Genomic DNA, 57,186 nt, shown 5'->3' on the forward strand with positions numbered 1-57,186 from the left:
ATTAGTCCTTCATAAGGTCGATGAAGGACATTTCGCGGTCAAAACCAAGAAGATTAGTCCTTCATAAGGTCGATGAAGGACATTTCGCGGTCAAAACTAAGAAGATTTGTCCTTCATAAGGTCGATGAAGGACATTTCGTGTCAAAAACCAAGAAGATTAGTCCTTCATAAGGCGACATGAGAGTCCTTTAATCCCCAAAAACGCCGAAACTCCCTAAAGAATTTCGACCTTTAAGGAGTTTACTTGGGAGACGAGGAGTTCTTCGTATTTTTGCTGGGCTTGGTAGAGGACATCTTGCTCGCCGGCCTTCGGATTTTCCTTTTTCACTTGCGCAATGATATCCTCTTGAACCTTCCGGGATAAAACAATCATCTGATATTGCTGCTTTTCCGTTGCCCAAAACTTGTCCTCGCCGTAGTCACGAATCAACTTTTTCGCAGATGGGAATCCATTATATTGCTCGCGCGCCTTGCTTACTGCCGCGTCAACCTCAGTATCCGCCGCCTTGTGCCCCTTTTCATCGGCAAGTAGCGCCATTGAGCGCAGACGGACAATCTGCGTTAATAATTGATTTTTATCATCGCTCATTTTCTCCTGTGAGTCTAAATAGGCAAGCTCTTCCTCCAACTGTTTCCCGGTATATTTTTGCTGCGCCCTTTCCCGGTTAATTGCCAGCTGCAGCTGATTAATCAATTGATAAAACGCTAAATCGTCCTGCGTAATCCATTTGCCGTTTATCGTGGCAACCCCTTTAGCCTTGACAACGTTGAGGTTAATGACCTTTTCAGATTTCTTCCCGGCCTTTTCCATCGTAAAAGCGACCTCATACTTCCCGCTCATAGGCAGCGCCACATTGCCGGAATAAGTACCATCTTTGCCCTCCGCTAACTTGACATCCGTTGTGCCATGATCCATATTGGCCATCGAAAATTCAGCAGAGACATCGAGTCCGTTAACCGCCTGTTTCCCTTCGGTTACTTTCACTTCAAACGGCCCGGCCAGATCCTTTTGGTAATAAAGCTCTTTGGTTACTTTGATTGTATAATCAGGTTCCGAACTGCAGCCAGTCAGCATCGCCATCAGCATTAGCAACAAAGTCGCAAACAACGTCTGTCTCTTCATGATTCAATTCCTCCTAAATGGTGTGTCGCCAAAAATTCCTCTACCGTAAATTTCTCCATTTTTCCTTCATTTAGATAGGCCACATGGGTACAAACCTGGCGGATTTCATCGAGATGATGCGACGACAGCAGAATCGTTTTATCATGAAGCGATTTCAGTACCTCGAGGATTTCCTTTCTTCCCATCGGGTCAATGCCGCTTGTCGGCTCATCCAAAATCAAGATGCTGGATTCCTGATAAAGCGTAATCGCCAAGCCGAGGCGCTGGAGCATCCCCTTTGAATAGGACTTCACTTGGACATTGCGGTCGTCCCACAAACTGACCGATCGAAGTGCGCGCTCAATTCGTTCCAGGTCGGCAGCCTTTTCAACAGCTTCGGCAAAAAAGGTCATATTCTCGAGCCCGGTCAGCATCGGATAAAGCATAAATTTTTCCGGCAAGTAGGCGATTGTTCTTTTCCAAGCAGCATTTTTCTTCGTGACTTCCATCCCGTTTATTGAAATAGCCCCTTGTTTAACAGGCAGCAAGCCTAGCAGACTATTAATAAATGTTGATTTCCCGGCACCGTTTCGGCCAACCAGGGCACAGATTTCATTTTTATGAATTTCAATCGTAACGTTGTCTAACACTGTTTTTTTTCCAAACGATTGGTTTAAATGCTCCACCTTAATCATTCATAGCCCTCCTTACGGTTGAAGACAATTGCGGTACCAACAGAAACCACGAGCCAGACAAGTAAATTTCCGAGCAAAAAGAAGACCGGCTTCGTCCACATAAAGGCTTGCATTAGCCTCGACATGTGGCCGAACGAATACACACCCATCCCGGTTTCCAGGTACATTCTTACGGACTGAAGCGGATTTAAAAAGTAAATTACGGAAAAGAATTTTACATTTTCATAGGTAACATCAGGTAAAAACGATAGCAGAATAAAATCGTGCAGGAAGAAAAAGTAAAACCAAACAAATATCGTATAGCCGATGATTTGCATCCGTGAACGGCTGAAGCTGCCGATCGCTGCGCCCATCTGCAAGAAGAGAAGCGTCATCAGGACAATCGCTGCCACAAACACCAAATAGCTTTTGATATCGAGTTGCAAGGTAAACTTCAATAGCAGTAAATAGACGGAAAACCAGACGATAAGCGGGACAAGCACAACCGTATAGAGTCCGAGGCTTTTTTTTACTAAAAAGCTTGGATAATTATCCTTCTTCGTTAACAGCATGATCAGCGTCTTTTGTTCCTTTTCTTGAAAAATCGAAAACGCCCCGATAAACAGGCAGAGAATCGGAATAAAGTAGATGAGCGTATCAAACAGATTGATTAACAAAACATAAAAGCCTTTATCAAAGGAAAGAGCTGTGGGACGGAACAAAATACTGACAGATATGAGCACAATAATGCTTATTGAAAGCCAGAGCCCTTTCCCTCTTATATTTTCCTTCCATTCCTTCCAAATATAATGCATAGTCGATGTCTCCCCTTTCGTAAAATCAACACGGCAACCCCCGCGATGACAAGATATAGAATCCAAGAATGCTGAGCTTTTGCGGCCGTTAATGGGTGTGAATCTTGAAACATAACTTCGTCGTCCTTCAATGTCGCATTGATTTTTTCATAAATTGAAATCGCCGGGCTTTTTAAAAATAGATTGGTCAGTTCTTGGTCCTCAATCAGCTGATGGAGGGAAGAATGATAGATGACCGGAAAGTCGCCGATCCCGTCTTGATTTAAATCGGTGAGTGGAAAGGCGGCGCCCCAGTCGTTGCCTTTGCCATCCTTGCTCCAAGCATTGTTTTCGCTATTGCCGCCAAGGGTAACGGCAGGGATGGTATTTTCGGAAATCCGGTTCAGCGTGAACGTTTGCTCGTTAGAACTGGCCCACAGTTCAATGCCAATCTGGTTTTGAATGATCCGGTTACTCTTAAACGTGTTTCTCGTCGCCTGGTCAATATACAAGCCCCGCTGGTTCATGTAAAAGGTGTTATTTTTTATATCGTTATCATTGGCTTGTAACAGTAATAAGCCAAACGATTGGTTTCCATAGTTAATGATGAATTGGTTGTCTTCTAGTTTCAGGTGATTCGAGTTCATGACAGCAGCGCCGCCAGTATTCATTGTAAACACATTTCGTTTAAAAATATTTTCGTCTGAGTACATGTAATGCAGACCGTATCTTGTATTGGTGATGTTGTTGTCATAGCTTTTGTTTCGATAGGCATAATCAAAGAACATGCCGTCCCGGGTGCCGTCGACGGTGTTGTGTTCTAAGAGATTATCATTTGCGTAAAAAACATGAATGCCATTGCCCTGGGCGGCGATTTCCCCTTTTCCCATCCCTTTAATATCGGCATAGCGGATGGTATTATCGTGGGCCTTACTTAAATAAACACCGTGAAAGGAATGGCGGATGGTGACGTGTTCAACCACATTATGATCTGTGTAGATTTTGATGGCTGCGTATTCCTCGCTGGAGTTGCGGTCCATGCTTCCGCCTGACACCGTTAACTGGCTCAACTTTACATGGGGTGCCTTAACCGAAATCACGTTCCCGGTTCCGTCTCCTTTGATTACGGTTTTAGATCTGCCAATCATCGTCAGGGGTTTATTGATGACGATATTGCCTTCATAGGTTTTATTTTCAAGTTTCAATACCGCCCCCTCTTTCATGGAGTCGATGATTGCTTGCAAGTTTTCGGCTGCCATATTTTTCTCAGGAATCACTAGTAAAAAAAGAGAAAAAACGAAAGATAAGAGCGTCATTTTTTTCATTTTTTTCGATCCTTCCATAGCGGAATCAGTAATAGAATAAAGGCCGCAATGACAAAATAGATGCCTGTTCCTAGTAAACTGTGGGTTACAAAGTTTGCCACTGTATTTTGACCGATAATCGGCGGAACAAAAGGGTCAATTTTTATCGGCGCCTTTGGACTTAAATTGGTTCCGTATTTTTGTAAAGCAAAATGGAGGTCCAAAATGCCTGCCAGACAGCCAATCGCGATGATGCCAATCAGCCCGTAAAGCACTTTCCTATTGCGAAGAATCGCCGTTACTAGAGTAATGACGGCTAATCCGCCAACAAGATAGGCAAGGTAGGATAATTCAGGGAAATTTTCTGCACCGAAATTCGACATCCCGATATAGTGGTTCAGCCCGTTAATAATATCAATTTCTCCTTCGAGCTTGTTCGGATAGACGATAATATTTAAGCCTTCTGGGTATTGCGGTGCATAAAAGACCATCTTCCACCACGGAAAAAATAAGGAAACGACGATTAAAATTGCTGATAGTCCAATTAGCAAGGAAGACGTAATCGATAATTTACTGTTTTTTCTGCTGCTATCATTCAAGTTAACCACTCCTTTTATAGTGCTAACTAAATTACAAAGAGTGGGGTATCAATTTTTTCAATTGATACCCACTCGAGACAAATTAATTCTTCGGTTTTACTAAGAAGTAGCCGTTCATTTCCTGGTGCAGTGCTGAACAGAAGTTTGTACAATAGAGTGGGAAGGTCCCCGCTTTATCGGCTGTAAACTCGATCGTATTTGTTTGGCCAGGTTGAACTTCTATATTCAGGTCATAGCTGTTAATCGCAAAACCGTGGGTAATATCTTCATCAAAGTCAATATTGGTTAAATGGATGAAGACGTGATCTCCTTCGTTAACCTCAATTACGTCCGGGCGTTTTGCTTTCGCGTCAAAAATGAATCTTGAGCGCATCGCGATGCCATATACGTGGACTTCATTGCCTTTACGAACAATTTTTGTATCATTTTGCTTATAAACGGCATCTTTATTCTTTTCGTCCTTCGGATAAACATTGATTGTTTTAATCTTATCGGCCTTAATCATCTGGGCATAGTGCGGCTCTGGGTCAACCGGTGCCGATTGAATCACCTTCATCTTGCCGCTGATGTCAATTAACTGCATCGACTCAGGGTGTGACGGGCCGACTGACAAGTAGCTGTCCTTAGCAATTTTGTTCAAAGCAATGAGCCATTTTCCATCAGGTGAAACCGTATCCCCTTCTGCAGAAACAGAGTGACCCGGCGAATATTGAACCGGTACACGGTCTAATGTTTTCCCCGTTTTCGGATCCCATTTCACGATTTCAGAAGAAATGAACATTGTTGTATAGGCCATGCCTTTGTCATCAAATTGAGTATGAAGCGGTCCAAGGGCATTTTCTGGGTTTACTTCTCTTTCCATGACCGATTTGTAATTAATAATTGGAATTCCGTTACGTTCACCGGCAAAGTCTTTGTTTTCCACCGCTTTAAACGACTTTTCGAACGAGAATACCGTCATCGAAGGTGCTAGTTTTCCAGAAGCGATAAAGTATTTACCGTCAGGTGTGACGTCGACACCGTGTGGTGATTTAGCTACCGGCACTAAATAAATGCCGCCCTTTTGCTTTTCAGGGTAAATCATCTTTTGACCATCGACGTCTTCGTACTTGCCGTCTTTGACCATTTTCTCAAGCTCTTTCCAGTTAAACAGCACGATATAGTCGCGGTCTGCCTGGGACGCATTTACTTCCATTGTCGTTGTTGCTTCTTCTGTATTATAGGTAGTCATGACGGCCCAATCGGCGGAGCCTTTTTTACCGGCATCAGAAAGATCATAGGACCAAGGCGGAAGGGCAACCTGGTAAGCAATGTTTAACTTAACATTCTTTTCGTCAAAGGTTACCGCTGACATAACCCCGCGGTAGTTTTGGCTGTAGTTATCAAGTGATTCATATTTTTGGCCGACCGGTACAGCGAAACGAGTCGGCAGGAACATGTACTCGGTATTTTCCGTTACGAATGCGGCACAGTGCGGACCGGCTGTGTTTGGAACATTGATGATATCTTTTGTCGTGAAGGTTTCCAAATCAACGACGGCGGCACGGCTGTTGCCGACATCGGTCGCAAACATCCACTTCCCATCATAGTCGCCCTTTGTTTCCGAGAAGGCTGGATGGTGAAGGTCCCCCCACGTATAGCCGCCCATTAATTTTTTCGAATGCTCATCAAAACCATAGCCTGTTGCGGAATCCTGCGAGAAGACCGGAATTGTTCTGATTTTACGCATCGATGGCACACCGTAGATAAACATTTGACCTGAGTGGCCGCCGGATGCGAATAAGTAATAATCATCTTTTTGACCGAATGGTACATACACTTTTTCGGCATCGGTCTTGTTGCTTAAAGCAGCTTCCGTGTTTGTCTTTGCGGAAAAGTCAGCAAAGTTAATAGTTGCGGCAATAAAGCCGGCAAGCAAACCGGAGGCAATTGGTATCCATTTTTTCATTTACTTACACACTCCTTTCTATTTGGCTTCAGATGCTTGCTTCAATAGGTCTAAAACCTGCTTGCGCTCGTCATCTGTTAATGGACTTTTACTAATCACACCTGACATTACGGCTGAAGTTGGCTCTTTTAAGAATTCCTCAATCGGTTTGCCATGCTTGCCTTCAACGTTAACAAACGCTTGTGAAAGGTCCGGTCCGACTGCCCCGCCTTTTATGTTGAGAGCGTCAACACTATGGCAGCCAAGGCATCCCTTCTGATTAAGGATATTGTCTTCAGTTGCGGAAGAAGTGGCTGCTGTATTTTCTTCCTTCGTTGTCGCTTCGTCGTTTGTTTCTGTTTGCGCCACCTGCGGCTGTTTCGAAGAGTCCCCCATGATGACACCAAATACGAGGTAACCAAGGCCGAAACCGAGTAATGCAAAGATAACAAAGCTAATAATTGCTTTTTGCAATGAAAGTCCCCCTCTTTTTTATATAAAAATGAACAACTTCATCCTACCCGCTGGTCATCGGTAAAATTGTGATGCTCCGCACATCTTTATGGTGGTTTTTGAACGTTTTGTGAAGGGGACTGTTAGGACTAGGGAAACCGCGGTTTTGAAAAAATGAACGTTTTGTGAAATTGGGTTGAAAAGGTGGTGGCGCTTTCTTTGGTTTGTGTGTGGATAAACTGGCGGCGCTTTCTTGGAAGTGTTTTTTGAAAAAGGTGAACGTTTTGTGAATCTCGTCACTACATGATGGAAAAAAGTTGGTTACAATGAATGGTAATTATAGCTGGGAAAAATTTAAAGGCGGTGGATAAAGTGAATCGTTCTGATTGTATGGAGAATCCGCATCTTTTGGTCTATCAAGAGGTAAAACATGAAAATTTACTTCGGAAAATTAGCATTTTCAAGCATTTATCGCATAAGTCGCTCCAGGTGATTGAAAAGCGAATTCAAACGTTTGAATTAAAAAAAGGCGATCAGATTATTTCTGAGGATGAAGTGGCAAGAGGGGTTTATTTCGTTCATTCGGGGGCCGTTAAGCTGACGAAGGAAGATGAAAACGGCAATGAAATCATCGTCTGCGTCAAGCAAAAGGGGGATGCCTTTGCCGAGGCCTGCTTGTTTACCCAAAAGACGGAGCGTTATCCAGCGACAGCAACGATGCTTCAGGAAGGCAAGATTATTTTTTTAGACAAGTTGGAATTAGAGCAGGATTTATACGCTAACCCCGAACTTGCGATGCAAATGATCAGCTATATGAGTGATGCCTTAAGGGAAATGACCTCGCAGCTGCGGGATGTGGCCCTGCTCGATGTCTATGCGAAAACGGTCAAGACACTGGAGCGGCTGGGGAACAAGTTTAACACCGGTCAGAACCGCTGGAATATCGAAATTCCGTTGACGGTTCAGGAATTTGCGACGGTTGTCGGCACAACGCGGGAAAGTGTCAGCCGTGTGTTTTCAAAATTGAAGAAGGAATCGATTATTGATTTAAAATCGCGGAAAATTGTCATTTTGGATTGGTGTGGGCTGTGTACACTGCTGAATCGGGAATATTAATGGTGGTGGGTTCTTCTTAAAGGCGCTTTTTTGAGTTTTGGCTATTTTTTAGCCTGCTTTGGCTATTTTTCAAAGGGTTATGGCTATTTTTTTCGATGTTATGGCTACTTTTTAAAGGGTTATGGCTATTTAGACATTATTTGGAAAAGTAAACTTAGTTTTAATGAAATTTGACAAAAGGACCCCTAGTGGTCCTTTTTATTTTGATTGGATTTTTTACAGCTCAAAACATTAATAAACATAAAAAAAACGGAATAAAAATGAATATAATAATTGACTATAACAGAATAAACGTGCAATAATATAGGAAATTTTACCATAAATCAAATTTTGAGGTGATGAACTTGTTTTCAGACGAAAGAAGGCAAGAAATAGTAAAGTTGTTGGAGGAAAACGGTCGTGTGTGGGCAAAGGATTTAGCAAGTAAATTTGAAAAGTCAATTGATTCGATTAGACGGGATTTATCTATTATGGAAGAACAAGGTCTTTTAAAGAGAACTCACGGAGGAGCTATTCCTATTAACAACGTTAGAAATATGGCTCAACCTCGTTCAATACGCTATGGCGAAGGAAGTGTTTATCAAAATGCTATTGCGAAGTTAGCCGTCACGTTTATAAAAGAAAATCAAACCATTTTTATTGGGGGAGCTGCTATTCACTTTGCAATATTGAAATATCTACCGAAAGAAATTTCGTATACCGTCGTTACAAATTCTGTTGAAATTGCTTACCAACTAAGGGATTTAGGAAATATTCAATTATATGTAATTGGGGGATTTGTAAAGGGTTCAGGGAATATGACAGATGCTTTAGCGAATGAATTCGCTCAGCAATTTACTTTTGATTTATGTTTTGGAACTGCTGGGGCACTATCATCAAAAGGATTAAGTACTGCTACACCAGAAGTTTCAATTTTTCATAAAACAGTATTTAACAATTCAAGAAAGATTATTGCTTTAATAGAGCATTTCAAATTTGGAGACGATATGTTCTCAAGTTTTTATCCAGTCAATCGATTAAATATAATCATTACTGATCATGAAACAAAGGCAGAAGATATTAATATGGTAAAAACCCAAGGTGTTGAAATTCTTGTAGCAAATAATAACTAAAATAAAGGGGAAGCGAGAGATATGTTTTATAGAAGGAAGTTTTACATTGTAAAAAATGAATTTATTGAAATTTTTAATAAACATTTTAATGAAACAAATTTACCTAATCAAATGAAGTATGGTTCACGATTAATAGGAAGATGGATGATACCTAATGATGAAAATACCACTGAAGTATTCGCCATTTGGGAGTATGACAGTTATGAGAAATATAATGAGATTGAAGCCAATGTTAGAAGTGATAAAGAGCACCGCAATCGGATAGAAAAATGGTATGAAAAAAATGGCGGTAGAGATAACGTATTTAAAAAATATCTTTTGGAGGTAAAGAATGAGGAGTTAATGTCAACCGTGAAATAAGTTGTACAATGCAAAGAAAACTCGCCAATGGCGAGTTTTGCTTTTAATTAAAACGTATACGTCCAAAACCGTTCATTATTAATCCAGACCATGACTTGAGGGTCTTGATTTTTTAACTTTTCTTCCATATCAGTAAACATCTGCTCGGTTTGCGAACGGTGTGCGCGAATGGCGCCCAGCTTTTTGTCAGCGACAGGGGTAATATTATTGATAATATCTGCTTCCCCAAGCTCTTCGACGCAATTATTCGAGAAGGCGACGCAGTGTAAGGTTGGCCTTACCGCAGCGGGCAGCTTTTCAACCGCTCGAACGACGGCCGCACCGGTGGCGTCATGGTCAGGATGGACCGAATAGCCAGGATAAAAGGTAATGATGAGTGAAGGATTGACATCCTCAATTAATGCCAGCATCGTGTTCGCAAGTTCTTCCTCATCTTCAAATTCAATCGTTTTATCACGGAATCCGAGCATCCTTAGGTCCTGGATGCCCAAAACTCGGGCTGCCTCCTGTAACTCTTGTCTTCTGATTTTCGGCAGGTTTTCCCGGTTGGTAAACGGCGGATTTCCCATGTTGCGCCCCATTTCCCCTAAGGTTAAACAGGCATAGGTAACAGGCGTTCCATTCTGTACATGGGTCGCAATCGTCCCAGATACACCAAAAGCCTCATCATCAGGGTGAGGGAAAACGACCAAAACATGGCGCTCTTTCTCCATAATTTATTCTCCTTTCTGGTTAAGCAAATGGCGTGGAACTTATCTCCAACGCTACGGCAAGTTTTCCTTTACTATCGTGGCCGGCTAATAATAGGTGATTCTCTTCATCGATTTCATAGTGGGTTATGCCCTCAGCGTAAATCCAGCCGAGGTTTATTTTTAGGCCGACACGGTAAGGGCCCGTTCCGGTGATTTTCCCTAATTCGTAACGGACAAGCGCATTACGGATATACGCGCCAGCGGAAAAGAAAGACTGATCGTGGTGTGAGGCATAGGCACCGTTGGTCGTTTCCAGGTGAATGTAGACATCTTTATTTGCAAAGCCATTGATGGCGTCTTGTACGAATTTAATATCAATATATTCCAAAACACGGCCTCCTTTCCCTTCAGAATCAATATTATTTAATAATGTAACTATCATACTAAAATCGGTTACAAAATGCGAAATGATTGCTTAGAAAAAAATAACAGTTGGAAACAATTAACTCTAATAAGAAAAATTAACTTGGAAATCCTTAATCCTAGGCACATAGTTTTTAGATAAGCCAGAAGGGATAAGGGTCCGTGAAAATGTGGTTTCGAAAACAACCTCCTGAACAACAAGAAAACAACCTTGTTGCCTTAATCAATATGTACAAACAATCGGGCGATTTTGTTCATTTCCATCACCCACAGTCGCCGCAGCCCTATTGGGTTTCCTATTTTGGCACCTTAATTGATGTCGAAATTTTGCATCGCGATATTCTTCCCTTTTTAAATAAAACAGCCTTCACTTCATTAGATGGGGTAAAGGCAGCTCTTCCGTTTGAGGATGTCTTAATTACCAGCGATTTACAAAAAATTCAAGATGACATCTTGCAAGGGTCTGTCCTGATTCAACTCGATGTAAAGGATGCAACATGCCTCCTTGTCCGCGCGGAAATGAAAAAGGCCCGTGAGGTTACCATTCCGGAAGAGGAGTATAGCGTTGTCGGCCCGAAAGAAGCCTTTGTGGAGTCGATAACGACGAATTTAAATCTCGTTCGCAAGCGATTGCCAATCTCAGAATTAAAAGTAAAAGAGTTTACAATTGGAACACTTTCAAAAACAAAAGTGGCCGTGTTATACATCGATGGAATCACGAATGAAGAAAACGTCAACACCGTTTGTCAGCGTCTTTCCGATTTGCAATTCAATCAAATTCTCGACAGTTCGATTATTGCGCAGCTGATTGCCGATAATGGGCATTCTCTCTTTCCACAATTAATTGATACCGAGCGGCCTGACCGGGTCGCAGGTGTTTTGGCAGAAGGCAGTGTCGTGATTCTCGCCGAGGGCTCCTCCCATGCCTTGATTGGACCGATTTCGGCAATGGAATTATTTAATGCGTTTGAAGATTATTATGTCAATTGGCAGACGGCTACAGCGTTAAGGCTCATTCGGATATTTGCCGTGTCTTTTTCTATTTTGGTTACCCCGATATATGTGGCCGTTTTAACCTATCATTATCAATTAATACCGAAGGATTTAATGGTGACATTAGTATCTTCACGAAGGAATATTCCTTTACCGCCTATCCTTGAAGCCATCATTCTCGAGTTAACGATTGAACTGCTCCGGGAAGCTGGGGCAAGACTGCCGTCAAAAGTTGGGCAAACGATCGGTATCGTAGGTGGTATCGTGATTGGAACAGCGGCCGTTGATGCAGGGTTAACGAGCAATGTGCTCCTGATTATTATCGCACTCGCCGCGTTAGCATCCTTTACTACCCCGGTGTACCGGATGGGTAATACGATTCGCTTACTGCGGTTTCCGTTTCTCTTGCTTGCGGATTTGTGGGGACTGTTAGGGATTGCGGTCGCATTTATCTTTTTAATCATCCATTTACTGAATTTAACGTCCTTGGGCAGACCATACCTAGAACCAATCTATCCGCCAAGACTCAAGGATTTTAAAGATTCATTTATTCGCTTTCCCTTCTCCTTTCAATCAAAAAGACCTGGATATTTGCAAACAAAAGATCAAATACGCTTCTCAAAAAAGAAAGCTAGTGAGGTGCATGATATTGATGAGTAGCAGTCAAATGTAAAGGAGGGTATCTATGAAGTCGGTGATTAAAGACCAGTTTCTTGTCTCACCATTCCTTGTTTTATTCCTCATCCATGGTATGCAATATGGTGTGGGGGTTTTAAGCTTTCAACGGGATATCGCCAAGGTTGCCGGTCATGATGCCTGGATTTCGATATTAATAACCGGAATTCTTGTTCATATTATCATTTGGATGATGTACTCGATGCTCAATAAGACCAAAGGCGATTTAATAACGATTCACCAGCAAACATTCGGAAAATGGATCGGTAATTTGTTAAGCCTGCTTTTCATTCTTTATGTTCTAGCAGAGAGTACAACAGTATTGCGGTCGTATATAGAAATTGTTCAAGTATGGATGTTTCCTTTACTAAAAACATGGCCCTTTGCGTTAGTCTTGTTACTCAGTGTCTACTATGTCGTTTCAAGTGGATTTCGCATCGTGACCGGTGTTTGCTTTTTGGCCGTTGTGTTACCCTCCTATTTGATTTTTACTTATGTTGTACCAATTGAATTTTCAACTTTTCGTAATCTGCTGCCAGTCTTCGATCATTCCATTTTAGAAATGGCTCAATCAATAAAGGGGTCGATACTCTCTTTTTCCGGCTTTGAATACTTATTGTTCTATTATCCGTTTATTAAACAGCCAGAGAGTTCGCAAAAGTGGGCCCATTTTGGAAATCTTGTAACCACCCTCCTATATCTGCTGATTATGATTGTCACATTAGCGTTCTTTGATCAGGCGTATTTACAAAAAGTAATCTGGCCGACGTTAATGATGTGGAAGATTATTGAATTACCTTTTGTGGAGCGCTTCGAAATAATTGGAGTTACATCCTGGGCTGTAGTCATGTTACCCATCATTTGCTTGATGTTTTGGTCGGCAAGCCGCGGCATAAAGGAAATATTTAAGCTAAAACAACGGAGCGTCCTCGTTTTCCTTTTACTTCTTAGTTTTATTGTTTGCTGCTTATTAATCGATAGAGAAACGATTCAACAATATAATACCTTTGTGGCGGAAATTGGCTTTTATCTATTGTTAGGCTATATACCTTTCCTATTTATCTGTTGTCATATTCGTTTTAAAATGAGGGAAAAAGGATGAAGAAAAAGATAAAAATAGCTGTCGTGACCATCATCATTTTTTTCGCTTATATGTTTGGACGTGTACAAAGGCAGATTTTAGATGATATTAACATGGCATCGGCTGTAGGATATGACTATATCGACAAGGATAAGATAAAAGCCACGGCGGTCATGCCTAATTATAAACCTGACAAGAATGTTGGGAATGAAACCTATACTGCTAGTAATGAAATAAGTAAAAAGACACTTACTAAAATCAATCGGCAATCATCCCGTCAAGTGGTAAACGGCAAATTGGAAGTGGCCTTATATAGCAAAGAAGTGGCAAAACATGGGATTGGCGAATTGGTTGACTCTTTGCAAAGGGACCCTTCAATCAGTGAGCGGTTGTTTGTTGCGGTGGCGGAAGGGGAAACGCATGAACTTTTAAATAAGAGGTATGGTGATCGGGATACGGGTGTTTATTTATCGATGCTGATCGAACAAAACATGAAGGAAGGAATAGTGCCAACGACCAACCTCCACCAATTTCTAAACGATTACAATTCCCATTTAAGGGATCCATTTTTACCATTAATCGAGCAAAAAGGGAAGGAAGTTAATCTAAAGGGGATTGCCTTATTTAAGGATGATCATTATGTGAAAAATCTCCGTCAAGACCAGCAATTTATTTTTCAAGCACTGTTGGAAAACCTTCAGTTAGGGACCTATAAACTAAAGTTGAAAGATAAGGAATTTGTGGCCATCGAGAATATTAATTCAAAAAGTAGATACCGTGTTGTTAACTTAAAAAACACTCCAGAGATTCATATCCAAGTAAAGTTGCGAGGGATCATTAGGGAATACACGGGGAAGAGAACAGACAAAAAGGAAATTGAACAAATAAAGAAACAAATGGAGAAACAGTTAGAAAAGGAAGCTGCTGCGATGATTCGCTCGTTTCAGAAGTTAAAGATTGACCCCATTGGTTTTGGAAATCACGTTCGCAGCCGGACAAGAAACTTTCGTTATCAAAGGTGGGTAGACCAATATCCAGATGTAAAAATTGGGGTAAAGGTTAATGCGATAATTCTTGAAAAAGGTGTGGTTGATTGAAGGGAAAAGCATCAGACCAATTGATGGAAAAAAAGAGCCGATCTCCCTCGACCGGCTCTCTTGCTATTTGCTATTCCTCACAATCGTCACAATACTCCGTAATACTTTTGCCGCTGCGGTAAGCACCATGCCAGGTTGGCCCGACAAATTCATTTAAGCGGAAACCTTGCTGGATGGCCGCGGTAATAAATGCCTTCGCTACTTCGACTGCTTCATAAACCGATTTCCCTTTGGCAAGCTCAGCGGTAATCGCCGAGGAATAGGTACAGCCGGCACCATGGGTGTAGGTCGTTTCAAATTTCTCTGACTCATACAGCTTGAATTCCTGGCCATCATATAGAAGGTCGACGGCTTTTTCTTCAGAATGAAGCTTGCTGCCGCCTTTAATTAACACGAACTTTGCTCCTTGTTCGTGGATTTTTACCGCTGCTTCCTTCATTTCGTCCACTGAATGAGGTGTTTTCGTTCCTGCCAGCTGCCCCGCTTCGAAAAGGTTAGGCGTAACGACTAAAGCACGCGGCAACAGAAGCTCGCGCATCGCATCGGTTGTTTCCGGGTGTAAGGCCTCATCTTCCCCCTTGCAAACCATAACCGGGTCAATCACAACACGGTCAAGCTTGTTTTCATCGATCACCTTTGCCGCTAATTCAATAATTTCAACCGTTCCGAGCATCCCTGTTTTCATTGCGTCGATGCCGACGGAAAGAATCGTATCAATTTGGGTTTTCAGTGTCTCGATGGCAATTGGGAACACACTGTGGTGCCAATCTTTTGGATCCATCGTGACGATGGTTGTTAGTGCCGTCATCCCATAGACACCAAGCTCCTGGAACGTCTTCAAATCCGCTTGAATCCCAGCGCCGCCGCTTGTATCCGAGCCGGCAATCGTCATTACTTTTTTGATTGTCATCATGTAGTCCTCCTTCTAAAAACCTATCTATTATTATAAAACATTTTTAACGGAAATTGCGAATGAAGGCCAATAGTTGACAGAAAAATGACAATTCCTCGGTTTTTACTATTTCCAAGCATTTAGCGTGATAAATATTACTTTCAAAAGGAAAGTGGCGGCGTAGGATGGGGGTATGTGGCGGACTATATAGGAACCGCTTACAATTATTCCGTTTTCCATACCTGCAATTGTTGGAAATCTGACACAAATTAGAATGAGAAGGATACGCCTTGCTTTTTGCAGGGAAAGTCCCTTTTTAAAAGGTTACAAATTTCGACAATGTGACAAATGTCGCTGAGTGGAATTGATCCTATTTCTACAATGAAAAGATAAGGAAAATACCTGGAGTGGAGGAAAAACCATGAACCGCAAAGGTTGTCCGGATGAATATCCGATTTCGTTAATCATTAACGGATATGAAATGGCCGTTTTTCAACTGACAAATTCCGACCTTGATGATTGGACATATGGATATTTGTTTTCTGAAGGCTTTATTCAGGAGGCAAGCGATATTGAATCGGTCCACATCAACGAAAGCCTGGGAACCATCAACGTATCACTCCGCGCCGACTTTGATGAGACCCACGTTTTTTCAAAAAAGAAGCATTACACCGCAGGCTGCGGCAGGGGTGTCACCTTCTTCTCGATGACAGATGTGAAGAGCTTTGCCAAAGTGACATCAAACAAGGCCTATCCATTGAGTTATCTGTTAAAAAAGCGCAGTCAATTCGCGCAAAACTCAGAACTTTATCTCGAAACAGGCGGGATGCATGGTGCCTGTATTGTTGATGAGCAGGGCGGAATCACGATTCGTGAAGATATCGGCCGCCACAATGCCGTCGACAAGATTATTGGTCATGCGCTTCGAAATTGTTTACAACCCGAAAGGTTAATTTTACTCACAACCGGCCGGGTTTCATATGAAATGCTCTCCAAGGCAGCTAAATTTGGCTTTCCTGTTATTGGTTCGCGGACAGCGGCCACTAAACAGGCAGTACAGCTGGCAAAATATTTAAATATCGAGGTAATCGGCTATTTAAGAGGGAAAATGGCGACGATTTATACTTCGTTAGGCAGGGTCGAAAACGACTTAAGCGTCGATCTGGCTGTAGAGATGCATTGAAAGGGGTGGATGAAAAGCAAGGAATCAAATAGAGAGAAAAAGAGTGTCTAGCACCGCTTAAGGGGCTTTCACTTTTTTAAGGGATGTTCTAATCAATGTTTGGGAAGGAGAATAGTGATGGTTGAAATGAACTTAAACCGCCGGCAATTTTTAAAGCTATCAGGCGCAACAGCAGCAACACTCGCAGTTGTCGAGCTCGGCTTTAACGATAAAAAGGCTTATGCTGCTTCAAAAGAATTCAAAATTGCCAAAGCAACTGTAACACCAACCATTTGCTGCTACTGTGGTGTCGGATGCGGAATCCTCGTTCACACCAAAAACAATACCGTGGTTTATACGGAAGGGGATCCGGATAACCCAATTAACGAAGGTAAACTATGCAGCAAGGGAACAACATTAAGACAGCTTTATACATCTGAAAAACGCTTAACCAAACCGCTTTATCGTGCACCAGGAAGCAATAAATGGGAAGAGAAAGAGTGGGAATGGATGCTTGATACCATTGCCAAACGCACCAAAGAAACACGCGATCGTTCGTTTGTCGAAGTAGAAAATGGAGTAACCGTCAATAAAACAGAAAGAATTGCCAGCCTTGGCGGGGCGGCACTTGATAATGAAGAAACCTATTTGCTCGCGAAACTAATGAGAGGGCTTGGTGTCACCTACTTAGAGCACCAGGCACGAATATGACATAGTTCAACGGTTGCCGGTCTGGCACCTACATTTGGTCGTGGAGCAATGACTAACCATTGGAATGATCTGCAGCATACCGATTGTGCATTGATTATTGGCGCAAACCCTGCAGAAAATCACCCGATTAGCTTTAGATGGCTAACGAAAGCGAAAGAAAACGGCGGAAAAATCGTTTCTGTCGATCCGCGTTACACACGTACATCCGCACAGGCTGATGTGTACGCTGCGCTTCGCTCCGGTACGGATATTCCGTTTATCGGCGGGATGATTAACTATGCGCTTGAAAACAATCTCATCCACAAAGAGTATGTTGCTACCTATACAAACGCTGCCTTTATTGTCAAAGAAGGCTATGACTTTAACGATGGCCTATTCTCAGGCTATGACGAAACAAAAAGAGCCTACGATAAAACAAAATGGGCGATTGAAACAACGGAAGACGGCAAGCCGGTAAAGGATGAAACATTAGAAAATCCACGTTCCGTTTTTCAATTAATGAAAAAACACTATTCCCGTTATGATGTCGACACGGTCACAGCTGTAACCGGAACAGCCAAAAAAGATTACTTACAGGTTTGTAAAACCTTCTGTGAAACAGGCAAGGTCGGCAAAGCAGGAACAATCATGTATGCAATGGGAACCACTCAGCATACTGTCGGCTCACAAAACGTCCGCATCTATGCGATTCTGCAATTGCTGTTAGGAAACATTGGCCTACCAGGCGGCGGAATCAACGCGATGCGCGGCGAATCCAACGTTCAAGGCTCAACGGACTTCGGCTTATTATTTGATAACTTAACTGGTTATCTAGGTGCACCAAAAGCAACCGTCCCAGAGCATGCCACCCTGAAAGGCTATTTGGAAAAAGAAACACCAAAAACAGGCTACTGGAGCAATAAGCCAAAATTCGTTGTCAGCTTACTGAAGGCATGGTATGGCACAAACGCGACGGCAGAAAACGAGTTTGGCTATCAATTCTTACCAAAGGGAAATAAAAACTACTCACATATCAATCTATTTAATGCGATGTACAAGGGTGAGCTAGATGGAACGTTCCTGTTTGGCACAAACCCAGTTGTAGGGGGCCCGAACGCCGGTAAGGAAAAAGAGGCACTTGGAAATCTGAAGTGGATGGTTGCAGTTGACCTTTGGGAAACGGAAACATCATCGTTCTGGCAAAAAGAGGCCGGCAGCGATCCTGCGAAAATCAATACCGAGGTATTCCTGCTTCCAGCAAGCGCTTCGTTTGAAAAAGAGGGCAGTGTTTCCAACAGCTCGCGCTGGATGCAATACCGCTGGAAGGCGATTGATTCAAGAGGCGAAGCAAGACCAGACCTTGATATCATTCATGAGCTTGCATTAAAACTGAAAAAGCTATATGCGAACAGTCCAAAATCGGCTGACAAACCATTCTTAGCGCTTGATTGGAACTACGGAACAGGGGAAGAACCAGATATTGACCTTGTTGCGAAAGAAATCAACGGCTATGACCTGAAGACCGGTAAATTAATCGCTAGCTTCGGCGCTTTGTTAGATGACGGGACCACTTCAAGCGGAAACTGGATTTATTCCGGCTTCTATCCTGAAGAAGGCAAGAACAAATCGAAGAACCGTGACAACAAGGACACAGGCGGCGATCACTATTTGAACTGGTCCTATGCTTGGCCGATGAACCGCCGGATTCTTTACAACCGTGCCTCAGCAGACCCAAGCGGTAAGCCATGGAGCAAAGAAAAAGCGGTTATCTGGTGGGATGGTGCCGAGAAGAAATGGGTCGGCAATGATGTACCGGACTTTAAGGCAGTTACAGCACCAACTGAACCAGGTGGTACCGGTGCGTTTATGATGAATAAAGATGGTGTAGGCTTATTATTTGCCCCTACACTGAATGATGGACCATTCCCTGAACACTATGAACCATTTGAAAGCCCTGTTCCAAATGCGTTTTCCAATACGCAATTGAACCCGGCTGCCGTGGTGATTGAGGGAGATTTTAATAAAAAAGGCGATAAGAAAAACTTCCCGATTGTTGCAACAACCTACCGGGTGAGTGAACACTGGCAATCTGGATCAATGACACGGAACCAAGAATGGCTTTCAGAGCTTGCCGGTCACATGTTTGTTGAAATGAGTGAAGAACTTGCCAAAGAAAAAGGCATCAAGAATAAGGACAAAATCATTGTCAGCTCAGCACGTGGAGAAATCAAAGCCTATGCAATGGTGACAAAACGCTTTAAGCCTTATAGTGTTAGCGGCAAAAAAGTTCATCAAATTGGAATGCCATGGCACTTCGGCTATAAGGGATTTGCTACAGGCGATACAGCGAACCGGTTAACACCGCATATTGGCGATGCCAATACAACGATTCCTGAATACAAAGCATTCCTCTGTAATGTTAGGAGGGCTGACTAATGGCTAAAGAATATGTGAAATATGTCGATGTCACAAAGTGTGACGGCTGCCGTGCCTGTATGGTTGCCTGTAAAAACTGGAATGACCTGCCTGCTGAAAAGACGGAATTCCTTGGCAGTGTTCAATCACATGCGAAAACAACAGCGGATACATGGAATGTCCTGCAATACATCGAGCACGAAAATGGGAAAGGTGATTTAGACTACCTGTTCCGTCATTCTTCTTGCTTCCATTGTACCGATGCTGCGTGTGAAAAGGTTTGTCCTGAAAATGCGATTAGCTATACGAAGTATGGAACAGTTGTCATTGATCATGACAAGTGTGTCGGCTGCGGTTATTGTGTGCAAAACTGCCCGTTTGAAGTGATTTCCTTGAAGGAATATAAGGATAAGCATGGCAAAGAGTATCGCAAAGCCCATAAGTGTACGATGTGTACCGACCGAATCGATGAGGGCTTACAGCCTGCCTGCGTAACAACCTGTCACACGGGCGCGATGGAGTTTGGCGATAAAGACGCGATGATTCAAAAAGCCGAGCTGCGCGTCAAGGAAATGAAGGATCGTTACCCGAACGCCATGGTCTATAACCCACAAGGTGTTGGCGGTACGCATACGGTTTACGTACTAGCTGAGAAGCCGAGCGTTTACGGCCTTCCTGAAAATCCAAAAGTGCCAACCTCAGCTGTTTTATGGAAGGATTATGCGCAGCCAATCGGGAAAGCAATGATTGGCGCTACAACAATGGCCGTTGTCGGTGCATTTGTTGCCAATAAGTTTTTCAGTAAAAAAGCGGGTAATGACGCAGAAGAAGGAGGTGGCAGCGATGAGTAATTATCAAAAGCACCCAAAAGCGGATGTCAAGATTCGCCGCTTCCCAAAGGCGTTTGTTTGGGCACACGCAATCAATGGACTTGCATTCTTTGCTCTTTACATCACGGCCCTGCCAATGTATACCGACTTCTTTAACTGGCTGTATCCGGTTTTTGGCGGCCCGGCCATGGCCCGGCTCCTGCACCGAATCTTTGCGGTAGCGTTCATAACGCCTACCTTTATCTTGTTAATCTTTAGTCCGAAGTTCTTTTTCCATTGGATGAAAGAATTAATCACATGGAAGAAGCGTGACCTTCAATTCTTCAGTGAATTCGTTAAAGAATTATTCGGCTTCAAGTTTAAGCATATTAAACAAACCTTCTTTAACGCTGGGGAAAAAATTAACTCGATTCTTCAGATTTTATGTGCCATTTTGGTTATTGTTTCAGGTTTCACCATGTGGTTCCCTGAGTACTTCCCAAGAGCGCTTGTGCAATGGGGCTACTTCCTTCATAACGTTGGTTTTGGGTTAGGAATTGCCGTAATCGTTGGACACATCTATCTATCTGTCGTTCATAAACACTCTAGACCAGGATATTCCGGCGTAGTCAATGGAAAAGTTCCTGCCTGGTGGGCAAAAGGCCACTATGGTGACTGGTATGATGAAGAAGTGAAAAAGGGTAACTTCCCTGACTTAGATGATCCAAAGCATAAAAGAGGCGCTTGATTTAGACGAAAGTAAAACATATATAAACCATGGCTGTCTGTAACAGGACAGCCATTCCTTTAAAAAATACAAAAAAGAGGTGCGACAACGATGATTAAATCCGTTGTTTCAAAAGAATACCAGGAACTGCACAAGGAAATCGTCAAGCTTCAGGAACAGTGGAAACACATGCTTAACCCGGAAACAATCAGGCCAAATCTTGATAAGGCGGCCATGGAAGCAGGAGTGCCTGCAGCTGCACTAACGGCTATTGATTTTGAAATTTCACTATTCCTACAGTGGATAGAGGAAATAAATGCCATCCTCGTAAACGGCAATCCAGAACTTGAGCCAAAGCTTTCGGGCATCACGGGCCTGCTAAATGAAGAAATAGCGATTCGCTGGATTGAGGAGGCGTTTGCTTTTAATCATGTTTATTTTGCCAGCTTTGCCGATAGTCACGGCCTCGAGGGATGGATCCCGCAATTCCTCGCAGAAACCGCCCTTCGTCCATACTTACAATTGACCGCTGAAAAGGTCCAGCACGAAATCCATCATTCAACCCCAGGGGCAGGCTGTCCTGTTTGCGGCGAACCAGTAAGATTAGCCACTCTTAAAGAAGAGGGGAAAAAGGTTATCCATTGCCCGCGCTGCCTTGCTCATTGGCATGCCAAGCGTCTCGAATGCTCCCATTGCGGTAATGAAGACCATAAGACCATCCAATTTCTTACGGTTGAAGGCGATGCGGTTTCACAAATACAAGTTTGCGATACTTGCCACGGCTATACTAAAATTATAGATACAAGACAATATATCAGTCAGCCCTCCGCTGCTTTACTCGATTTGAACTCGATTCATCTTGATTTTGTAGCCCAGGAGAATGGCTATCATGCGGTTGGAGAGAAAAAAAGTACGAATTAAGTAGGTGGAATTTCATGAAAGCTGCCGCAATTATTTTAGCAGGCGGAAAGTCGAGCAGGATGGGCACGAATAAAGCACTCTTAAAAATTAACGAGAAAACCACTATCGAACGAACCCGGGATGCGCTTAAACTGCTCTTTGATGATATAATTCTCGTAACGAATGAAACAGAGACCTATGAATTTTTAGAAATGAACATGACCTCGGACCATTATCCAGGAATGGGACCGCTGGCGGGCGTTCACGCAGGCTTAACAGCTTCTGATTACGATGTGAATTTTATCGTCGCCTGTGACATGCCATTTGTTTCCGTCGAGCTTGCCGAGGCCCTTGTCCATGCTTGCGGCCATTATGATGCCGTTATCCCTGTGATCAATGGAAAACAGCACCCGTTATTTGCTGTTTTTCATAAAAAAATAGCAGGAGAAGCGGCCAAGAGTATCGAAGAAGGTAATTTGCGGATGAAACATCTGCTTGACCGCTTAAATGTCCTCTATGTGACAGAAAGCGAGCTCCAAACTTATAGCCAACTTGACCTTGAACGAGTTTTTTTCAATATGAATCACCCAAATGAGTATGAAGATGCCAAAAAGTGGGCCGAAGCAGATAGTTAAGGGGGAAAAGAGGAACCATGCAATTTTTCAAAGTAAAAACAGTGGAAGAGACATTTACCTTAATCGCCGAAAAAATTGCGGCCATTAAGCAAACAGAGGTGAGGGAGCTTGATGCCGCCCTCCATTATATTCTTGGCGAGCCGGTGATGGCGCAGGAAAATGTCCCTGGTTTTGACCGCTCGACTGTCGACGGCTATGCTGTTCGGGCCAAGGATACGTATGGTTCCTCCGAATCGATGCCCGGCTTTTTAACGCTTGCTGGGGAAGTCCATATGGGCGAGGTTCCGACTGCGACAGTCAGCTCCGGGAAGGCCGTATATGTCCCCACAGGAGGCATGCTTCCGGCCGGCAGCGACTCCGTTCTCATGATTGAACACTGTGAAGACGTGGATGGCCTCCTCAATACGTACAAGCAAATCGCACCCGGGGAAAATGTCATCCGTAAAGGCGAAGACATTCGCGAAGGGGAAATTCTCCTGGCAGCGGGAACGAAGCTTCGCCCCCAGGAATTAGGGGCACTCGCCTCGTTAGGAATTACTCACGTGACCGTTTTCCGAAAAATAACGGCCGGCTACCTTTCCTCCGGCGACGAAATTGTTCCCTATCAAACGGGGTCTCTTCAAATAGGGCAGATTCGCGATATTAACTATTTAACGATTGCCGGACTTGCAAGCGAATGGAATGTTGAGGTTGTTTACGGCGGGATTGTTAAGGATGACTTTGCTGAATTCAGGCAAAAGGCGTTTGAACTTTATCAGCAATGCGATTGTTTAATCCTCTCCGGTGGCAGCTCTGTCGGGGCCAAGGACTATACAACCGATGTGATTCAATCCTTAGGTGACCCCGGAGTTTTTGTACATGGAATTTCAATTAAACCGGGGAAGCCGACGATTTTAGCAGTGGCGGACGGAAAACCGGTGATTGGCTTGCCGGGACACCCGGCCTCGGCGATGATTATTTTTAAGCTGTTCGGTGAGCGGATATTGCGGACGCTGACAGGCGAGATCCTCGAGCGGAAACCGGAGCGAATTTTTGCAAAAATAACGAAAAACATCCCATCCTCGCCAGGTCGTTCGGATTATATCCGTGTCCGCTTGTTTGAGCAGGACGGTGACTGGTGGGCCGAGCCGATTATCGGAAAATCCGGCTTGATTACCACATTGGTAAAAAGTGATGGCATTGTCGAGATTAGTTCAGAAAAAGAGGGCGTAACACAGGGGGAATATGTACCTGTGATTCCGTCACGGTAAGGGGGGCATGAGAAAATGGATCATCAACACTACAAACGAAAAATTTACTTAGAAGATAAACCCCGTGCCGAAGCCAGGGAGGAAATTCTTGCAGCTTCTAGCCTTACCCCGGAGAAAGAGGATCTCGCTGTCGCTGAAGCCTTGGGCCGTGTGACCGCTGAGCCGATTTTTGCCCGGGTGTCCATGCCGCACTACCACGCCTCGGCGATGGATGGGATTGCTGTTGTCGCCGAACGTACCTATCAGGCCCATGAGCAAAATCCGCTTTATCTGAAAATAGGTGCGGAGTTTTGCTTTGTCGACACAGGAAATGCGATTCCCTCGCCATTCAATGCCGTGATTATGATTGAACATGTTCATGTCGTCGATGAAGAAACGATTGAAATCATCGAACCGGCCACCCCCTGGCAGCATATCCGCCCGATTGGTGAGGATATTGTCCAAGAGGAAATGCTTTTTCCACAGGGACATCAGTTACGGCCGGCGGATTTAGGCGTACTGCTTGCCGCTCAGCAGCTAGTTATTCCTGTTGTCAAAAAACCAGTAGTGGCGATCATCCCAACAGGTAATGAGCTGGTTGATGCGGATTCAGAACTGTCGTCTGGAAAAATTATTGAATTTAACGGCACGGTATTTTCTGGCTTTATTAAGGATTGGGGCGGCGAGCCGAGGCTCCATTCCATCGTGAAGGACGAGCCGGAAAAGATTAAAGAAGTGTTATTGGAGGCTGCGGAAACCGCGGATGTTATTGTGATTAATGCCGGCTCCTCGGCTGGCAGGAAGGACTTCACGGTCCACATTATCGGCGAACTCGGCGAGGTCTATACCCATGGGGTCGCCGCACGGCCTGGAAAACCAACTGTTTTAGGAAAAATAAATGGAAAAATTGTTGTCGGTGTTCCAGGCTATCCTGTTTCCGCATATCTGGCCTTAGAGTGGTTTGTCCAGCCGCTTGTCTGTCAATATTTAAGTGTACCGGTACCCGAGCGACAGAAAGTAACCGTCAAGCTTGGGCGCCGGATTGTTTCATCAATGGGTGCTGAAGATTTTGTCCGCATGAATATCGGCTATGTCGATGGACAATTCGTCGCCAATCCGTTGACAAGAGCAGCAGGGGTAACGATGTCCTATGTCAGGGCAGACGGCCTCTTAATTGTCCCGCCGAATGTCATTGGCTATGAGCAGGGAGAACTCGCGGAGGTCGAATTGCTGCGCCCGCTTGAGGAAATCAAGCAGGCCATCGTGTTTTCCGGCAGCCACGATTTAACGATTGACTTGTTATCGTCGCAGTTAAAGCGGGTGCGGACCGACATGAAAATTGTTTCCTCGCATGTCGGCAGTATGGCCGGCATCATGGCGATTCGCAAGGGTGAGGCCCATGTAGCGGGCATTCATTTGCTTGACCCAGACACAAAGCAATATAATATTTCGTATGTAAGAAAAATTCTAGCCGGGCAAGACGTCGTGCTCTATCCATTTTTAAAAAGGAAGCAAGGCTGGATTCTGCCTAAAGGCAATCCGCTTGAGATTTCCGGTGTCGCTGATTTAGTCCGGGCCGGGGCAAACTTCGTTAACCGCCAAAAAGGCGCTGGCACTCGAATTCTGTTCGATCTGCTTCTGGAAGAGGCAGGTTTGGATCCTGAAGAGATTACTGGTTATGACCGGGAAATGTTTTCCCATTTAGCGGTTGCAGCGGAAGTGAACGGGGATACCTGCGGCGCAGGGCTTGGGATTTACCCTGCGGCAAAGGCGATGGGCTTAGACTTTATCCCGGTTGCCGACGAGGAATATGATTTACTGATGAAGCGCAGCTTTTTTGAAAGTGAACATGGCCGACTGCTCGTGGAGATCCTTCAATCGGCAGCCTTCCGCGAGCAGGTTGAAAAAATCGGCGGCTATGAAGTGGTCAAAAATCCGGTATTGAAGAGTTTGGCCGAAGAGGTGAAATCATGAGGATGTACGAAATTTCCAAAGAACCGATTGAGATTCAAGCGGTAATCGATAAAGTAGTCCAGCGTGAGGCTGGTGCGATAACCACCTTTATCGGCACCGTCCGCGAATTAACGCACGGCAAAAAGACGTTATTTTTAATCTATGAAGCATATGAAGCGATGGCGGTGAAAAAGCTTGAGCAGATCGGCGCAGAGATTGAAGAGTGCTGGGCCGGTTCTCAGGTTGCGATAACACACCGGGTCGGGCGCTTAGATATTACCGATATCGCGGTTGTGATTGCGGTTTCGACGCCGCACCGGGCCGATGCCTATGAAGCGAACCGCTATGCGATTGAGCGGATTAAGGAAATCGTTCCCATCTGGAAGAAAGAGCATTGGGAAGACGGCGAATCATGGATGGGCAACCAGCTCGAGACGGTCTCGTACCCAAGCGGCAAGCCTGAGGAGGGTGATCTAGATGAATAAGGTATTGTTCTTTGCCCACTTGCGCGATGCGGTTGGCGCGGAGTATTTAACGTTGGATGCCGGTGGAAAAACAGTTGCCGAGTTGAAGGATGAGCTTGTGGAAAAGTATGATTTACCGCGTATGGAAACCGTAATGACGGCAATCAACGAGGAGTTTGCATCGAATGACGAGGTCATCCGCGATGGCGACGAGATTGCGTTTATTCCACCGGTGAGCGGCGGTTGATTTTTTGTGGGCAAGGCGGAATTTTTAGATTCGCAAATAAAACGGGGTTATTCGCAAATAAAAGGTAGTTATTCGCAAATAAAACACTAGAATTCGCAAATAAAACCGGAAAATTCGCAAATAAACTTAAATTCCCCTTAAATTTTGCTACTTTTAGAGGGGAAAACTGGCTGGAAAGAAACCAATAAAAGCTATTTTTAAAAAATTGTATTCCAATATCTCCTGAAAGCTCGCCAATTGGCGGGTTTTCTGTTAGAAAAGGGGAAAAAGTATGAACGAACGCTATTCACGGCAAGTCCTTTTCCCGGGAATCGGCCAAGAAGGACAAGCGAAAATTAGCAGCAAACATGTACTCATCATTGGTGCCGGCGCCTTAGGGTCTGGCAGTTCCGAAATCCTCGCGCGCGCCGGGGTTGGCAAACTTACCATTATTGACCGTGATTATGTCGAAGCCAGCAATCTCCAGCGCCAGCAGCTTTATACCGAAGAGGATGTCGCTGAGAAGCTGCCGAAAGCAGCGGCGGCGGAAAAACGCCTGCGAGCGATTAATTCCGCCGTCGAAATCCGCGCGATTATCGGCGATGCCACACCTGAATTGCTAGAAGAACTTGTCGGTGATGTTGACTTGATGCTTGATGCCACCGATAATTTTGAAACGCGGATGATGATGAACGATATTTCGCAAAAATACAAGATACCGTGGATTTACGGGGCATGTGTCGGCAGCTTTGGAATGAGTTTTTCTATCATACCCGGGAAAACGCCGTGCCTCAATTGTTTATTACGCACCATCCCGCTCCAGGGGATGACATGTGATACCGGCGGGATTATTTCACCGGCCGTACAAATGGTCATTGCCCACCAAACGGCGGAGGCATTGAAAATGTTAGTTGAGGACTGGGATGCGGTCCGAAACTCGTTGGTCAGCTTTGATTTATGGCGGAATCAATACACAAGCATGAAAATGTCAAAAGCGAAGTTTGCCGGCTGTTTGTCTTGTGGCGAGGAGCGGACATATCCTTATTTGGACCATGAGAATATGACGAAGACGACGGTGCTATGCGGCCGCGATACCGTGCAAATTCGCCCGTCTTCTGCCGGGGAAATTTCACTCGATCAGCTCGCTGGGCAGCTGAGCGCGCTAGGTTACACCGTAAAAGGAAATCCATATTTAATATCAGTAGAAATCGGCGCCGAACGGATGGTTATTTTTCAAGACGGTCGTGCCCTGATACACGGGACAAAGGATTTAACACACGCCAAGTCGCTTTATCAACGGATTTTGGGATAATTAACTGAACAAAAATCAAACCCGTACCAGCATTGGTACGGGTTTTCCTGTGCTATTTAGCTTTTCCCCCTCGAAAGTTGCACGCAGACTAACATCAGAAATGAGATGCCAATCATGCAGAAAACCCAAAGCCAAGCCATCTGCATGTTGCCCGAGTCAATGGCGACATAGATAGCAGTAGGGGTGGTTTGCGTTTTCCCGGGGATATTTCCGGCGAACATGAGCGTGGCGCCAAACTCACCTAACGCGCGGGCAAAACTTAAGATTCCGCCGGAGATAATCGATTTCAAGGCGAGCGGGATAGAAACAAACAAGAAAATCTGGAACCGACTTGCTCCATCAACCCGCGCTGCATCCTCCACGTCACCATCGACCTCTTCAAATCCGGTTTTAGCTGATTGATACATGAGCGGAAAAGCGACCACTACAGCCGCAAGAACGGCTGCCCACCAAGTAAAAATAATCGGCTGCTTAAAAATCGATTCGATGAATTGGCCAATGGGACTCTTTTTTCCAAAGATCACAAGTAACAGGAAGCCAACAACCGTTGGCGGTAACACTAATGGTAACAGGAAAACCGTTTCGATAATGGCCTTCCCTTTGAACCTTGCCTTCGCCATCCATTTTCCTAAAAATAACCCCAAAATCAGTACAATGAATCCTGAAACAACAGCAATCTCAAGTGAGAGTTTAACAGGATCCCAAAAGTGGTCTGTCATGTTAGCTTTTTACAGTCCTTTAAATCCGTATTTTTCAAAAACGTCCATTGCTGCTTTCGTTTGTAGATAATCATAGAATAGCATAGCTTCTTTTTGATGGCTACTTGCCTTGATGACTCCTACAGGATAGATGATAGGGGTATGGGTCAATTCACTCGCCGTTGCGGCAATCTCTACTTTTTTCGATGTCAACGCATCTGTTTTATACACCATTCCAGCATCAACATTCCCTGTTTCCACATATGTAAGCACTTGGCGTACATCCTTGGCATAGACGATTTTTCCTTCAACAGTGCTCCAGATCTTTAAGTTTCCTAATACCTCTTTCCCATATTTACCGGCTGGTACCGATTCAGGAGTACCGATTGAAATCTTATCTGCTTTTGGCAGGTCTTCAAACGTTTTAATTCCTCTTGCTGAGTCTTTGGGAACAACTAGCACCAATTCATTTCCGACAAGATCAATGCCATTTTTCTTGTCAATTAGATCCTCTGACACTAATTGCTGGAATTTATCTTCCGCTGCCGAGAAGAACAGGTCAACCGGTGCTCCTTGAGAAATTTGCTGTTGTAATGCTCCGGAAGCGCCATAATTGAAGTTGATTTTCACATTAGCATGCTCTTTATTAAAATTTGACGTAATTTCGGTTAAGGCGTCTTGTAAACTTGCGGCTGCTGAAATGGTTAATTCAACCTTCTCTTTAGGTGCTGCTTGTTTTTCTTCAGCCGGTTTTTTACTTTGATCATTAGTGGAGCATCCAGTAATGACAAGTAAAAACATCATTACCGATAAAAATAATAAATAACTTTTTTTCAAATTCATCCCTCTCCTTATAATTAGATATAACTAATTATAACTAGTTATAATTAGTAATACTATGAAAAACATCACAAATTTTTTGCAAAATGCTTTTTAAAAAGTAATGAGATACAATAGAATGAGGAGGGGATGAACATGTCTAAGGAGATTTCCTATACGATAGAAGAGGTTTCGCAGCTGTTAAAAGTATCGAAACTTACGATCTATGATTTGATAAAAAAAGGGGAGCTTCCCGTATTCCGTGTCGGCAGACAAATGCGGATGGATGCAGCCGATTTAGACCGGTATATAAAAAATCAGAAGTCTGCGCAAATGCCCGCTTCCGCAGTTCCTGCTCCGGAATCACACAGAACGGAAATGAGGGAATCCCACAACGTCGTCATTAGCGGACAGGATATTGTCCTTGATATTCTCGGAAAACAGATCGAGAAATGTTCTCCCTATAAGTCACTCCGGTCGTATTCCGGCAGCTTAAACAGCCTCATCTCTTTATATAATGGGGACTGTGATATTGTGAGTTTACATATGTTTGATGGCGATACGGGAGAATATAATCTGCCATATGTTAAAAGAATTTTAACCGGGAACCGATACATTGTCCTCAATCTTGTTGCCAGAAAAGCAGGATTATATGTTAAAAAAGGAAATCCGCTCAACCTTACTTCTTGGACGGATTTAAGTCAGCCGCATATCACGATGATCAATCGTGAAAAAGGGTCGGGAGCAAGAATCCTGCTTGATGAACAGCTTAGAATTCACAACCTTGCATCAAAGTCGATTATCGGGTATGAACACGAGGAAACGAATCATTTAAGTGTCGCTTCTGTCGTTGCGACTGGCAAGGCCGATGTCGGCGTAGGAATTGAAAAGGCGGCAAAAATGGTCGGCATTGACTTTGTCCCGTTAATTATCGAACGGTATGATCTCGTCCTGTTAAAAACGCCTGAAAATGAAACGCTTATCCGGATTGTCAAAGAGATTTTATCGTCTTCATTGTTTCAAACAGAAATCAGCTCTCTGGGCGATTATGATCAATCGCAAACAGGTTCAGTTATATATGAGACCTTTTAATGTTGACAAATTTTGACTTGTTTCACGTGGAACAGGAGAATATTGTCGAAAGAAGAGAAACAGAAGGGAAATGTTTGAAGTGAATATACCTGTGCAGACATTATTAGCAAAAATAGATGAAGAATTAAAGCTGGCGAAAAGTAGTGCCAAGCAGGAAAGTTTGCGGGAAAAGATTTACTCGATTAAAATATTATGCGAATTGATTCTTGACGAAAAGCCAGCGGCGAATTCGGAAGTGCGATTCAACCAAGCTGCTCCTGTTATCACGCAGGAAGTTTTTCAGCAGCCGCAGCTGAATCAGCAAGTTTTCCAGCAGCCGTCCACGCTGCAACAAGGGAAAAAAATAGAGATGGACGACGAGGCGAACGGCGATTCGTTACTTGATTTTTAAAATGGAGGAATTATAGATGAAAGCATTTATTATTGTGGGCGCCATCAATGCCTTTGTGGCCGTTGCGCTTGGTGCCTTCGGTGCACACGGGTTAAAGGACAGGCTCGATGCGCATTATTTAGAGATTTGGAAAACCGGTGTTACCTATCAAATGTTCCATGCGACAGGGATTTTAATCATTGGGATTCTTCTTGGGAAGGCAGGTGCTAGCTCGTTATTCAGCTGGTCGGGATGGCTAATGCTTGCAGGGATTATTTTTTTCAGCGGCAGCTTGTACCTATTGAGCTTGACGAAGGTAGGCGTCCTGGGCGCAATTACGCCAATTGGCGGCGTTTGTTTCTTAGCCGCATGGATTCTGATGATTGTTGGCGCAGTGAAGAACTTTTAAACTTTTTCAAAAAGAAAACACCAATTGTGCGCCAATTGGTGTTTTTATGGTTTCACTTATCTTGGTGGAAAGGTGCTTAAGGACGGGGCACCACCGAATGCAGACTCATACTCGATTTCTTCCGCAAATGTAATGTAGTCAACGGCGACCATTGGGATAAGGTAACGTGTTCCTTTCTGGGGATCACTTAAGATGACATGATCCCTTCCTGCCGCTTCAATAATCCCGGTAAATTCCTTCGCATTCCATTGGGTGTTCCCTTCAAAAGTTGCAAAGACGTGGACGAGTTTTCCTTTGTTTAAACGTAAAATGTTTTCGATGTATGACTGCTCAATTGGCAGCATGCCTGGCACTTGGGCCCCTCCAGCTGGTGGAGCCGGGAACGTCACGGGCCCACCAGCTGGTGGCGGGAATCCCCCAGATGCAGCTGGTGGAAATTGCGGAAAACCTTGCTGTTGAGGCATAAAACCCTGCCCCCCGCCTGCCATAGGCTGTGCCCCCTGCTGTCCAGCTGCACCGGTATAGGGCTGAAATCCCTGTTGATTGTAATATTGGCTCATCTTTTTCCCTCCTAAAAATGATTAACGAATGGCCCAACATTCTATTCATACTCCCTAAACCCCAAATCGGTTCCAGTAGGGCATGGAATAAATCCCTCTTTTCTCACCTCTCTTTGATGAGGTCCCTGGGTTTTAAAACTTAAGACTCGCTGTTTTATTAGTATGAGGGGAAAGGATGAAATATGACTTGTTTATCAGCTAGAAAAAGCAAAAAAGCTCCCAAGCCGAAGCCTGAGAACTTTTTTTTAGACGTGAAGGAAATTGGATACGCGTTCTTCCTCCAGCAGATTACCGACAAAGAAGGCACCGAATTCACCGTAACGGGCACTTACTTCATCAAAACGCATTTCATAGACGAGCTTTTTAAATTGGAGAACATCCTCGGCAAACAAGGTCACGCCCCATTCATAGTCATCAAAACCAACGGAACCAGTGATGATTTGCTTTACTTTCCCTGCATATGTACGGCCAATCATCCCGTGGCTGCGCATCATGCTGCGGCGCTCTTCCATCGGCAGCATGTACCAGTTGTCATTGCCCTGGCGGCGTTTATCCATTGGATAGAAGCAGACATGCTTTGTTTTTGGTAATGTTGGATACAGGCGTGCAAGGACTTGCGGATTTTGGTATGGATCCTCTCCTCCTGGCAGGTAGTTGCTGAGCTCAACAACCGAAACATAGGAATGAGCCGGAATTGTGAATTCAGCCAGTTTCGTTTTGTTGAATTCGGTTTCAATTTCATTCAACTCTTCCATTGTTGGACGAAGGATCATCATCATAAAATCAGCCTTTTGACCGACAATTGTATATAAAGCATGGCTGCCTTCTTTACGATCTTGTTTTTGATTCCATTTTTCTATTAGGCTTAAAAACTCATGAATGGCTGCCTGGCGCTCGTCACTAGAAATCATTTTCCAAGTCGTCCAATCCACCGTACGGAAATCATGAAGGCAATACCAGCCATCAAGTGTTTGTGCTGCTTCACTCATTATAATCACTCCTAAATGATAATTCTGTTTATAACTATATCATAGTTTGACCAAGAGGCGAATGAATAAACCTCTCGTTCACGGCAAGTGGTTATTTTTATCAAAAAAAGGTAATAGTAAAACGGAGAGTGCCATTTTTTAAAAAAATTTATCAATGAAAACGCTGTCTGTGACTACTTTGCTTGAAATTTTACCACGGTAAAGTATGCTAATAATGGAGTTTGTTTAAGGAGGAGGGTTTAGTGTGAGTGATTTATTTGAAGGTTTAAAGGGTAAAATTTCCGGTCGCGAGTTGAAAATTGTGTTTCCAGAAGGATTGGACGAGCGGGTTGTCCGTGCAGCTGGCCGGTTGGCTGCTGAAAAATTACTGACGCCGATTTTGATTGGCAATATTGAACAGGTACAGGCAAAAGCGGCAGAGGTCGGCGTTTCGCTAGAGTCTGCGGAAATCTATGATCCGGCGAGCTATGCAGGCATGGATGAATTAGTTGCTTCGTTTGTCGAGCGCCGAAAAGGGAAAGCAACCGAGGAAGACGCACGTAAGATTCTCCTCGATGAAAACTATTTCGGGACGATGCTTGTGTACTTAAATAAAGCGCATGGTTTGGTGAGTGGCGCGGCCCATTCAACCGCGGACACGGTGCGCCCGGCGCTGCAAATTATTAAGACAAAGCCAGGCGTCAAGAAAACATCCGGTGTGTTCATCATGGTACGTGAGGATGAAAAATACGTATTTGCCGACTGTGCGATTAATATTGCCCCTGACAGCAATGATTTAGCGGAAATCGCTGTGGAAAGTGCGAAAACGGCGGAGATGTTCGATATCGAGCCGCGGATTGCGATGTTGAGCTTTTCAACGAAGGGTTCAGCTAAATCGGAGGAAACAGAAAAAGTGATTGAAGCCGTGGCGGAGGCGAAACGCCGTGATGCAACGCTAGTGGTCGACGGAGAGTTTCAGTTCGATGCTGCATTTGTTCCATCGGTGGCCAAAAGTAAGGCGCCCGGTTCTGTCTTGCAAGGCGATGCGAACGTGTTTATCTTCCCTAGCCTTGAAGCTGGTAACATTGGTTATAAAATTGCTCAGCGTTTGGGTGGATTTGAAGCAGTTGGCCCGATTTTGCAAGGCTTAAATGCGCCAGTAAATGATTTATCACGCGGTTGTAATGAAGAAGATGTGTACAAGCTCGCTTTAATTACCGCGGGGCAGGGTTTGTAAGAGATTTGGGGCTGGTCCGGGTGTGGGCTGGCTCCTTTTTTCGTAACCTAATGGTGATTTTTTTACAGAAAATGTCTAATTAGCCAAAAGGGGTCGAAAAATAGCCATAACGAGTGAAAAGGTAGCCAAAACCCCTCAGAAAATAGCCAAAACAGGTGAAAAAATATCCAAAACCCATCGAAAAGTAGCCAAAACAAAAAAACGCCTCCTTTCAAACGAAAAAAGTGAGTCAAGTTTTCAAGAAACGTATATTTTTCAAAAGTTCTACCTCTCATTTGATATAATTATTTAAAAAAAGAGGAGATCACAACATGGAAGACTTACTGCACCAGCCCGAGTGGCGGATCATTGACCAGTCCGCGGTCGGGATCCATTTTCAAGCAATTCAATCGTTCGGCACCGACGATACTATCTGTGCCTCGGTCGGGGCGGGCGAGGCGCCGGCGACGGCAAGGACATGGGTTCATCACAATACGATGGTCCTTGGCATCCAGGATACAAAATTACCGTTCTTGCAGGAAGGGATGGAATTTCTACAGCAGCAGGGCTACGAAGTGATTATCCGGAATTCCGGCGGCCTAGCGGTCATTCTGGACGAAGGTGTCCTTAATATCTCGTTAATTTTTCCAGAGGCTGAAAAAGGGATTGATATCAATCGCGGCTATGAAGCGATGTGGCAGCTGATTCAAAAGATGTTTGCTGATTTCCCGTACGAGATAGAGGCCAGGGAAATTGTCGGCTCCTACTGCCCGGGCAGCTATGACCTTAGTATCAATGGAAAAAAGTTTGCCGGCATCTCCCAGCGCCGCCTCAAGAAAGGGGTCGCGGTTCAGATTTATCTCTGTGTCAATGGCAGCGGCAGAAACCGGGCCGAGCTTGTGAAGCAATTTTACCAGCGGGCGAAACAAGCCGAACAAACAAAATTCGTCTTCCCGGAAATTGTCCCTGAGGTTATGGCTTCGCTTTCGGAATTGCTGGAGACCGATTTCACGATTGCCGATGTGATGCTGCGTCTATTAAACCAGTTAAAGGCGAATAGTGATTATTTATATGCAGGGCAATTGAATGAGTTCGAGCTGGGATTATTCCCCGGTTATTTTCAGAGGATTGTCGAGCGGAATGAACAGGTAAAAAGGCCGTAAACCCATTCAACAGGGATTTACGGCCTTTCTATGATAAAGATGCTGCGCTTTATTCTCTTCTCCTAATGCTATCGCTTATTCAGCGACTTTCTCTAGATTCCCGTTGCGGTCCATTTTGAACTTTGTCGCTGGTCTTTCCTCTTCTTCAAATAAGACAAGCTTTCTAGCCCTGTTCATGATTTTCATGAGTGTCTCGTAGTCTTCCTGAATGGTTTCGGAATTCTGTTCGAGTCCGGCAATCTTTGCAGCCATTTCCTCGTTTTGCTTTCTTAGCTCTGCCATTTCCCTTTTCAATCTTTCATTCTCACTTTTTAATGCTTCATTTTGCAGATTGGCATGATGAAAGTTTTGCAAATAATTAATGACTGAATCGAGCGTGAGTCCTGTTGTCGCCGGCTGCCTGTAAGTCTGTGTTACAGCTGGTTTTACATACGTTTCAGCGGCAAATTCAAGGGTCATTTCCGGCACTTCAACAGTAGTTTCCAGCGGCATTTCGGCTGGCAGCGGCAATGTTTCCATTTCCTCTGCCGCGGTGGTAACAGTTTCCGGCGGACTGTACAGCAGCTTTTTCTTGCCGCCCTGGTCCTTGCCCAAAACTCTTTGTCTTTGTTTCCGCTGCTTTTTGGCTAACTGCAATGCTTTTTCATAGCGGTGGCGGACGACGGCGTTCCATCTGAAGCCGCAGGCCGCGGAGGTCCGGTTCAGCTTGTCCCCTACCTCTTCAAAGGCGTTCAGCTGTGTACTGCCTTCGCGGACATGCCGGAGGACAGTTTCGGCCAACAGCAGATCATTCTCATCTGTCCATGCGTCTTGACGAACTTTCATATTTTTTCAACTCCCTAATAAAATTTTCCAATTAACGGTGTCAGACATGATCCTGACGATTTTTAAAAGTTCTAGTCTTATCATGGACAAGTTTTTCACGCTTTATACCAAAAGGAATGAAAGGATAGTAGATTTTTTAACTAAAAGATTTATTATCGCTCGAGCGGATTGCTAAAGATTGCAACTTGCATTGGCAAATGAGAAAATGTAAAATACCAATGGAGTTAACCAGTTTTTAAAATCCTTGAAGGATTAAATAAATATAGAGATTGACCGTAGAAAGGGTTGTAACGAATGTCGAATGAATTTCGTGTTTGTGATGATTGCCAGGCCGTGAATTTGAAGACATTAATCCCTCGCTTGAAAGATATCGATCCGGATGCCGACATCAAGATTGGCTGCCAGTCCTATTGCGGACCCGGCCGGAAAAAAACCTTTGCCTTCGTTAATAACCGCCCAGTTGCCGCATTAACGGAAGAGGAATTAATGGAAAAAGTCAGCAAAAAGATAAAATAATCACCTCAGTCTGAGAGCTTGGGTGATTTTTACTTTTTATGGGATTTGGTGTCAGGCACCATTTTCCTTTTTGTGGTATATGGTGCCTGACACCCAAAGCAGGTTGTCGAAAAATCCTGCGGAATTTTGCTGAAAAATAGGTGGATTTTAGGATATAATAGGAACAAGAAAAGCGGAAGCGCCTTGCTCAGCCTCAGGCATAGCACAAGACGAGCCGGACGAAAGGTTGCTTTTTAACCTTTTGGCCGGATTGGCTTGTGACCTCGAGGGGCTAGGCGAGAAGAGCTAGCCAAGCAAGTATATGAGGAAGAGGGAAAGCAATGGCATATTCGGCGGAAAAACTATTCGAAGAAAAGGTATTTAAAGACCCTGTCCATCGCTACGTCCATGTGCGCGACCGGGCGATTTGGGATTTAATTGGAACGAAGGAGTTTCAGCGCCTCCGCCGGATTAAACAGCTTGGAACGACCTTTTTGACCTTTCACGGAGCGGAGCACAGCCGCTTTAACCACTCGCTCGGGGTCTATGAAATTGTCCGCCGCATCATTGATGATGTGTTTGCCGGCAGGCCGGAATGGGACGATAATGACCGGCTTCTGACCCTATGTGCCGCCCTGCTCCACGACCTCGGGCACGGCCCCTTTTCTCATTCCTTTGAAAAGGTGTTTGATTTTGATCATGAGGACTTTACCAGGAAGATTATTTTAGGAGAAACAGAGGTAAATGAGATTCTCTTGAAGGTCGGCCCTGATTTCCCTGCTAAAGTAGCCGAAGTGATTGCGAAAACGTCGGAAAAGAAGCTGGTCATCAGCCTGATTTCAAGCCAGATTGATGCCGACCGGATGGATTATTTGCAGCGGGATGCGTATTTCACCGGTGTCAGCTATGGCCATTTTGACATGGAAAGAATCCTAAGGGTAATGCGGCCGCGGGAAGACCAAGTCGTGATCAAAAAGAGCGGGATGCATGCGGTTGAGGATTATATCATGAGCCGCTACCAGATGTACTGGCAGGTATACTTCCATCCGGTATCAAGGAGCGCCGAGGTAATTTTGACGAAAATCCTTCACCGCGCCAAGCAACTGTTTGAAGAAAACTATGCTTTTAAATACGAGCCGCTCCACTTTACGTCTATTTTTCATGGCCGGGTAACATTAGAAGACTATTTAAAATTAGATGAATCTGTTATTTTATATTATTTTCAAATTTGGCAGGAGGAAGAAGACGCTATTTTACGCGACCTTTGCCGGCGTTTTGTCAATCGCAATCTGTTCAAGTTTGCCGAATTTGACCCTGCGAAAGAATACAAGAAGCTCGCCGAACTGAATTCCTTATTCAAAAAGGCAGGTATTGACCCGGAATATTATTTGGTTGTCGATTCGTCTTCGGATTTGCCGTATGATTTTTACCGGCCCGGTGAGGAAGAGGAGCGGCTGCCGATTCATTTGTTGATGAAAAATGGAGATTTACGGGAGTTATCACGGGAGTCGGAGATTGTCGATGCGATTTCTGGAAAAAGAAGAACCGATCATAAGCTTTATTACCCGGCTGATTTTATTTGGGATGACTCGACGAAAAAGAATCTTAAAAGACAAATACGGGCGCTTTTAGAGATAGAATGAGTGTTGGTTAATTGGAGTAGGAGATGACGAACGTTGTTAAATGATCATGCGAAGCTGATGCAGGCGATTATGGTTTCCGGTGAAATTACCGGCAGAAAAAAGCTGCAAAAGATGATATATATTGCGAAGAAGATTGCTTTTCCCTTTCAGGAGCGGTTTCAGTTTCACTTTTACGGTCCGTACTCGGAGGAGTTGACGACAAGGGTGGAAGAGTTGTGTAATATGGGTTTTCTCGATGAAGTGAAGGAGAAAAAGGGCGGCTATTTTCAATATCGCTACACGCTGACGGATTCCGGGAAAGAGTTTTTGAGCCTGAATGAGGTGGAAATGCCGTTTTTGCAGGATTGCCTGACCGATATGAACGGGCAGAATGCTAGATTCCTCGAGCTGGTTTCAACGGTATTATATTTTGATAATCTTTCAAAAGCGGACGTTGCGAACAAGGTGTTTACGTTAAAAAGCAGCCAGCGCTACACCGAGGCGGAAATCGATGAGGCGTATCGATATATTGAAACCTTGAAGGTGAAAATTCAATAAGTTTTGTCAAAACCGCTAGGAGCGATAAATTCCGGGCGGTTTTTTTGTTGCGGAATTTTCAGTCAAACCCATATTCATTTTTTTGAAAATTTGCTATGATTTGTCTATCGAGTAAATGAGGGAGGCGGGAGAGCAGTGATTATTTGGGTTAGTATTTTTTTAATAATACCACTTGCCGGAATTATTACGAGTCATTTAGAGAAACAGTCTAAAATAAAGCATGAAATAATTAAAGATCAACTCGAACTTGAAAAGTTAAAACATGAAAACTATTTGGTCGAAACCGACAAAATGAGACTAGAACTCGAAAAAATGAAGATTGGAAATTCAAACGATGAGTCAAAATTTAAAGGATAATATAAGTGTGAATTCCAAATTTGAATTCACACTCTTTTTTTTGTCCACCCCAGGAAGACAAATGTCCACGGAGGGTGTCAGGCACCATGTGAAATTTTCACATGGTGCCTGACACCCTTACAGCTTTTCTTATTTGTCGCTTGCGCGGACGCCGCCGACGGCGTAGTGGTTTTTGCTCATTTCTTCGATGAAGACGGTGATGTTTTCTGTTGGGGCGCCTGTGGTTTCGCTGACGGCGGCAGTTACCTTTTCAACTAACGCCCGCTTTTGGTCCTCGGAACGGCCTTCGATCATTTTTACGGTTACATATGGCATGATGTGTTTCCTCCTTTAAAATTGTCCAGCTCATAACAGTTTTTCACAAACAAAGAAAAAGTGCAATCACCGTCAGCGCATTTGCTTTTCTTTTTTGAAGCCGTTTCATGTATACTAAAAGAAATATAGAGTGCGGTGCCCAAGCCGTTTTCATGAGGAAGGAGAAACACTATTGGAACGATTTCTTGCCTACCCGCTTCAGGAGATTCCCTATGTAGTGATTACGCTTATCATTGCGTTTACGTTTCACGAATTTGCCCATGCCTTTGTTGCCTATAAATTCGGCGACATGACAGCGAAAAACCAAGGTCGGCTGACGTTGAATCCAATCAAACATCTTGACCCGTTCGGAACCATCTTAATTTTGATTGCCGGCTTTGGCTGGGCCCGTCCGGTACCGGTCAATCGCTTTCACTTTAAAAAGCCGCGCCTGGCAGGTGTGCTCGTGTCGGTTGCAGGGCCACTCTCCAATTTGGTATTGGCGGCGATCGGCTTTATGATTAACTTCGGGATAAATCGGTTCGGAGCGGCATCAGACAATTTTTATCTTTTTCTAGAGATATTTATCTGGCTCAACATCGTCTTATTCGTTTTTAATCTGCTGCCGCTCCCGCCCCTTGACGGCTATCGGATTGTCGAGGATTTAGCCCCTAATCAACTTCGGGCAAAAATGACGCAATACGAACAATATGGCATCTTAATTTTTTTAATATTAGTCATTACACCATTAAATCGATTTACCATTCAGCCTATGTTTCAAGAGGTCGTTCCCAGGGTGTGGAATGTCCTTGGTTCTTTCATTAAGGGGTTAATTTTATAAGGAGGCCTGCAGCAGCAATGGATGAAAAAAAGAAAAAGCTTGGTTTTAATATTATCAAAAGTGACCCGACAGACGGGCATAAGGGCTATGGCAAGGGCGCATTAAGTCTTGATAATGTCTCGCCTGTTATTATTGATGTCAACGAAGGCACGGCCGAAATTGATGTCGGCGCCATGCATGCCCGCAGTGTCGTCGAAAAAGGGATAAAATTTTTAAAAACGGAAGAAGAAGTACCGAACGGGAAACCGTATTGGCTTGTGTGGGTGACGATTGACCGCAAGCCGGAAGGACCGTATTATGCCGGGGTGACCGCCTGCTATATGACCGTGGACCGGGAAATCCGGCGCGGCTTCAAATCACTGCCGGTACATGTCAACAGGATGGATAAGTCGTTAAAGCGCCATATCATCGTCGACGAGATGGATGCGAAGTCGAAGCAAGTGCTGGCGGATTTCCTCCGTGGGCATAATGAAGTATTGTGGAATAATTCCAATGATGAACTGAAAAATGGATTAGCAGCAAGGTAAACATTTTTCAAAAGTGGATAATTACTTATGGTTTTTTTGAAAAATAGATAGTATTATTAGCATTGTGTGAATACACGTAAAACTAGGACAAGAAAAGCTCCGGGGGAATTCCTCCGGAGCTTTTCTATTTTAAAATACAAAAATTTGTAAGTTTCGACTTCGAGAATTGTCCAGCGCAAGCGTCCCTAGCGGCTAGTGTCCTTCACACTCCGCCCTACGATAAGTCAACATCGATAAACGAAGTTCATCGTGTTTCCTTTATCTCAGTTGGAGTGCTCCAGGCCATACGCCGCTGAACAGGGCGCTTGCGCTTTTCTTTTAACTCCATGGCATTATTTTTTTATACCATGGTACTTTTTTGTTATTCTTCTGTTTCTTAGTGTCTGGATCCGCATTCTTTAGGTGATCGGTGCAATATTCCGTTGGTTCGGTGCCGGCGACAAAATAGGTGAAGCGCCGGACCGGGCAGTCTTTTGTTGCCAGCTTGCCGTTCGCGGGGGCAACGTAAACGCCGATAACCCCCTCTTTCGGCGCCGTAAACGCCTTGACCGGCTTGCCCTCTAAAGCCTCCTCCATAAAGCCCGCCCAGATGTTTTTCGCGTATGTCTTTTCGGCCGTAAGCTCAATCGGCTTGCCGATATCATAGCCCGCCCATACAGCCGTAACGAGCTGTGGCGAATAGCCAATCATCCAGCTGTCCGTTTCCGTTGATCCCGATTTTCCCGCATAGGGCCGCGTTAAATCGTTGATGATTGTGCTGCCGGTGACCTTGGCGTAGCCGTTCAGCTTTTTATCGAAAATCCCCGTCAGCATTTGCGTCAGCACAAACGCCTTGGCCGGATCCAATACCTTTTTTGCCTCCTGTTTTTTTTCAAAAATAACATGGCCATTATAATCTTCGACTCTTGTAATCAAGGTCGGATTAACCCGCTTCCCGCCGTTAGCAAGCAGGCTGTAAGCATTGGCCATTTCAATCACACGAACGCCTGAAGTCCCTAATGCCAGCGACGGAACCTGCGCCATTTTTGTCGATAGGCCAAAGCGCTTGGCCGTTTCGATTAACGACTCTTCTCCTAAAAATAAATGCGTCTTGACGGCAAAGATATTATCGGAGACGGCGAGCGCCTGTGCCAGCGTTATTTCGCCGTCTGCATATTTGTTGTTAAAGTTATGGGGTGTATAGTCGGCCTGGCCATCATCAAAATGAAAGGTCGTATACTCGCTTCGCATTGTCGATGATGGGGTAAAGCCCTGCTCAAGCGCCGCGTAATAAAGCAGCGGCTTGATGGTCGAGCCGGGCTGCCTTATCGCTTGGACGGCCCGGTTAAACGGACTTTTTTCATAGTCCCGTCCGCCGACCATCGCTTTTAGATAGCCATTTTTCGGATCCATTGCGACTAATCCCACCTGAATTTCTGACGAGCTGGAAACGTATTGCTGGATTTGCCTTTCCGCTGCTTCCTGCTGTTTCAAGTCAAGGGTGGTAAAAACCTTTAAACCGCCGAGGGCAATCGTGCGGTCGTCAAGATGTAATTGATTTTTCAAGGCATTTTTGACGGCATCCTGAAAATAAGGGGCGACCTTAACCTTTTGGGTTGTGTGGATGCCCGTTAACGTGAGCGTCTGTGCTAACGCTGTTTTTGCCGTATCTTTTTGAATGTAGCCATTTTTCACCATTGTTGCTAAAATAATCGCCTGCCGGCGTTTGGCGTTTTCCATTGAGGCAAGCGGTGAGTAGAGGCCGGGCCCCTTCGGAATTCCCGCCAGCATGCTTGCTTCAGCAAGGGTTAAATCCGCCGCCTTTTTGCCAAAATAATATTGACTAGCCGCTTCGACACCATATGCACCGTTGCCATAATAGATCGTATTTAAATAGCCTTCAAGAATGTCGTTTTTCGAGTAATTCATTTCAAGGCGGATGGTATAAAAAGCTTCGTGCAGCTTGCGGTTCCATGTTTTATCGTGTTCGAGAAACAGATTCCGTGCGTATTGCTGGGTGATCGTGCTCGCACCCTGTACCTTGGCAAAAGCTTGAATATCGGCAAGAACAGCACCGGCAATCCGTTTAAGGTCAAAACCATGATGGCTGTAAAAACTTTTGTCCTCAATCGAAACGGTCGCATTCACTAAATCCGGTGAAATATCCTTAAGACCGACCCAGTAGCGCTTTTGGCCGCTGTTACTCTCACCAATCAGTGTCCCATCATCGGCGTAGAAAAGCGTTGATTGCGGAACAGCGAGCGGCGGCGCCCCCAAAATTTTTGCATAGGCAAGAATGCCAAGGAATAGAACAAGCATACAAATCATGCCTATCAAACTGATGATAATAAATGCCCGCAAATATTTAACTGTCTTCCTAAACCCGTGATCAGTCATGATTTCCACTGTGTTCACCCCCGGCTAAAAATTTAGATAGTAATAGTATTGAAAAAATAGACTTATTTTAAACATTTTCTTAGGGATTTCATAAAATTTTGCTAGACTTTTTTTTCCGTTTGTAATTCAATAGGTTGGGTAGTATAAAAAAGAAAAGCGGAAGCGCCCGTTTAGCGGCGTATGGACTGGAGCGCTTCGACTGAGATAAAGGAAACACGGAGAGCAGAGCGCATCCGATGTTGACTTATCGTAGGGAGAAGAGCGAAGTCCACTAGCCGCTGGGCGCTGGAGCTAGACAGTAGTCGAAGTTCATTACCGAAAATAGGATAAAATGGAAGGAAGATGGAGATGTCAATTTGGTTTACAGAAAAGCAAACTGAAAACTTTGGTATCACAATGAAAGTAAATAAAACCTTACATACAGAGCAAACGGAATTTCAAAAGCTGGATATGATTGAAACCGAAGAGTGGGGCAACATGCTGTTATTAGACGACATGGTGATGACTTCTGTTAAAGACGAGTTTGTTTATCATGAAATGGTGGCGCACGTTCCATTATTTACGCACCCAAATCCTGAGAATGTGCTTGTTGTCGGCGGCGGCGACGGCGGTGTGATCCGCGAAGTGTTAAAGCACCCAAGCGTGAAGAAAGCAACGCTTGTTGATATTGATGGCAAAGTAATCGAGTATTCAAAGAAATTTTTGCCGGAGATTGCCGGCTGGCTTGAAGACGAGCGCGTCGACGTTCAGGTGGGCGATGGCTTTATGCATATTGCTGAAAGCGAAAATGCTTATGACGTGATTATGGTGGATTCAACTGAGCCGGTCGGTCCTGCCGTTAACTTATTTACAAAAGGCTTCTATGCCGGGATTTCCAAGGCGTTAAAGGAAGACGGAATCTTTGTTGCTCAATCCGATAACCCATGGTTTAAGGCAGATTTAATCCGAAGTGTACAGCGCGACGTGAAGGAAATCTTCCCGATTACCAATTTGTACGTAGCCAATATCCCAACGTACCCAAGCGGCCTCTGGGCATTTACCATCGGTTCGAAGAAATACGACCCATTAGCAGTAAGCGAAGACCGCTTCCACGAAATCGAAACGAAATACTATACAAAAGAGTTGCACAAAGCAGCCTTCGTATTGCCTAAATTTGTTGGCGATTTAGTGAAGTAAAATGGCGGGGGGTCAGACCCCCAGTGATGGGGGTCTGACCCCATGAAAGAAGGAGATGCAATGATGCGTTTTGATGAAGCGTATTCGGGGAATGTCTTTATTAAGAGTCACCCGAATTTTGAAGAAAGTCAGGTTGTGTTGTACGGGATGCCGATGGATTGGACGGTCAGCTACCGCCCTGGATCCCGGTTCGGCCCGTCGCGTATTCGCGAGGTGTCGATTGGCCTCGAGGAGTATAGCGTCTACCTCGACCGCGAACTTGACGAGGTAAAATATTTCGATGCCGGCGACATTCCGCTGCCGTTTGGGAATGCGCAGCGCAGCCTGGATTTAATTGAAGAGTTTGTTGATCAGATTCTTGCGGCTGGCAAGTTCCCGCTTGGCATGGGCGGGGAGCATCTCGTATCATGGCCAGTGATGAAGGCTGTTTATAAAAAATATCCAGATTTAGCAATTATTCATTTTGACGCCCATACCGATCTGCGCGAAAATTATGAAGGCGAGCCGCTGTCCCACTCGACGCCGATTCGTAAAATTGCTGAATTGATTGGGCCAAAAAATGTCTATTCTTTCGGCATCCGTTCCGGGATGAAGGAAGAATTTGAATGGGCAAAGCAAAATGGCATGCACATTTCTAAATTTGAAGTACTCGAGCCATTAAAGGAAATTCTGCCAACGCTTGCGGGAAGGCCTGTCTATGTCACGATTGACATCGACGTATTGGATCCCGCCCATGCCCCTGGAACAGGGACAGTCGATTGCGGCGGCATCACCTCGAAGGAACTGCTTGCCTCCATCCATGCAATTGCTCGATCCGAGGTAAACGTAGTCGGCGGTGACCTTGTAGAAGTAGCGCCAATTTACGACCACTCCGAGCAAACAGCAAACACAGCAAGCAAACTACTTCGCGAAATGCTCCTCGGCTGGGTAAAATAGGTAATTGGTGCCTGACACCACTTGGGAATTAAAGGAAAATGGTGCCTGACACCATCTGGTAAAAATAGCTAACAAGTGCCTGACACCTAAGGTTTGATGCCCTCCCCATCGTAGGGGGGGCATCTTTTGATTTGTGTGGTGGCAATGTTTATAATAGATAAGTATGCGTTGTGGCGCGGATGTTAAGGATGAATTCTAGGACGAATAAAGAGAGCTGACTCCGAGTTCCTTTTAAGAGGGAAGTGCAATACTTTTGTTGAATACAGAAATACCTGTAAAGATTAATGTGAAAACGACGATTGATGAGCAGGAAGCGTTCGAACTGGTGGTGTTTGGCCGCGCTTCTCATAAAGGAGATGCGTTTTTTCTTCAGTATGAGGAAGTGCTCGAGGAAGGGACGGTTCGCACAATTGTAAAGGTGGCAACTGAGGAAGCACTGATATTAAGGGGCGGTGCGGTGAAAATGCGCCTGCCGTTTCGTTTAAATAAAATACTGCGCGGCAGCTACGAAATGCCGTTTGGTACGTTTGAAACTACGACCTTTGCGAGAAAAATCGAGCGTACAGACGGTCATATTGAGATCCTTTATGACTTTGCGATGCAGGGCTCGCCCGGTGGTACATACCATTTAGAAATTACCTTTCAGGAGGATAAAAAATGAATATAGTGGAACAGGTTCAAAGTAAAATAAAGGAAGAAATTCGTGCGGCGGTGCTAAAGGCAGGGCTTGCGACTGAAGAGCAGATTCCTGATGTCATCCTAGAAATTCCGAAGGAAAAAGCGCATGGCGATTACTCGACGAATATGGCGATGCAGCTCGCACGGGTGGCGAAAAAGGCGCCGCGGATAATTGCCGAGGCGTTGGTAGCCAATTTTGACCGGTCGCAGGCTTCGATTGAAAAAATTGAACTGGCGGGTCCAGGGTTTATTAATTTTTACATGAATAATAGCTATTTAACCGACTTGATTCCTACAGTCTTGGAGGCTGCGGACAAGTATGGCGAAACGACGGTCGGCGGCGGCCAGAAACTTCAGGTCGAGTTCGTGTCGGCCAATCCAACGGGCGACTTGCACCTCGGACATGCCCGCGGTGCTGCGGTGGGTGATTCGCTCTGCAATATTTTAGCGAAAGCGGGCTACGATGTGTCCCGCGAATACTATATTAATGATGCCGGCAACCAGATTAATAATCTCGCATTGTCTGTCGAGGCCCGCTATTTCCAGGCGCTTGGGCTGGAAAAAGAAATGCCGGCGGATGGCTACCACGGGGCCGATATTATTGGCATCGGCAAGACGCTGGCGGAAGAGTTTGGCGATAAGTACGTTGGGGTTCCGGAAGCGGAGCGGTTTGAATTTTTCCGCGAGTACGGTTTGAGCTACGAAATGGCGAAGTTGAAGAAGGATCTAGCGGATTTCCGTGTCGGCTTTGATGTCTGGTATTCGGAAACCTCACTTTATAAAAATGGAAAAATTGACGAGGCCTTGAAGGCATTACGTGCAAGCGGCTATGTGTACGAAGAGGACGGTGCGACGTGGCTGCGTTCAACCGATTTTGGTGATGACAAGAACCGCGTGCTGATCAAGCAGGATGGTTCTTACACGTATCTGACTCCAGATATTGCTTATCATAAGGACAAACTCGGCCGCGGCTTTGAAAAGCTGATCAATATTTGGGGTGCTGACCACCACGGTTATATTCCACGGATGAAGGCGGCAATCCAGGCGCTCGGCTATGACCGCGAGGCCCTTGAGGTGGAAATCATCCAGCTTGTTCACCTTTATAAAAACGGCGAGAAGATGAAGATGAGCAAGCGGACCGGAAAAGCAGTCACGATGCGCGATTTGGTCGATGAGGTCGGCCTCGATGCGACCCGTTATTTCTTTGCAATGCGCAGCTCGGATACCCATATGGATTTTGACCTCGATTTAGCAGTGTCAGAGTCGAATGAAAATCCGGTTTACTACGCACAGTATGCCCATGCACGGATTTCGAGCATTATACGTTCGGGCGAGGAGCAAGGTTTGACGGCTGATGCGGATGTTGATTTTTCGCTAGCGGCATCTTCGGAAAAGGAAATCGACTTGTTGAAAAAGCTTGGCGAGTTCCCGTCGGCAGTCGGCGAAGCAGCGCTGAAACGCGTGCCGCACCGGATTACCAATTATATCTTTGAGTTAGCGTCGACATTCCATAGTTTTTATAATGCGGAAAAAGTGTTGGATAGCGAACAGCCGGAGCGGACAAAGGCTCGCCTTGCATTGGTGAGAGCGGTGCAAATCTCATTGAAAAATGCGCTGGCATTAATCGGCGTTTCGGCACCGGAAAAAATGTAATAAGTTGGTTGGATTTGGCCCCCTTACTTGGATAAGGGGGCTTTGTTTTTTGAAGTGGACAGTAAATGATGAAAAGTGGACAGTAAATCGGTGAAACCGGAGAGTAAAGATAGAAAAGTGGACAGTAAATTACTAAAACCGGATAGTAAATCGGCAAAACCGGACAGTAAAAGGAACAAAGTAGACAGTAAATCATCTAAACATGCCAACAGAAGGATTTTCCCGATTAGCTAGTGGATTTTTTCTCAGAAACAGCCCATGAAAACGAATATATTCCAAAAAAACACAAATATTAATAGAGAATTTTCAATGAGGAGTGAACCGAACCGATGAATATAGGAAGAGCAAAGGAGATTGCCGAATCCGCAGATATGATCAATGTGACCTATGACGGGAACCCTGTCATCATCCAGCACGTCGACGAAGCCACAAAGATGGCGCGGATCTATTCAAAGAAGGATCCAGAAAATGAGCGCGATGTTCCGGTGCTAAATCTTATTGAGGAATAATGTTAACAGAGTCCCCGACATTGGTTCGGGGACTCTATTCATTTATAAAAAATAAGAAAAGAGTCTCCGACAGCGGTTCGAGGACGCTATTCAATTTTACATATACATGGGTATCCGACAACGGTTTTCATTTTTATAAAAAATACGAAATCGCTCCAGCCAGGCCTTCCTTCACAGACCGATACAAATTCGCTTTATTGAGTTCGGCCAATGTCAATCGCTCGGCTTCAAGGATATCCTTTTCAATTACAGCCGTAACGCGGTTAATAAAAGCTGGATCGTAAAGAAAGCAATTGATTTCTTTATTTAAAAACAAACTCCGTTTATCAAAATTGGCCGTGCCGATGTCGCAGATTTTGTCATCAATCACAATCGTTTTCGCATGATAAAAACCATTTTTATATTGATAGACCAAAGCTCCAGCTGCCAGCAGCTTTCGTAAATAGCGGAACGAAGCCTCTTGGACGAGGAAATGGTCAGCGGTATAGGGTACCATAACAGTAAGGTTGACGCCGCGGCGCTGAGCTTCCGTAAGTTCTGCAAAAATCGCCGCACTTGGAATAAAATAAGGGGTGCCAATCATGATGGATTGCTCTGCTTTCTGAATCAAGCGAATAAAGCTTACTTCAAGCTGACCGGCTTCCGTTGGAATGAATTGATGGCGGACCTCACCCCTTGGCAGGTCAGGGAAATAAGCTGGCCGGTCTAATAAATTCTCACCGCTGTATTCATTCCAATCAATTAAAAACTCACTCTGCAAATAATTTACCCCTTCGCCGCTTATCTTTAAATGGTAATCGCGCCACGGACTGAGCTTTGGGTCTTCATCAATATATTCCAATCCGACATTAAAGCCGCCAAGGTACCCGATTTCGCCATCAATAATTGAAATCTTGCGGTGATTCCGAACCTGTGAGGAATAAAACGGAAAGGGAAGCTTAATCCGATTACTAAACGCAAATTGGACACCGGCATCCCGTAATCCCTTCACCGTCACCTTGTTAACCTCAAAGCTCCCAATCCGGTCAAGTAAAAGCCGAACCTCTACACCTTCCCGCGCCTTATCTTTTAAAAGTGTAAAAAATTCCTCGCCTAAACGATCATCTTTAACAATATAAAACAGCACATGGATATGTTTTTTCGCTCTATGGATTTCCGCAAAATAATCACGGAACAGCTCCTTTCCGTGTGTAAAAATCTCAAAACGGCCATGGAGGATAGCAGTTTCCCTTTGGTCTGCCAGCGAAAGATGCTTCTTTCTGCCCAGCCTAAAGTCGAGGACAAGCCATAAAATGATAAGAACGAGCAGCCCGCTCGAAATGAGTGTAAATGTCATTGGAAATCTTTCCCCCATTCGGTGTTGTTAGTCTTTCCGAGCGCGGTTATTTCTATAAGTCGAGGAAATCTTTCGAAAAATTGGTTGACTGAATGCTCATTCACCATATAATAGAATTAGGGATAAGTTCAGAAAATTAATTATTTTCGACAACTTGCAAAAATGATCAATAATGAAGAAAGGGGCGTTTTTTATATGAATGGTCTTTTATGGGTCAACCTCATTGCATTTTTAATTGTAACCGCTTACGCAATTAGTCTGTTCGTTTATGTCGTGAAAACAAGGATTGCCTTTATTAAACTTGGCAAAAAGGTCGAGTTTGACAACAATGTCAAAGAGCGGCTCCAAAAAATTTGGGTAAACGTGTTTGGGCAGAAAAAACTCCTCAAGGATAAAAAAAGCGGCGCCATCCACGTCATGTTTTTTTACGGCTTCATCCTCGTCCAATTTGGCGCGATTGATTTTATTATCAAAGGCATTAAACCAGGGGCGCACCTGCCGTTAGGGCCGCTCTATGCCGGGTTTACTTTTTTCCAAGAGATTGTCACACTGATGATCCTTGTCGCGGTCATCTGGGCATTTCATCGCCGTTATGTTGAAAAATTAGTCCGCTTAAAGCGCAATTTCAAATCTGGCCTTGTGCTCTTGTTTATCGGCGGCTTGATGGTTTCCGTTCTCGTCGGAAATGGCATGGGCATCATCTGGCACGGTGAAGATCCGTCCTGGACAGAGCCAGTCGCCTCCGTGATTTCGCTTATGTTTTCCTGGTTTGGTGAAACCGCTTCAATTGTGATTTTCTACATTGCCTGGTGGGCGCATCTATTGTTCTTATTGACTTTCTTGGTATACGTGCCGCAATCCAAGCATGCACACTTAATCGCCGGACCGGCAAACGTTTATTTTAACCGATTAGAAAAACCGGGTAAGCTGCAAAAGGTCGATTTTGAAGATGAAACACAAGAGACTTTTGGGGTTGGAAAAATTGAAGACTTTACCCAGCACCAAATGATCGATTTCTATGCCTGCGTCGAGTGCGGCCGCTGTACGAATATGTGTCCGGCAACAGGAACAGGCAAGATGCTGTCACCAATGGATTTAATCGTTAAACTTCGCGACCACTTAACAAATCATGGTGCCGCGGTTACGCAAAAGCAGCCATGGGTGCCGACCTTTGCGTTTGGAAACACAAAAGGAAATCAAATTGCCCTTGCTGCGGCAGGGCAGGGGGCCCAGGAATCAGCTGCTGCGCTTGCTTACAGTCCCAGCTTGATTGGCGACGTGATTACCGAGGAAGAAATTTGGGCGTGTACAACCTGCCGGAACTGTGAAGACCAATGCCCAGTGATGAACGAGCATGTTGATAAAATTATCGACCTCCGTCGTTATTTAGTGTTAACCGAAGGAAAAATGGATGCCGATGCCCAGCGTGCAATGACCAATATCGAGCGCCAAGGCAATCCGTGGGGCTTAAACCGCAAAGAGCGTGAAAACTGGCGTGATGTCCGTGATGATGTTCAAATTCCAACCGTGAAGGAAATGAACAAGGCCGGCGAGGAATTCGAATACCTCTTCTGGGTTGGCGCGATGGGCTCATACGACAACCGCAGCCAGAAGATTGCCTTATCGTTTGCGAAGCTAATGAACGAAGCGGGCGTGAAATTTGCCATCCTTGGCAACAAAGAGAAAAACTCTGGTGACACACCGCGCCGTCTTGGCAATGAGTTCTTGTTCCAAGAGCTGGCAACGAAAAATATCGAGGAGTTTGAAAAGGCCGAGGTCAAGAAAATTGTCACCATCGACCCGCATGCCTATAATATTTTCAAAAATGAATACCCTGACTTCGGCTTGAAGGATGTGGAAGTGTATCATCATACCGAAATTCTGTTTGAGCTTGTGAGGGATGGCCGGCTTGTTCCCACAAACAAGGTCAACGAAACCATTACCTTCCATGATTCCTGTTACTTAGGACGCTATAATGATGTCTACGATCCGCCGCGGGAAATTTTAAAAGCAATTCCTGGCGTGAAGCTCGTCGAAATGGAACGGAGCCGCGAAAAGGCGATGTGCTGCGGTGCCGGCGGCGGCTTGATGTGGATGGAGGAAGAAACCGGTCACCGCATTAACGTGAGCAGGACCGAGCAGGCATTAGAAGTCAATCCTTCGGTCATCAGTTCTGGATGCCCATACTGTTTAACGATGCTATCGGACGGAACGAAGGCGAAAGAGGTTGAAGAAACGGTTGCGACCTATGATGTCGCTGAACTCCTTGAAAAAGCAGTTTGTGGTGAAGCTTCTTAATTGTAATTTATAGTATAGCAGAGGTTGATTTGTTGCCTGAATTTCTTAAATTTTAGCAATTTTGTGTAAAACATTTCAACTTCTGCTCCTTTTTATGTAAAATAAGGTAGAAGGATAAAACGCTTACATTTTGATTGTTGTCCGCATGTTTTTTTGCTTAGTTTTCGAGCGAGCGTTCAGTCGCTGCAGATGGATGGGAGTTTTTTTTACAATAACATAAATGAATAGTGGGGAAAGGGAGCGTGTTTTGAATGGGGAGAACGGTGATTTTAAGCGGGGTAAGAACACCTTTTGGAAAATTAGGGGGAAATATAAGCAGCTTTACCGCTTCACAGCTTGGGGGCATTGCGGTTAAAGAAGCGTTGGTGCGTGCGGGCGTGAAGCCTGCGGATGTGCAGGAAGTCATCTTGGGAACCGTCTTACAAGGGGGACAGGGACAAATCCCTTCTCGTCAGGCCGCCCATCACGCTGGACTGCCTTGGGAAGTGAAAACAGAAACAATCAATAAGGTCTGCGCCTCGGGGATGCGCAGTGTCAGCTTAGCCGATCAAATCATCCGTGCCGGTGATGAAGAAGTAATTGTCGCAGGCGGGATGGAATCGATGAGCAACGCGCCGTATATTTTACCAAAAGCAAGATGGGGTTACAGAATGGGCGACGGTGCTGTTAAGGATTTAATGGTTCATGACGGTTTGACCTGCAGCTTTACCGGAGTTCACATGGGCACGTACGGCAACTCGACAGCTGAAGAAATGGACATTAGCCGCGAGGCGCAGGATGAGTGGGCATTAAGAAGCCATGTCCGGGCGATTGCTGCGATGGAGAGCGGGAAGTTTGCCGAAGAAATTGTTGCCGTAGAGGTACCGCAGCGAAAAGGGGCGCCGCTGGTTGTCGAGCACGATGAAGGACCTCGGAAGGACACTTCTTTAGAGCGGCTAGCGAAGTTAGCGCCGGTATTTAATTCGACGGGAACCATTACCGCCGGGAATGCCCCCGGGGTCAATGACGGTGCGGCCGCCCTTGTGCTCATGAGCGAAGAGCGCGCTGTAAGTGAAGGTCGAGAGGTGGAAGCCGTGATTCTCGGCCATGCTGCTGTCGCTGTTGAAGCGAAGGACTTCCCGCAAACACCAGGGCTGGTCATCAATGAACTTTTGCGTAAAACGGGCAGGAACTTGGCTGAGATTGATTTGTTTGAAATCAATGAGGCGTTCGCAGCTGTGGCCTTGGTGAGCGGAAAAATCGCCGGCCTTGACCCGGAAAAGGTCAATGTCAATGGCGGTGCGGTCGCGTTAGGGCACCCGATTGGCGCAAGCGGGGCGCGGATTATCATTACTTTGATGCACGAATTGAAGCGGCGCGGCGGCGGAATCGGTGTGGCTGCGATATGCAGCGGCGGCGGCCAGGGTGATGCTATCATGATCGAGGTTCCGCGGGCTTAAGTGTACCTGTGAATCAGGGGTTATTTTTCCAATAAATGTCTAATTAGCCAAAAGGGCATGAAAAATAGCCAAAAGGGTGAAAAAAATAGCCAAAACACCCGAAAAAATAGCCAAAACCATAAGAAAAATAGCCAAAACCATTTTTTTAAAAAAAACCGGGGCTAAACTCGAGTTTCAGCCCCTAATCGGAGGGGAACATATGAAGGTTTCAACGGTAATGGTCATCGGTGCGGGGCAAATGGGCTCGGGAATTGCCCAGGTTTGTGCTCAAGCAGGCTATCAAGTGTTATTAAATGATTTAAGACATGAGTTTGTTGAACGCGGGCTTGGGGGCATCAACAAAAATCTCACTCGTAATGTCGATAAAGGCCGGATGACAGCGGAGCAAAAGCAGGAGGTGCTGGCTAGACTAACCGCCTCAACCGACCTAAACGATGCTGCTGAAGTCGACCTTGTCATCGAGGCAGCAGTAGAAAATATGGAAATCAAAACGAAAATTTTTGCGCAGCTTGATGAAATCGCACCGACGCATGCGATTTTAGCAAGCAACACCTCGTCATTGCCGATTACTGAAATAGCCGCGGCAACGAAGCGCCCGGAAAAGGTCATCGGCATGCACTTTATGAATCCGGTGCCGGTGATGAAGCTCGTCGAAATTATCCGCGGCCTTGCAACGGCTGATGAAGTGTACCAAGTAATCGAAGACATGACGAAAACGTTGAGCAAGGTCCCGGTGGAAGTAAATGATTTCCCTGGCTTCGTTTCCAACCGCGTGCTGATGCCGATGATCAATGAAGCGATTTATACCTTGTATGAGGGTGTCGCCACGAAAGAAGCGATTGATGAAGTGATGAGGCTTGGGATGAACCACCCGATGGGGCCGTTAACGTTAGCTGATTTCATCGGCCTTGATACCTGCCTTTACATTATGGAAACGCTCCACGAAGGCTTCGGTGACGACAAATACCGTCCATGTCCGCTGCTGCGTAAATATGTGAAAGCAGGCTGGCTCGGCAAGAAAACTGGACGCGGCTTCTACACCTACGAGTAAGCGGGCGTTTGATCCCATTTTTTCAGTGAAAAGGGGTTGTAACAATGAATACTGCCACATTAGATTCTCCAAAAGGGGAGATTTACATGAAGCTTACATTTACAGCGGAACAAGAAATGATGCGGAAAATGGTGCGTGATTTTGCAGAGAGCGAAATCGCTCCATTTATAGATAACATGGAAAAAGGGGAATTCCCGCGCGAGATTCTTCGCAAAATGGGCGAGCTCGGCCTAATGGGCATTCCCGTTCCGGAAAAATACGGCGGTGTCGAGATGGACTTTACCTCGTATATCCTTGCTATAAATGAAATATCAAGGGTGAGTGCCACAATTGGTGTCATTCTTTCGGTTCATACATCAGTTTGTACGATGCCGATCCTTTATTTTGGAACGGAAGAACAGAAACAAAAATATGTGCCAAAGCTTGCTTCAGGCGAGTATTTGGGGGCGTTTTGCTTAACGGAGCCAAGTTCCGGTTCTGATGCGGCCAGCTTAAAATCCCGTGCCGTGAAGAAGGGCGACCATTATGTTATCAACGGCTCGAAGATGTTTATTACCAATGGCGGAGAGGCCGATATTTATATTGTCTTTGCTTCGACCGAGCCGAAATTAGGTACAAAGGGAATTGCTGCTTTTATTGTTGAAAAAAATACCCCCGGTCTTGTGATTGGCAAGGATGAGAAGAAGATGGGACTGCATGGCTCCCGAACGGTGCAGCTGACATTTGAGGATATGCATGTTCCAGTAGCAAACCTTCTCGGCCGTGAAAGCGATGGTTTTAAGGTCGCGATGGCAAACCTTGAGGTCGGCCGGATTGGAATTGCCGCCCAGGCCCTTGGAATTGCCGAGGCTGCACTGTCTGCCGCAACCGCCTACGCGAAAGAGCGCCAGCAATTCGGCAAGCCGATAGCCGCCCAGCAGGGAATTGGGTTTAAGCTCGCTGACATGGCCACAAATGTGGAAGCGGCCAAACTATTAATCTATCGTGCCGCAGATTTACGGGGCCGTGGCCTAAAATGCGGGATGGAAGCGTCGATGGCGAAGCTGTTTGCCGCACGTACTGCGGTAGAAGTGACAACGGAGGCCATTCAAGTATTTGGCGGCTATGGCTATACCGAGGACTATCCAGTGGAGCGCTACTTCCGCGATGCCAAGATAACGGAAATCTACGAAGGCACAAGCGAAATTCAGCGGATTGTGATTAGTAAGTATCTTTAAAAACTAACATGAGTTTCAACTCCCAACCCATGCATGGAAATGTTTTTATGTGATTAGTACACCAACATAATAAAGGCGGTGTGAGCAGAGCCCGGCTTCACCTATTCAAAGGACGAATTGTATATTTTCACTTGGACTGGTTATACCGATTCGTTTATGCGGCGCTCCGCCCCTTTTCCACGAAAAGAGCTTTTTATTTAAGAGGAGGCAACTATAATGCAGTTTAAATTATCCGAAGAACATGAAATGATTCGTAAAATGGTGCGGGATTTTGCGCGAAATGAAGTTGCACCGACGGCGGCTGAACGTGATGAAGAGGAACGCTTTGATCGTGAGATTTTTGATAAAATGGCTGAGCTTGGTTTAACAGGAATTCCTTGGCCGGAAGAGTACGGCGGTATCGGCAGCGATTACTTAGCTTACTGTATCGCTGTGGAGGAGCTATCCCGCGTCGACGCATCAACAGGCGTCCTTCTTTCCGCACACACCTCCCTTGCCGGCTGGCCAATCTACAAATTCGGCAGCGAGGAGCAAAAACAAACCTACCTCCGCCCGATGGCAGAGGGCGCAAAAATTGGCGCCTACGGCTTAACAGAACCTGGGAGCGGCTCCGATGCAGGCGGAATGAGAACGACGGCCCGCTTAGAAGGCGACCATTACGTCCTCAACGGTTCAAAAATTTTCATCACCAATGGCGGTGTGGCTGATATTTATGTCGTTTTTGCCTTAACGGATCCATCTAGCAAACAAAAAGGCACAACAGCCTTCATCGTTGAAAGTGATTTCCCAGGCTTCTCTGTCGGAAAAAAAGAAAAGAAACTCGGGATTCGTTCCTCGCCGACAACAGAAATCATTTTTGAAGATTGCAAGGTTCCAGTCGCCAACCGGCTTGGTGAAGAAGGCGACGGCTTTAAAATTGCGATGATGACGCTTGACGGCGGACGCAACGGGATTGCCGCTCAAGCCGTCGGCATTGCCCAAGGTGCCTTAGATGCGGCTGTCGATTATGCAAAAGAACGCCAGCAATTTGGCAAACCAATCGCCGCCCAACAGGGAATCAGCTTTAAGCTGGCCGATATGGCGACGGGAATCGAAGCGTCAAGATTATTAACCTATCAAGCTGCCTGGCTTGAATCAAACGGTCTGCCATATGGAAAAGAATCGGCGATGTCGAAACTATTTGCCGGCGACACGGCGATGAAGGTAACCACCGAAGCGGTTCAGGTGTTCGGCGGCTATGGCTATACGAAGGATTATCCGGTCGAAAGATTCATGCGCGATGCGAAAATCACGCAAATCTATGAGGGTACACAAGAAATTCAGCGTCTTGTTATCTCGAGAATGATCACTAAATGATGAAAAAAAGAGAAGTTCAGGCATCAGTCAAAGATGAACGTCTCGTGCAAAAGCGGCGCGATCAAATGATCAAAGGAGCCGTCACCCTTTTTAAACAAAAGGGCTTCCACCGGACAACGACGAGGGAAATTGCCAAGGCGGCCGGCTTCAGCATCGGGACGCTTTACGAATATATTCGTACAAAGGAAGACGTTCTTTATCTTGTTTGTGACAGCATTTATGACCATGTCAGCGAGCGCCTCCAGCAGGACCTCTCTTTGAAAACAGGGACGCTTGCGAGTTTGAAGCTGGGAATCGCTAATTTCTTTCAAGTAATGGATGAAATGCAGGCCGAGGTACTGGTGATGTACCAGGAAGTGAAATCACTTTCCAAGGATGCCCTTCCGTATGTGTTGAAAAAGGAAATGGAAATGGTGGCGATGTTTGAGAACCTGCTCGCCCGCTGTGTCGAAAACGGCGAACTGAAACTATCGGATAAACAGGTCGAAATCATCGCTCATAATATTTTTGTCCAGGGGCAAATGTGGGGCT

The 57,186-nt window shown here is 45.0% G+C and carries 58 protein-coding genes and 1 pseudogene (1 of these 59 only partly in view); 41 read left to right on the forward strand and 18 right to left on the reverse strand.

Annotation, left to right across the window (positions count from 1 at the left end; all coding sequences use genetic code 11):
* Positions 1-214: 214 nt before the first annotated feature.
* The 7 genes from BANVL01_RS19110 to BANVL01_RS19140 all read right to left on the reverse strand — a co-directional run bounded on the left by BANVL01_RS19110 (position 215) and on the right by BANVL01_RS19140 (position 6,874).
* Complete coding sequence (locus BANVL01_RS19110; protein WP_066094122.1) at positions 215-1,123, reverse strand: FixH family protein; 909 nt, start codon at positions 1,121-1,123, stop codon at positions 215-217.
* Positions 1,120-1,797: an ABC transporter ATP-binding protein gene (locus BANVL01_RS19115; protein WP_066094119.1), complete on the reverse strand. Its 678-nt coding sequence runs from the start codon at positions 1,795-1,797 to the stop codon at positions 1,120-1,122. The genes BANVL01_RS19110 and BANVL01_RS19115 overlap by 4 nt, the downstream gene beginning before the upstream one ends.
* Positions 1,794-2,591: an ABC transporter permease gene (locus BANVL01_RS19120; RefSeq protein WP_066094116.1), complete on the reverse strand. Its 798-nt coding sequence runs from the start codon at positions 2,589-2,591 to the stop codon at positions 1,794-1,796. The genes BANVL01_RS19115 and BANVL01_RS19120 overlap by 4 nt, the downstream gene beginning before the upstream one ends.
* Positions 2,555-3,895 carry a nitrous oxide reductase family maturation protein NosD gene (nosD, locus tag BANVL01_RS19125; protein ID WP_066094113.1) on the reverse strand — a complete coding sequence of 447 codons (1,341 nt, stop codon included), beginning with the start codon at positions 3,893-3,895 and terminating at the stop codon, positions 2,555-2,557. Before nosD ends, BANVL01_RS19120 begins: the two co-directional genes overlap by 37 nt.
* Positions 3,892-4,473, reverse strand: a complete 582-nt coding sequence (locus tag BANVL01_RS19130) for a hypothetical protein (RefSeq protein WP_066094111.1) — start codon at positions 4,471-4,473, stop codon at positions 3,892-3,894. The genes nosD and BANVL01_RS19130 overlap by 4 nt, the downstream gene beginning before the upstream one ends.
* Positions 4,474-4,555: 82 nt before the next feature.
* On the reverse strand, positions 4,556-6,421 hold the full coding sequence (nosZ, locus tag BANVL01_RS19135) for a Sec-dependent nitrous-oxide reductase (RefSeq protein ID WP_066094108.1): 1,866 nt from the start codon (positions 6,419-6,421) through the stop codon (positions 4,556-4,558).
* An 18-nt stretch (positions 6,422-6,439) separates the two neighbouring features.
* Positions 6,440-6,874 carry a cytochrome C gene (locus BANVL01_RS19140; protein ID WP_066094105.1) on the reverse strand — a complete coding sequence of 145 codons (435 nt, stop codon included), beginning with the start codon at positions 6,872-6,874 and terminating at the stop codon, positions 6,440-6,442.
* A gap of 309 nt (positions 6,875-7,183) precedes the next feature.
* On the opposite strand from BANVL01_RS19140, the gene BANVL01_RS19145 reads away from it, so the two are divergent.
* The 3 genes from BANVL01_RS19145 to BANVL01_RS19155 all read left to right on the forward strand — a co-directional run bounded on the left by BANVL01_RS19145 (position 7,184) and on the right by BANVL01_RS19155 (position 9,441).
* Positions 7,184-7,969, forward strand: a complete 786-nt coding sequence (locus tag BANVL01_RS19145) for a Crp/Fnr family transcriptional regulator (RefSeq protein WP_235845665.1) — start codon at positions 7,184-7,186, stop codon at positions 7,967-7,969.
* A gap of 344 nt (positions 7,970-8,313) precedes the next feature.
* Positions 8,314-9,081, forward strand: a complete 768-nt coding sequence (locus BANVL01_RS19150; protein ID WP_066094100.1) for a DeoR/GlpR family DNA-binding transcription regulator — start codon at positions 8,314-8,316, stop codon at positions 9,079-9,081.
* A gap of 21 nt (positions 9,082-9,102) precedes the next feature.
* On the forward strand, positions 9,103-9,441 hold the full coding sequence (locus tag BANVL01_RS19155) for an NIPSNAP family protein (protein ID WP_066094095.1): 339 nt from the start codon (positions 9,103-9,105) through the stop codon (positions 9,439-9,441).
* Positions 9,442-9,488: 47 nt separating this feature from the next.
* On the opposite strand, the gene bshB2 is transcribed toward BANVL01_RS19155, so the two are convergent.
* Positions 9,489-10,154, reverse strand: a complete 666-nt coding sequence (gene bshB2, locus BANVL01_RS19160) for a bacillithiol biosynthesis deacetylase BshB2 (RefSeq protein ID WP_066094092.1) — start codon at positions 10,152-10,154, stop codon at positions 9,489-9,491.
* Between the two features lie 19 nt (positions 10,155-10,173).
* The gene (locus tag BANVL01_RS19165; RefSeq protein WP_425311848.1) at positions 10,174-10,575 is read right to left on the reverse strand and encodes a YojF family protein; all 402 of its coding nucleotides are present in this window, start codon (positions 10,573-10,575) and stop codon (positions 10,174-10,176) included.
* 149 nt (positions 10,576-10,724) lie between these two features.
* On the opposite strand from BANVL01_RS19165, the gene BANVL01_RS19170 reads away from it, so the two are divergent.
* From BANVL01_RS19170 to BANVL01_RS19180, 3 genes are read left to right on the forward strand one after another with little or no spacing between them, the layout of a single operon-like run.
* Positions 10,725-12,209 (forward strand): spore germination protein, encoded by a 1,485-nt coding sequence (locus BANVL01_RS19170; protein ID WP_066094087.1) that lies wholly within the window; start codon positions 10,725-10,727, stop codon positions 12,207-12,209.
* A gap of 25 nt (positions 12,210-12,234) precedes the next feature.
* Positions 12,235-13,326 (forward strand): GerAB/ArcD/ProY family transporter, encoded by a 1,092-nt coding sequence (locus BANVL01_RS19175; RefSeq protein ID WP_066094085.1) that lies wholly within the window; start codon positions 12,235-12,237, stop codon positions 13,324-13,326.
* Positions 13,323-14,402, forward strand: coding sequence for a Ger(x)C family spore germination protein (locus BANVL01_RS19180; protein ID WP_066094080.1), 1,080 nt, complete (start codon positions 13,323-13,325; stop codon positions 14,400-14,402). Before BANVL01_RS19175 ends, BANVL01_RS19180 begins: the two co-directional genes overlap by 4 nt.
* Positions 14,403-14,472: 70 nt before the next feature.
* Here the strand turns inward: BANVL01_RS19180 and pdxK are convergent, their stop codons facing one another.
* Complete coding sequence (gene pdxK / locus BANVL01_RS19185) at positions 14,473-15,312, reverse strand: pyridoxine/pyridoxal/pyridoxamine kinase (protein WP_066094077.1); 840 nt, start codon at positions 15,310-15,312, stop codon at positions 14,473-14,475.
* A 403-nt stretch (positions 15,313-15,715) separates the two neighbouring features.
* On the opposite strand from pdxK, the gene fdhD reads away from it, so the two are divergent.
* From fdhD to BANVL01_RS19245, 12 genes and pseudogenes are all read left to right on the forward strand, one after another.
* Positions 15,716-16,477, forward strand: a complete 762-nt coding sequence (fdhD, locus tag BANVL01_RS19190) for a formate dehydrogenase accessory sulfurtransferase FdhD (RefSeq protein ID WP_066094074.1) — start codon at positions 15,716-15,718, stop codon at positions 16,475-16,477.
* A 117-nt stretch (positions 16,478-16,594) separates the two neighbouring features.
* Positions 16,595-17,167, forward strand: coding sequence for a twin-arginine translocation signal domain-containing protein (locus BANVL01_RS28915; RefSeq protein WP_066094072.1), 573 nt, complete (start codon positions 16,595-16,597; stop codon positions 17,165-17,167).
* Positions 17,168-17,179: 12 nt separating this feature from the next.
* A pseudogene (fdnG, locus tag BANVL01_RS19200) lies at positions 17,180-19,582 on the forward strand (formate dehydrogenase-N subunit alpha); the annotation flags it as partial.
* The gene (locus BANVL01_RS19205; RefSeq protein ID WP_066094065.1) at positions 19,582-20,412 is read left to right on the forward strand and encodes a 4Fe-4S dicluster domain-containing protein; all 831 of its coding nucleotides are present in this window, start codon (positions 19,582-19,584) and stop codon (positions 20,410-20,412) included. The pseudogene fdnG and the gene BANVL01_RS19205, both read left to right, overlap by 1 nt.
* Positions 20,405-21,118 (forward strand): formate dehydrogenase subunit gamma, encoded by a 714-nt coding sequence (locus tag BANVL01_RS19210; protein WP_066094063.1) that lies wholly within the window; start codon positions 20,405-20,407, stop codon positions 21,116-21,118. The genes BANVL01_RS19205 and BANVL01_RS19210 overlap by 8 nt, the downstream gene beginning before the upstream one ends.
* A 90-nt stretch (positions 21,119-21,208) precedes the next feature.
* Positions 21,209-22,018, forward strand: coding sequence for a formate dehydrogenase accessory protein FdhE (locus tag BANVL01_RS19215; RefSeq protein ID WP_066094060.1), 810 nt, complete (start codon positions 21,209-21,211; stop codon positions 22,016-22,018).
* Positions 22,019-22,032: 14 nt separating this feature from the next.
* The gene (gene mobA, locus BANVL01_RS19220) at positions 22,033-22,632 is read left to right on the forward strand and encodes a molybdenum cofactor guanylyltransferase (RefSeq protein WP_066094057.1); all 600 of its coding nucleotides are present in this window, start codon (positions 22,033-22,035) and stop codon (positions 22,630-22,632) included.
* A 17-nt stretch (positions 22,633-22,649) separates the two neighbouring features.
* Entirely contained in the window at positions 22,650-23,882 is a 1,233-nt protein-coding gene (locus tag BANVL01_RS19225) for a molybdopterin molybdotransferase MoeA (RefSeq protein WP_066094054.1), read from the forward strand.
* Between the two features lie 15 nt (positions 23,883-23,897).
* On the forward strand, positions 23,898-25,835 hold the full coding sequence (locus BANVL01_RS19230; protein ID WP_066094052.1) for a molybdopterin biosynthesis protein: 1,938 nt from the start codon (positions 23,898-23,900) through the stop codon (positions 25,833-25,835).
* A complete protein-coding gene (locus tag BANVL01_RS19235) occupies positions 25,832-26,299 on the forward strand; it encodes a molybdenum cofactor biosynthesis protein MoaE (RefSeq protein ID WP_172800884.1) in 468 nt (155 codons plus the stop codon). The genes BANVL01_RS19230 and BANVL01_RS19235 overlap by 4 nt, the downstream gene beginning before the upstream one ends.
* Entirely contained in the window at positions 26,292-26,525 is a 234-nt protein-coding gene (gene moaD / locus BANVL01_RS19240) for a molybdopterin converting factor subunit 1 (protein ID WP_066094049.1), read from the forward strand. Before BANVL01_RS19235 ends, moaD begins: the two co-directional genes overlap by 8 nt.
* A 271-nt stretch (positions 26,526-26,796) precedes the next feature.
* Complete coding sequence (locus BANVL01_RS19245; RefSeq protein ID WP_066094044.1) at positions 26,797-27,816, forward strand: thiazole biosynthesis adenylyltransferase ThiF; 1,020 nt, start codon at positions 26,797-26,799, stop codon at positions 27,814-27,816.
* Between the two features lie 56 nt (positions 27,817-27,872).
* On the opposite strand, the gene modB is transcribed toward BANVL01_RS19245, so the two are convergent.
* Both modB and modA read right to left on the reverse strand, forming a co-directional pair.
* Positions 27,873-28,535, reverse strand: a complete 663-nt coding sequence (gene modB, locus BANVL01_RS19250) for a molybdate ABC transporter permease subunit (protein ID WP_066094041.1) — start codon at positions 28,533-28,535, stop codon at positions 27,873-27,875.
* Between the two features lie 9 nt (positions 28,536-28,544).
* Entirely contained in the window at positions 28,545-29,351 is an 807-nt protein-coding gene (gene modA, locus BANVL01_RS19255; RefSeq protein WP_066094038.1) for a molybdate ABC transporter substrate-binding protein, read from the reverse strand.
* Between the two features lie 138 nt (positions 29,352-29,489).
* On the opposite strand from modA, the gene BANVL01_RS19260 reads away from it, so the two are divergent.
* The 3 genes from BANVL01_RS19260 (at position 29,490) to BANVL01_RS19270 (ending at position 31,204) form a co-directional block, all read left to right on the forward strand.
* Positions 29,490-30,425, forward strand: a complete 936-nt coding sequence (locus tag BANVL01_RS19260) for a substrate-binding domain-containing protein (protein WP_066094035.1) — start codon at positions 29,490-29,492, stop codon at positions 30,423-30,425.
* Positions 30,426-30,516: 91 nt separating this feature from the next.
* Positions 30,517-30,816 carry a YwdI family protein gene (locus tag BANVL01_RS19265; protein WP_218010677.1) on the forward strand — a complete coding sequence of 100 codons (300 nt, stop codon included), beginning with the start codon at positions 30,517-30,519 and terminating at the stop codon, positions 30,814-30,816.
* A gap of 16 nt (positions 30,817-30,832) precedes the next feature.
* On the forward strand, positions 30,833-31,204 hold the full coding sequence (locus BANVL01_RS19270; RefSeq protein ID WP_066094032.1) for a DUF423 domain-containing protein: 372 nt from the start codon (positions 30,833-30,835) through the stop codon (positions 31,202-31,204).
* A 56-nt stretch (positions 31,205-31,260) separates the two neighbouring features.
* Here the strand turns inward: BANVL01_RS19270 and gerQ are convergent, their stop codons facing one another.
* Both gerQ and hemQ read right to left on the reverse strand, forming a co-directional pair.
* Positions 31,261-31,764 (reverse strand): spore coat protein GerQ, encoded by a 504-nt coding sequence (gerQ, locus tag BANVL01_RS19275; protein ID WP_066094029.1) that lies wholly within the window; start codon positions 31,762-31,764, stop codon positions 31,261-31,263.
* A gap of 245 nt (positions 31,765-32,009) precedes the next feature.
* Positions 32,010-32,753 carry a hydrogen peroxide-dependent heme synthase gene (gene hemQ / locus BANVL01_RS19280; RefSeq protein WP_066094026.1) on the reverse strand — a complete coding sequence of 248 codons (744 nt, stop codon included), beginning with the start codon at positions 32,751-32,753 and terminating at the stop codon, positions 32,010-32,012.
* 244 nt (positions 32,754-32,997) lie between these two features.
* On the opposite strand from hemQ, the gene pta reads away from it, so the two are divergent.
* On the forward strand, positions 32,998-33,969 hold the full coding sequence (pta, locus tag BANVL01_RS19285) for a phosphate acetyltransferase (protein ID WP_066094017.1): 972 nt from the start codon (positions 32,998-33,000) through the stop codon (positions 33,967-33,969).
* Between the two features lie 311 nt (positions 33,970-34,280).
* Entirely contained in the window at positions 34,281-35,111 is an 831-nt protein-coding gene (gene lipL, locus BANVL01_RS19290) for an octanoyl-[GcvH]:protein N-octanoyltransferase (RefSeq protein ID WP_066094014.1), read from the forward strand.
* 75 nt (positions 35,112-35,186) lie between these two features.
* Here the strand turns inward: lipL and BANVL01_RS19295 are convergent, their stop codons facing one another.
* On the reverse strand, positions 35,187-35,936 hold the full coding sequence (locus BANVL01_RS19295) for an RsfA family transcriptional regulator (protein ID WP_066094011.1): 750 nt from the start codon (positions 35,934-35,936) through the stop codon (positions 35,187-35,189).
* Between the two features lie 294 nt (positions 35,937-36,230).
* On the opposite strand from BANVL01_RS19295, the gene BANVL01_RS19300 reads away from it, so the two are divergent.
* The 4 genes from BANVL01_RS19300 (at position 36,231) to BANVL01_RS19315 (ending at position 38,968) form a co-directional block, all read left to right on the forward strand.
* Positions 36,231-36,452, forward strand: coding sequence for a YuzB family protein (locus BANVL01_RS19300; protein WP_066094008.1), 222 nt, complete (start codon positions 36,231-36,233; stop codon positions 36,450-36,452).
* 320 nt (positions 36,453-36,772) lie between these two features.
* Positions 36,773-38,074, forward strand: coding sequence for an HD domain-containing protein (locus BANVL01_RS19305; RefSeq protein ID WP_066094006.1), 1,302 nt, complete (start codon positions 36,773-36,775; stop codon positions 38,072-38,074).
* Positions 38,075-38,107: 33 nt separating this feature from the next.
* Positions 38,108-38,611 (forward strand): YwgA family protein, encoded by a 504-nt coding sequence (locus tag BANVL01_RS19310; protein WP_066094003.1) that lies wholly within the window; start codon positions 38,108-38,110, stop codon positions 38,609-38,611.
* Between the two features lie 135 nt (positions 38,612-38,746).
* Positions 38,747-38,968, forward strand: a complete 222-nt coding sequence (locus BANVL01_RS19315; protein WP_066094000.1) for a hypothetical protein — start codon at positions 38,747-38,749, stop codon at positions 38,966-38,968.
* A 129-nt stretch (positions 38,969-39,097) separates the two neighbouring features.
* Here the strand turns inward: BANVL01_RS19315 and thmT are convergent, their stop codons facing one another.
* Positions 39,098-39,283, reverse strand: coding sequence for a 2-hydroxymuconate tautomerase (gene thmT, locus BANVL01_RS19320; RefSeq protein WP_066093998.1), 186 nt, complete (start codon positions 39,281-39,283; stop codon positions 39,098-39,100).
* A 172-nt stretch (positions 39,284-39,455) separates the two neighbouring features.
* Between thmT and BANVL01_RS19325 the strand changes: the two genes are divergently transcribed.
* Positions 39,456-40,103 carry a site-2 protease family protein gene (locus tag BANVL01_RS19325; RefSeq protein ID WP_066093996.1) on the forward strand — a complete coding sequence of 216 codons (648 nt, stop codon included), beginning with the start codon at positions 39,456-39,458 and terminating at the stop codon, positions 40,101-40,103.
* Between the two features lie 17 nt (positions 40,104-40,120).
* Entirely contained in the window at positions 40,121-40,630 is a 510-nt protein-coding gene (locus BANVL01_RS19330) for a YwhD family protein (RefSeq protein ID WP_066093993.1), read from the forward strand.
* Positions 40,631-40,948: 318 nt separating this feature from the next.
* Here BANVL01_RS19330 and BANVL01_RS19335 read toward each other — a convergent pair whose 3' ends face one another.
* Complete coding sequence (locus tag BANVL01_RS19335) at positions 40,949-43,015, reverse strand: transglycosylase domain-containing protein (protein WP_066093990.1); 2,067 nt, start codon at positions 43,013-43,015, stop codon at positions 40,949-40,951.
* A 339-nt stretch (positions 43,016-43,354) separates the two neighbouring features.
* Between BANVL01_RS19335 and speE the strand changes: the two genes are divergently transcribed.
* The 6 genes from speE to BANVL01_RS19360 all read left to right on the forward strand — a co-directional run bounded on the left by speE (position 43,355) and on the right by BANVL01_RS19360 (position 47,958).
* Complete coding sequence (speE, locus tag BANVL01_RS19340; RefSeq protein ID WP_066093988.1) at positions 43,355-44,182, forward strand: spermidine synthase; 828 nt, start codon at positions 43,355-43,357, stop codon at positions 44,180-44,182.
* A gap of 63 nt (positions 44,183-44,245) precedes the next feature.
* On the forward strand, positions 44,246-45,118 hold the full coding sequence (gene speB, locus BANVL01_RS19345; RefSeq protein ID WP_066097132.1) for an agmatinase: 873 nt from the start codon (positions 44,246-44,248) through the stop codon (positions 45,116-45,118).
* 256 nt (positions 45,119-45,374) lie between these two features.
* Positions 45,375-45,779: a YwiB family protein gene (locus BANVL01_RS19350; protein ID WP_235845667.1), complete on the forward strand. Its 405-nt coding sequence runs from the start codon at positions 45,375-45,377 to the stop codon at positions 45,777-45,779.
* A complete protein-coding gene (gene argS / locus BANVL01_RS19355; RefSeq protein WP_066093984.1) occupies positions 45,776-47,449 on the forward strand; it encodes an arginine--tRNA ligase in 1,674 nt (557 codons plus the stop codon). Before BANVL01_RS19350 ends, argS begins: the two co-directional genes overlap by 4 nt.
* A gap of 75 nt (positions 47,450-47,524) precedes the next feature.
* A complete protein-coding gene (locus tag BANVL01_RS27885) occupies positions 47,525-47,683 on the forward strand; it encodes a hypothetical protein (RefSeq protein WP_218010678.1) in 159 nt (52 codons plus the stop codon).
* Between the two features lie 95 nt (positions 47,684-47,778).
* Positions 47,779-47,958: an H-type small acid-soluble spore protein gene (locus tag BANVL01_RS19360; protein ID WP_066093981.1), complete on the forward strand. Its 180-nt coding sequence runs from the start codon at positions 47,779-47,781 to the stop codon at positions 47,956-47,958.
* A gap of 133 nt (positions 47,959-48,091) precedes the next feature.
* Here BANVL01_RS19360 and cls read toward each other — a convergent pair whose 3' ends face one another.
* The gene (cls, locus tag BANVL01_RS19365) at positions 48,092-49,294 is read right to left on the reverse strand and encodes a cardiolipin synthase (RefSeq protein WP_066093978.1); all 1,203 of its coding nucleotides are present in this window, start codon (positions 49,292-49,294) and stop codon (positions 48,092-48,094) included.
* A 195-nt stretch (positions 49,295-49,489) separates the two neighbouring features.
* Between cls and BANVL01_RS19370 the strand changes: the two genes are divergently transcribed.
* The 6 genes from BANVL01_RS19370 to BANVL01_RS19395 form a co-directional block, all read left to right on the forward strand.
* The gene (locus BANVL01_RS19370) at positions 49,490-51,592 is read left to right on the forward strand and encodes a (Fe-S)-binding protein (RefSeq protein ID WP_066093975.1); all 2,103 of its coding nucleotides are present in this window, start codon (positions 49,490-49,492) and stop codon (positions 51,590-51,592) included.
* A gap of 251 nt (positions 51,593-51,843) precedes the next feature.
* Complete coding sequence (locus BANVL01_RS19375) at positions 51,844-53,031, forward strand: acetyl-CoA C-acetyltransferase (RefSeq protein WP_066093972.1); 1,188 nt, start codon at positions 51,844-51,846, stop codon at positions 53,029-53,031.
* Positions 53,032-53,230: 199 nt separating this feature from the next.
* Positions 53,231-54,082, forward strand: a complete 852-nt coding sequence (locus BANVL01_RS19380) for a 3-hydroxybutyryl-CoA dehydrogenase (RefSeq protein ID WP_066097129.1) — start codon at positions 53,231-53,233, stop codon at positions 54,080-54,082.
* Between the two features lie 86 nt (positions 54,083-54,168).
* Positions 54,169-55,299, forward strand: a complete 1,131-nt coding sequence (locus BANVL01_RS19385) for an acyl-CoA dehydrogenase (RefSeq protein WP_066097124.1) — start codon at positions 54,169-54,171, stop codon at positions 55,297-55,299.
* 216 nt (positions 55,300-55,515) lie between these two features.
* Entirely contained in the window at positions 55,516-56,655 is a 1,140-nt protein-coding gene (locus BANVL01_RS19390; protein ID WP_066093969.1) for an acyl-CoA dehydrogenase, read from the forward strand.
* Positions 56,655-57,186: the 5' portion of a TetR/AcrR family transcriptional regulator gene (locus BANVL01_RS19395; RefSeq protein ID WP_066097121.1), read on the forward strand. It continues 122 nt past the right edge of the window; 532 of the gene's 654 nt are visible here — the first part of the coding sequence; the start codon lies at positions 56,655-56,657; its stop codon lies off the right edge, out of view. Before BANVL01_RS19390 ends, BANVL01_RS19395 begins: the two co-directional genes overlap by 1 nt.

Origin of the sequence: Neobacillus novalis NBRC 102450 (assembly GCF_001591805.1) — a bacterium.
Taxonomy (GTDB): domain Bacteria; phylum Bacillota; class Bacilli; order Bacillales; family Cytobacillaceae; genus Neobacillus; species Neobacillus novalis.

What these genes read in the sequence shown, in the direction of transcription:
- BANVL01_RS19110 (WP_066094122.1), bottom strand. Translation starts at nt 1,123, where the DNA reads ATGAAGAGACAGACGTTGTTTGCGACTTTGTTGCTAATGCTGATGGCG.
- BANVL01_RS19115 (WP_066094119.1), bottom strand. Translation starts at nt 1,797, where the DNA reads ATGATTAAGGTGGAGCATTTAAACCAATCGTTTGGAAAAAAAACAGTG.
- BANVL01_RS19120 (WP_066094116.1), bottom strand. Translation starts at nt 2,591, where the DNA reads ATGCATTATATTTGGAAGGAATGGAAGGAAAATATAAGAGGGAAAGGG.
- nosD (WP_066094113.1), bottom strand. Translation starts at nt 3,895, where the DNA reads ATGAAAAAAATGACGCTCTTATCTTTCGTTTTTTCTCTTTTTTTACTA.
- nosZ (WP_066094108.1), bottom strand. Translation starts at nt 6,421, where the DNA reads ATGAAAAAATGGATACCAATTGCCTCCGGTTTGCTTGCCGGCTTTATT.
- BANVL01_RS19145 (WP_235845665.1), top strand. Translation starts at nt 7,184, where the DNA reads ATGGTAATTATAGCTGGGAAAAATTTAAAGGCGGTGGATAAAGTGAAT.
- BANVL01_RS19155 (WP_066094095.1), top strand. Translation starts at nt 9,103, where the DNA reads ATGTTTTATAGAAGGAAGTTTTACATTGTAAAAAATGAATTTATTGAA.
- bshB2 (WP_066094092.1), bottom strand. Translation starts at nt 10,154, where the DNA reads ATGGAGAAAGAGCGCCATGTTTTGGTCGTTTTCCCTCACCCTGATGAT.
- BANVL01_RS19165 (WP_425311848.1), bottom strand. Translation starts at nt 10,575, where the DNA reads ATGATAGTTACATTATTAAATAATATTGATTCTGAAGGGAAAGGAGGC.
- BANVL01_RS19170 (WP_066094087.1), top strand. Translation starts at nt 10,725, where the DNA reads ATGTGGTTTCGAAAACAACCTCCTGAACAACAAGAAAACAACCTTGTT.
- BANVL01_RS19175 (WP_066094085.1), top strand. Translation starts at nt 12,235, where the DNA reads ATGAAGTCGGTGATTAAAGACCAGTTTCTTGTCTCACCATTCCTTGTT.
- BANVL01_RS19180 (WP_066094080.1), top strand. Translation starts at nt 13,323, where the DNA reads ATGAAGAAAAAGATAAAAATAGCTGTCGTGACCATCATCATTTTTTTC.
- pdxK (WP_066094077.1), bottom strand. Translation starts at nt 15,312, where the DNA reads ATGACAATCAAAAAAGTAATGACGATTGCCGGCTCGGATACAAGCGGC.
- fdhD (WP_066094074.1), top strand. Translation starts at nt 15,716, where the DNA reads ATGAACCGCAAAGGTTGTCCGGATGAATATCCGATTTCGTTAATCATT.
- BANVL01_RS28915 (WP_066094072.1), top strand. Translation starts at nt 16,595, where the DNA reads ATGGTTGAAATGAACTTAAACCGCCGGCAATTTTTAAAGCTATCAGGC.
- BANVL01_RS19205 (WP_066094065.1), top strand. Translation starts at nt 19,582, where the DNA reads ATGGCTAAAGAATATGTGAAATATGTCGATGTCACAAAGTGTGACGGC.
- BANVL01_RS19210 (WP_066094063.1), top strand. Translation starts at nt 20,405, where the DNA reads ATGAGTAATTATCAAAAGCACCCAAAAGCGGATGTCAAGATTCGCCGC.
- BANVL01_RS19215 (WP_066094060.1), top strand. Translation starts at nt 21,209, where the DNA reads ATGATTAAATCCGTTGTTTCAAAAGAATACCAGGAACTGCACAAGGAA.
- mobA (WP_066094057.1), top strand. Translation starts at nt 22,033, where the DNA reads ATGAAAGCTGCCGCAATTATTTTAGCAGGCGGAAAGTCGAGCAGGATG.
- BANVL01_RS19225 (WP_066094054.1), top strand. Translation starts at nt 22,650, where the DNA reads ATGCAATTTTTCAAAGTAAAAACAGTGGAAGAGACATTTACCTTAATC.
- BANVL01_RS19230 (WP_066094052.1), top strand. Translation starts at nt 23,898, where the DNA reads ATGGATCATCAACACTACAAACGAAAAATTTACTTAGAAGATAAACCC.
- BANVL01_RS19235 (WP_172800884.1), top strand. Translation starts at nt 25,832, where the DNA reads ATGAGGATGTACGAAATTTCCAAAGAACCGATTGAGATTCAAGCGGTA.
- moaD (WP_066094049.1), top strand. Translation starts at nt 26,292, where the DNA reads ATGAATAAGGTATTGTTCTTTGCCCACTTGCGCGATGCGGTTGGCGCG.
- BANVL01_RS19245 (WP_066094044.1), top strand. Translation starts at nt 26,797, where the DNA reads ATGAACGAACGCTATTCACGGCAAGTCCTTTTCCCGGGAATCGGCCAA.
- modB (WP_066094041.1), bottom strand. Translation starts at nt 28,535, where the DNA reads ATGACAGACCACTTTTGGGATCCTGTTAAACTCTCACTTGAGATTGCT.
- BANVL01_RS19260 (WP_066094035.1), top strand. Translation starts at nt 29,490, where the DNA reads ATGTCTAAGGAGATTTCCTATACGATAGAAGAGGTTTCGCAGCTGTTA.
- BANVL01_RS19270 (WP_066094032.1), top strand. Translation starts at nt 30,833, where the DNA reads ATGAAAGCATTTATTATTGTGGGCGCCATCAATGCCTTTGTGGCCGTT.
- gerQ (WP_066094029.1), bottom strand. Translation starts at nt 31,764, where the DNA reads ATGAGCCAATATTACAATCAACAGGGATTTCAGCCCTATACCGGTGCA.
- hemQ (WP_066094026.1), bottom strand. Translation starts at nt 32,753, where the DNA reads ATGAGTGAAGCAGCACAAACACTTGATGGCTGGTATTGCCTTCATGAT.
- lipL (WP_066094014.1), top strand. Translation starts at nt 34,281, where the DNA reads ATGGAAGACTTACTGCACCAGCCCGAGTGGCGGATCATTGACCAGTCC.
- BANVL01_RS19295 (WP_066094011.1), bottom strand. Translation starts at nt 35,936, where the DNA reads ATGAAAGTTCGTCAAGACGCATGGACAGATGAGAATGATCTGCTGTTG.
- BANVL01_RS19300 (WP_066094008.1), top strand. Translation starts at nt 36,231, where the DNA reads ATGTCGAATGAATTTCGTGTTTGTGATGATTGCCAGGCCGTGAATTTG.
- BANVL01_RS19305 (WP_066094006.1), top strand. Translation starts at nt 36,773, where the DNA reads ATGGCATATTCGGCGGAAAAACTATTCGAAGAAAAGGTATTTAAAGAC.
- thmT (WP_066093998.1), bottom strand. Translation starts at nt 39,283, where the DNA reads ATGCCATATGTAACCGTAAAAATGATCGAAGGCCGTTCCGAGGACCAA.
- BANVL01_RS19330 (WP_066093993.1), top strand. Translation starts at nt 40,121, where the DNA reads ATGGATGAAAAAAAGAAAAAGCTTGGTTTTAATATTATCAAAAGTGAC.
- speE (WP_066093988.1), top strand. Translation starts at nt 43,355, where the DNA reads ATGTCAATTTGGTTTACAGAAAAGCAAACTGAAAACTTTGGTATCACA.
- speB (WP_066097132.1), top strand. Translation starts at nt 44,246, where the DNA reads ATGCGTTTTGATGAAGCGTATTCGGGGAATGTCTTTATTAAGAGTCAC.
- argS (WP_066093984.1), top strand. Translation starts at nt 45,776, where the DNA reads ATGAATATAGTGGAACAGGTTCAAAGTAAAATAAAGGAAGAAATTCGT.
- BANVL01_RS19360 (WP_066093981.1), top strand. Translation starts at nt 47,779, where the DNA reads ATGAATATAGGAAGAGCAAAGGAGATTGCCGAATCCGCAGATATGATC.
- cls (WP_066093978.1), bottom strand. Translation starts at nt 49,294, where the DNA reads ATGACATTTACACTCATTTCGAGCGGGCTGCTCGTTCTTATCATTTTA.
- BANVL01_RS19370 (WP_066093975.1), top strand. Translation starts at nt 49,490, where the DNA reads ATGAATGGTCTTTTATGGGTCAACCTCATTGCATTTTTAATTGTAACC.
- BANVL01_RS19375 (WP_066093972.1), top strand. Translation starts at nt 51,844, where the DNA reads ATGGGGAGAACGGTGATTTTAAGCGGGGTAAGAACACCTTTTGGAAAA.
- BANVL01_RS19380 (WP_066097129.1), top strand. Translation starts at nt 53,231, where the DNA reads ATGAAGGTTTCAACGGTAATGGTCATCGGTGCGGGGCAAATGGGCTCG.
- BANVL01_RS19385 (WP_066097124.1), top strand. Translation starts at nt 54,169, where the DNA reads ATGAAGCTTACATTTACAGCGGAACAAGAAATGATGCGGAAAATGGTG.
- BANVL01_RS19390 (WP_066093969.1), top strand. Translation starts at nt 55,516, where the DNA reads ATGCAGTTTAAATTATCCGAAGAACATGAAATGATTCGTAAAATGGTG.